The following is a 56,098-nucleotide window of genomic DNA, read 5'->3' on the forward strand; positions in this document are numbered from 1 at the left end:
CTGCACGTTCAAGGTTGCTGTGCTTTGCACAGTTTTATAGTAGTCCGCAGAGCGAATTTTAGTCTGCAAATTTAAATTTAAAAAGGATAAAAATGATAAAAAGTTATGTTTTAGGTTTTCCAAGAATCGGAGAGAAAAGAGAGTTAAAGCGCGCGTTAGAGGGCTTTTGGGCTGGTAAAGAGGGCTTTAGTGAAGAGAATTTGCAAGAGACTGCAAAGATGCTTCGCCAAAGACACTGGAAATATCAACAAGACGCTGGCATTTCGGCTATTAGCGTTAATGATTTTTCATTTTACGACCTAATGCTTGATAACATCATCGCTTTTGGCGCTACGCCTCCAAGATTTGCAAATTTAAGCGGCTCGGAGCAATATTTTGCTTGCTCAAGAGGCAACAAAAATGGCGTTGCGATGGAGATGACAAAGTGGTTTAACACAAACTACCACTACATCGTGCCAGAGCTTAGCAGTGAGAGTAAATTTAGCCTAAAAGCGGACAAAATTTTAAATGAATACAAAGAGGCGAAGGCTAACGGCGTAAAAGGCAAGGTAAATTTGATCGGCCCTATCACATTTTTGGCTCTTTCAAAGACGACTGACGGCAGCTGCCCATTTAAGCACCTTGACGCACTTGTAGGCGAGTACAAAAAGCTACTTGAGCAAATTTCTAAGCTTGATGATGAAATTTTAGTGCAGTTTGACGAGCCGATCTTTGTAACTGACAAAAACGAAAGCGACCTTTTGCCACTTATCACAAAGGTTTATAACGAGCTAACAGACGTTGCTAGCAACATCAAAATCGTATTTGCAACATATTTTGAGCATGCGATCAAGGCAGTTAGCGAAGTGGCTAAAACTAAAATTTACGGCATCGCGCTTGACTTCATCCACGGCAAGAGAAATTTCGAAGCGCTTGAGACTATCAAAAATAGCCATTTGACGCTATTTGCAGGCGTGATCGACGGCAGAAATATCTGGAAAAGCAACATCGACGAGAAAGTAAAACTTGTTCGTGAAATTTCAGAGAAAATAGGCGGAAAAGATCTTTATATCGGCACTTCATGCTCGCTTCTTCACGTGCCATACACTCTAAAATATGAAGAAAATTTAAACCCTGAGATCAAAAGCTGGTTAAGCTTTGCGGTCGAGAAGCTTGATGAGATCAAGATCATCACAAAACTAGCAAATGGCGAGAAGCTAAATGAGGCTGAGGCTAAAATTTACGAAGAGAATAAAAATGCAGTTAAAACCCGCGCTACTTCAAAGCTCATCCACTCTGAAAGCGTCCAAAAACGTATCAAAAATTTAAGCAAATTTGAGCGTGACGAGAAATTTGAAGATCGCATCAAAATTCAACGCGAAACACTAAAATACGGCATCTTGCCAACAACAACGATAGGTAGCTTCCCTCAAACGGTTGATCTTCGCGTACTTCGCCAAAATTTCAAAAAAGGCGAGATCGACGCAGCTGCTTATGAAGCTGGCATTAAAAAATACATTGATCACTGCGTGAAATTCCAAGAAGATATTGGCCTAGACGTGCTAGTACATGGTGAGCCAGAGAGAAATGACATGGTTGAGTACTTTGGCGAGCAGATCAGCGGATACGCATTTAGCCAAAATGGCTGGGTACAAAGCTACGGCAGCCGCTGCGTCAAGCCACCACTTCTCTTTGGTGACGTAAGCCGCCCAGAGCCGATGACTGTTAAGTGGATGAAATACGCTCAAAGCATCACAAAACACGTAATGAAGGGCATGCTAACTGGACCTGTAACGATGCTAAACTGGAGCTTTGTGCGTGACGATCTGCCAAGAAGCGAGGTGGCAAAACAGCTCGCACTTTGTATCTACGACGAGATCGCAGACCTTCAAAACGCAGGCATTAGAGTGATCCAAGTCGATGAGGCAGCGTTTAAAGAGGGCTATCCGCTAAGAGCTGAAAATATCCCAGCTTATGAGAAATTTGCGGTTGATTGCTTTAAGCTTTCAGTAAGCTCGGCTGAGGCAAAAACTCAGATCCACACGCATATGTGCTACTCTGAATTTAACGATATTATTAAGACTATTGAGGCAATGGATGCTGATGTTATCAGTATCGAGACTGCAAGAAGTGGCAACGAGCTACTTAAAATTTTCAAAGCCGTTGGCTACAAACAAGAGGTCGGACCTGGCGTTTACGACATCCACAGCCCACGTGTGCCAAGTGTTGATGAGATCGTCGCTCAGATCAAAGCTCTGCTTGAAGTCTTGCCAAAAGAGCAACTCTGGATCAACCCAGACTGCGGCCTAAAAACCAGAAAATGGGAAGAGGTCGAGCCAAGCCTTAAAAACATGGTAGAGGCCGTCAAGATCGTAAGAGGTCTATAAAATTTAATTAAAAAGGATTTGAAAAATGAAAAGGATTTTTCTATTTGTAATATTAGTTATATTTGCGTCCGGATGTAGTTCTGGACGCCACTCTATACCACTCAACAAAGGTGCGTACAAGCAAACAAATATCTATAGTATCAGCGAGGCTTTAAATTTAGAAGCTGCCAAAAAAGAGCTAGCAGGCTTTGAAAATGTGAGGCTTGAATTTGGCTCAAACGACCAAAATAAAAGCGTAATAAAGGCAAATGTAAAGGTTCAAAGATTTATCACTGATAGCGGAGATATAAAGGGCTATTGCCAAGAGGCTTTTGTCGCCGTCATAAAAAGATATATGATAGCTGCTAAAAAGCAAAATGCCGACGTGGCAAATATCGTGAGCTTTTGGCGAGCCGACGCAAAATACCTAAAAGACGAGTTTGTCTGCATGTCGTCAAGAAATTCTGTTGGCGTGGTGATGAGAGCTGATCTAGTTCAAAAGTGAGAAAATGCTAAAAGAGAAAATTTTAAATAAAGAAAAAGGGCTCGTGCTATATGGACTCACGCCGCCAAAGGCTGAATTTGAAGAGGCAAAGCTGCGCGAGATATCTGAGCGCTGGACGGGCCGGATAAATGATATCAAGGCCGATGGGCTCGTGCTTTACGAGGTGCAAGACGAGAGCGAGCGAAATGATAGCGAGAGGACATTTGAGTTTAGTGGGACGCTAAGCCCAGAAATTTACTACAAAAAGTACCTAAACGTCGCAACACCTAGTATATTTTACCGCGTGGCTAGCGGATACGGCGAGGATGATTTTCGCGCAGCACTTAAGGCTCAAAGCTCAAATTTAAACGTGCTAGTGGGGGCAACTTCAAGCACGCAAAAAGTGAGGCTAAATTTAGCTCGCGCCTATGAAATCGCTAGCGAATTTAAAGAGTTGGCAGTAGGCGGTGTCTGTATCGCAGAGCGTCACGGCAAAAATGGCGATGAGCCACAAAGGATGCGTGAAAAGATCGCAGCTGGGGCTAAATTTTTCATATCGCAAGCGATCTTTGACATACAACTAGCGCGTAAATTTTTAGAGGATTGCGCGGCTGCAAAGATAAGCGAGCCGATATTTCTGACATTTAGCACAGCGGGCAATGCAAAAACGCTTGAATTTATCAAATGGCTCGGAGTGAGCGTGCCAAGCTCGGTAGAAGAGAGGCTAAATTTAAGCTCTGACTACCTAGCTAGTAGCTGCGAGATCATCAAAGAAATTTGGTGCGAGCTAAAGAAATTTGGCGATGAAAATGGGTTAAATTTAAGCATAAATATAGAAAGTGTAATGGCAAAACGCGCCGAGATCGAAGCGAGCTTGGAGCTAACAAAAAACATAAGAGAGTTGGTGTAACGCCAGCTCTTGCTATAAATTTATACAAATTCTTTCTTGATGGTGCAATGACGCCACAAATCCACAAAGAATAGTCGTTATGATTAGCGATCACAAGCTGTTTTTAAAGGTCGGTTGGCTTACTGCTTGGCAGATTTTCAAAAAGCTGCTATAGCAAAAATAATATGGCTTTGTGTAAGAAATTTGGCGAGATATACGAATACGGCAAACTTCTCAGAAAAAAAGTGGTGCTTTGGCAAGGCAAATTTATCAAAGGTGCTGTGAAAATCGTTGAAGTCAAAATAGCCAAACAAGACAAGAGTTTTTGCAAATTTAAGCAAATTTGATCCAAAAGTATAGAAATTTAGCCCTCAAATAAGATCTAAATTTGACTAAACCCCCTCACTCCACCTTATATCCAGTGCCTCGTATGGTTTTTAGGCAGATAGTTGGTATCTTGGCCCTTATCTCTCGCACGAGCGATCTTATGCGGTCTTGCGATAAGGTTTCGTTTTTATATAGGCGGTGATCTATCTCGTCGTAGGTGATGACGTGGGGCGAGTTTTTGCATAAAATTTCAAGTAGCTGGCTCTCTTTTTTGCCAAGGTAGATGACCTCGCTCTCTTTTCTTACGCAAAGGGAGTCTTTGTCAAAGACTAGGCCATTTTTTAGCTCAAATTTAGAGCCTAAAAGTACCTTGCAAAGCTAAAGGCGTGAAATAAAAACTCTTCAGGGCAAAATGGCTTAATGATAAAATCATTAACCCTAGCGTAGTAAATCCTCTTAAAAACGCTAGGGACGCTAACATCTAGCAAAAGCATAATGGGAGTGATGTTTTGGCTATCTCTTATAAATTTAACCAGATCAAGGTTTAAATTTCTAGCCTTTACGTCAAAAACGTATAGATCGTATCTGTTGCCGCACTCAAAGTCTTTGATGACTTCGCTGGCGCTTTTGAGCTGGATCATCCTAAACCCAAAGCGGTAAAGCGATGCATTTAGGATGACATTTTGCCAAAAGTCGCTTAAGAGCAGCAAAGCTTCTTCGTTAGCCAGCTAGACCACCGCCGCCAGCTGGTTTTTTGGCGTCTTTTTCAGCCTTTTGTTTTAAAAATTCTTCTTCGTCTTTTGTAGGTTTGTACTCATCTTTGAAGAATTTTTGCTTAGTTTCGATCCTCTTTTCGATCATCTTTTTATCGTAAATTTTATATGACGGCTTCCAATACTCAAGATAGTTTCTAAAGCCAGCGCCGTGACCTGCGTCATAGTGGCAGCTTGCACATTTTAGCTCTTTAGGAGTGTCAAGAAGCTTTTTGTAGTGAGCGTGCATCTTTTGAGCTTGCGCTGAGGTGTTGTTGCTATCTATCACGTTTGTGTGGCAGCTTGTGCAGCCGTTGTCAAAGACGAAATGTTCGCGGTTTTTGAGGTTTTTATGCCAATCAATAGCATTAGGATAGCCAAAGAAATGCACCCAGCCCTCTAAAATGCCGTTTTTCGCCTTTGTTAGGGCGTATTTTGCGATGTTGTCATGTGGTATGTGACAATCCACGCATCTTGCTTTGATACCAGTTTTGCCCTTGCCGCTGTGGATATCGTCATTGTAGGTGATCACCATAGGATCCATCTCGTGGCAAACGATGCAGAATTTATCCCCACTCGTCTCATCAAGTGTGTAATGAACTGGCAGAACGACTAAAAATCCAACAATTCCGCTTATGAAGATTATAAGCGCTAGTAATTTTTTTGAAATTTTCATGGTGTTACTCCGTTCATCCATTGTGGCACCTCGTGTTCATGGCACTCAGAGCACATGTTTGTAGATGGTTTGTGCTCGTTGTGGCACTCGTCGCAGTACAAAGTCGGACCATCGTGAACAGAGTTGTGAGGATTTGCCTTTAGAGTATCCATAAATTTTAGCCTCTGGGCTAAGAGCTTTTTGCTCTTATGACAGGATAGGCAGCCAGCGTCGCCGATCGCTTTAAATTTGCTAGGATCATCGCCTTGGTTTTGGTGACAATCAACGCAGTCAAAGCTTAGGTGTTCATGATGAGGTTTGATCTTATACTTGGCTCGTAGCTCATCAGAGACTGCTACTTTTGTGACGTTTAGATCGCCCTTTGGCATATCGGCACCAAAGAGATGAAGCGAAAATAAACAGGCAAAAATAGCGATGAATTTAAGCTTATTCATACCCTTTTCCTTTCTTTTAAAATTTTATTAACGTCAAATTTCAATGGAAAACTAATATTTTTACTTAAACTTACTTTTATGAAATTATAGTCTTCGCTTGGTTAAATCTGCATTAATAATAAATTAGTGTGCCAAAAGGCACACTAAATTTAGATATTTTCTCCAGCGATCATGCCAAATACTATACAATCAGTGATCGCAACAGTGCCTAAGCGGCTCGCTCCGTGCGTACCACCAGTGATCTCGCCAGCTGCGTAAAGGCCTGGTATTGGCTTGCCACTCTTGCTTGATAATACTTGCGCTTTTTCGTTGATCTTTAGACCGCCCATTGTGTGGTGAGGTTTTGGAGATAGGCGGATGACATAAAATGGACCAGCTTCGTTGATCTCAGAAAGCGCACTCTCTTGCTTGCCAAATTCATCTTTTTTGGCTTTTACGCCCTCATTATATTTTTTGACCGTCTCTTTTAGCGCATCAGCTGGGACGCCGTATTTGCTAGCGATCTCATCTAAGCTCTTGCACTCGCCAACTAGCTTGCCACTACTCATGCCCTTGCTTATGATCTCTTCGCTAAGGTCTTTAAATGCCATCTTTGTATCGGCAAATGTGATAGGGAATTTATCAGGTGCTGCTCTTAAAATTTTAAACTCAGCGTCTGCTCTTGTCTTGCGGTCAGCTAGCTCGTTCATGAAGCGCTTGCCAGTTCTTACATCTACTGCGATGCCGTATTTAAATGTGCCTTGTTGAGTTAGGATAGGAGCTGTGCCAAAGCCTTTCTCATCTGGGCTCGCCCATGGGCCAAACTGGATCCAGTCTACTTGCACAGGGTATGCGCCAAGCTCAAATGCCTTTAAAAGCACGCCAGCTGTCGCACCTGCGTGGTTTGTACTATCGACGTTGTCTGGGATACGCGGGTCTTGAAGCTTTCTAAACGCCTTATCCCTGCAAAAGCCGCCAGCTGCAAGGATGACGCCTTTGTTTGCTTTGATGGTCTTTTTAGTGCCGCTTGTGTTCTCTAAGTCGTCGTTATAAAGTTTATCATCAAATTTATACTCTTCTCTTACCGCAACACCCACTACTTTGCCGCTCTCATCGACAACAAAGTCGTCAAATTTAGTTCTTCTTACTAGCTTGCAGCCATCTGTTTTTTCAAATTTCTCAAGCATAGGCTGGATGTAGCCTGAGCCGCTGTCGTTTGTAGTAAGCATCGATCTAGCCACGCTGTGACCGCCAAAGTGAGCGCAGTGATCCATCTTAAACTGCACGCCGCAGTCTACTAAGAAGTTAAATGACTCCATCGCGCGATTAGCTATGGTCTCAAGTAGCTCTGGGTGGTTTAGCCCAAGGCCTGCTTTTAGACAGTCTTCGATAAATAGCTCTTTGCTATCTTTTATGCCAGTTTTTTCCTGGACTGGATTTACTGGAACAGCCATACCGCCGCCATTTATGACAGAGTTACCGCCGATCCTACCCATTTTTTCTATGATCAAGACTTTGTTTCCTCTTTTGGCTGCGCTAAGGCCAGCTGCAAGCCCTGCAAATCCAGAACCGATGATGACAACATCATATTCTTCGTCAAATTTGACATCTTTTGCATCTATAGCAGAAGCTTGTGCATTTACAGCACCTAAAGCCAAAGCACCAGCACCTGCAACACTCATCTTAAGCATTTCACGTCTTGAAATTTGCTTCATAAGATCTCCTTTTGGATAAAATTTGTCTCGCTGTGAGAATTATACAAGGATAGTATGAGAATAATATGAGAAATGATAAAAAATATATTGCCATTTTTAAGGTAATAAAAGAAAATTTGTTAGTAAAAATTAATATTATCTTTAATATATAAATTTATCTTTTGGTAATAAATTTCATATAATGTAAGAGAAATCAAGCGTTTGAATTTTAAAGAAAAGGATAATTAAGCTAAATAAAAAGGAAAATAAAATATAATCCCAAATCTTTGGTCCCGTAGCTCAGTTGGTAGAGCACTACCTTGACATGGTAGTGGTCGATGGTTCGAGTCCATTCGGGGCCACCATTTCTATATAAACTTCCCCAAAACGTAAAATCCAAAAAATAAAATTTAAAAATATTTTTTTGTAACTATACCATTTTTAAATTTTAAACTAAATCCCTAAAATACGGCAAGCTATTACTAAATTTAACTAAAAAATTTATAACTTCATATTTCTAAAATGTCACAACTGTACCAAAGTACAATAGTAAAGAACTAAAATATTTACTTATAATTGCAGCATAAAAACTAAAAACATAAAAAGGAAATGTTATGAGTAAAGTTAAAGGATTAATAAAATCAATAATCGGCACGGATGCCATCGTCGCTATAGACGCTAACGGAAATCAAAGAACTCTAAAAGCAGGCGACGTGATCTATGACAATGAGGTCATAAAAGAGCAAGATGGCGTAAAGGTTGAGGTACAATCTGCGCAAACTCAAAATGAAAAAGCTAGCGATGAGACTGGCAAAGAGATAGCATCACTACAAGAGCAATTATTAAATGGTAAAAATATCTCTGATCTTGAAGAGACTGCAGCTGGCGGCACTCAATCAGCGGGCGGAGTAAGCTCGAATGGCGTGAGCCTTGGCGCTGCTGGCTTTGCAAATGGCGGTCATGAGTCAAACATCAATGCGAATTTTGGCGATCTAAGCTCTCAAGCAAATGCAAGTGCAGAGGCTTTTACAAATGTAGGCGGTGGCGCAAGCGAGGAGGGCTTTAGTCTTGATACACTTGCGGCTGCGATAGATAATGCATATAACAATATATCGCCGCAGCCACTAGAAGTATCTGTCACAGCAGTGGATGATAACGTAGTGACTGGTAATACAGATCAGGCAGTAAGCAGCAACCTTGACATCGAGGGCAATATCTTAGAGCATGAAAATTCACAAAGAACAGATCTGCATATTACAAACGACAACACTCCAACTTTAGTTGGTAAGGCCACTTCAAACGCTACTATAAGTATATTTGATGGCGAAGGTGAGAGCGCACCGCTACTTGGTACGACAACTACCGATGCAGACGGAAACTGGTCATACACACCAACTTCACCTTTAGCTGATGGAGATCATAAATTTACGATTGAAGCTAGCAAAGTAGCTGCAAACGGCGAAGAGCAAAAAGCTACAAGCACGCAAGAGATAACTGTTGATACAGACAATAGCACCTTGTCTATCACAAAAATATCTACTGATGACTTTTCTGACTTGTCACACTATAACACAATGTATGATAGCAATAAACAATACGACTTTTCACCGACCATAGAGGGTAAAGCTGAGCCATTTGCTGATATAAATTTAGTCATCACAAAAGCTGAAGTTGTTTACAATGATGGCTTAGGTAACTCTTGGGTAGAGAAAGGCAACGAAGCTCATGTGGTTGAGAAACTAAGCGCTAAGGCTGATGCTGATGGTAACTGGAAAGTCGAGAGTAGTGTGTTGGATACTCTTGACACTAATGAGTACACAGTCCAAGCTTCATCAGTAGATGAGGCTGGCAATAAATATGCTGAGCCTCAAGCAACGACATTTTATATGCCACTTGAGCCTATAACTGTCGCTCCAACTGACCACCTATAACATAAATTTAATGTGGAGAGCCTCTCTCCACGACTCTTAAATCTACTTCAAATACTCTTTTGCATCGTATTCTTTGCCAGCGTCGTGATCTTTTAAAAGTTTAGCTACGACTGGGCTTAGAAGGATAATGGCGATCAAATTTGGCACGACCATAAGTCCGTTAAACATATCAGCTAGGCTCCAGACAAAATCAACCTTTTGCAAGCTACCTAAAAAGACAAAAACAACAACTAAAATTTTAAAAATTTTAACCGCTTTTGCGCCAAAAAGGTAGCGCACGTTGATCTCAGCGAAGTAGTACCAGCCAATGATCGTCGTAAATGCGAAGAAAAATAGGCAGATCGCCACGAAGCTATAGCCGCCAGTTTTGCCAAAGATATGTGACGAGAACGCCTCTTGCACCAAGGTGATGCCAGTAAAGACTGCCTTGCCGTTTTCAAAGCTGATGACGTTTGCGGTTAGCACCACAAAAACGGTTATATTTAAGATGACAAAGGTGTCTATAAAGACGCTCATTATGCCAAGGACGGCTTGATCGACTGGGTGTTTGACGTTTGCAGCGGCGTGTGCGTGTGGAGTTGAGCCCATGCCAGCTTCGTTGCTAAAAAGTCCCCTTGCGATGCCGTATCTCATGGCAGCTGCGATGCTAGCTCCAGTTGCCCCACCCCAAGCAGCCGAAGGATCAAACGCAGCTTTAAATATTAGTGAGATCGCTTCTGGGATTTGGTGAAAATTTAAAGCGATGATAACCACGCCAACAACGATATAAAGTAGCGCCATTAGTGGCACGATCTTTTCAGCGACCCTTGCGATCGCCTTTACGCCACCTATGAAAATTAGCGCGCAAATGAGAGCCAAAAACGCCCCTGTTAGCCACTGCGGTATGCCAAAAGCACCGCTAAAGCCGTCTGATATGGAGTTTGCTTGAACCATATTGCCGATAAAGCCAAGTGCGATGATGATAGCGATAGCGAAAAATCCAGCTAGAAATTTCGCCCATTTGCCCTTTAATCCGCGGCTTATGTAAAAGGCTGGACCGCCTATCGTGTGGCCGCTGTCATCTTTGGTGCGGTAAATTTGAGCGAGGCAAATTTCAGCAAAATTTGTAGCCATGCCTAAAAAGGCTGCGCACCACATCCAAAAAATGGCTCCTGGACCGCCCATTATAAGCGCTGTGGTCGCACCCACGAGGTTTCCAGTGCCAACTTGCGCCGCGATAGCGGTTGCTACTGCCTGAAACGAGCTCATACCAGCCTTACCAGCAGCCTCGCCGTGAAGTGAGAAATTTCCAAAAAGTTCACCTAAACCCATTTTAAATTTAAAAATTTGAACAAAGCCAAGTCTAATGGTAAAAAATAGTCCAGTGCCGCAAAGTAGGGCGATAAGGAAGTATGGACCCCAAAGAAATGAATTTATACTTTCAACGCAGTTATTTAAAATTTCAGCAAAATTTGTAGTCATTTTTTAACTTTCGTGATTGATTTGGATTTGAGAAGTATATTTGAAAAAATATAAAATTTAAATTAACTACTAAAAAATCATAGCCGAGCTAAATTTTTACAAAAGCGCCCTGCAAAACCATGCGTGAATAGTAATAAAAGCTGTAAAATAGTCTATCGTCATAGCTTAGCTCGTCTTGATCTACGATATCAAGATACTTTGGCTCTAGCATTTGCTCCATTTTAGTAAGTGGCTTTGCATGATCCATCTGTTCTATTTTTTCGCAAATTTCGAGCATAAATTTAAAAAAGACTTCAAGCTTACGTGAGATAAATTTAGCTGCTTCGCCTTTTTCGCCTAGCGCACTTTTGTAAATTCGCACCAAAAAAACGAGCGCAAAGGGCGTTGCGTGCCAAAAAGTCTCTTGATACTCACACTGAGCCACTATCTCATCAAGCAGCTCGCTAAGCTCTTTTTCATCAAATTTGCTCTTTTTCACAGTCTTTGTAAGTGTGTTTAAAATTTGTGCAAAAAGCTCCGCCGTGCCGTAGCTGCAGCTTAGCCTATCCCACGGCACGTCTTTTATCTTTAAATTTGCGATATATTCTAAATTTTGCTCGTTCATTCTTAAAACAGCCCTTTTAAATTTAAAAGAGTAAAGCCTAAATTTAGCCCTTTGACCTTATCTTTTCTAGCCACTCATTTAGCGTTTTTTCAAAGCCTATGCCCTTGCTTTTGTAAAAAACGAGCGGTTTTTCTATGTATTTTTGCTCGACCCAGCCGCCAAAATCATGCGGATAAAGGTAGTCTTTGCTCTCTTTTGTGTGATTTTTTAGATATGGTGGAATTTTTAAAATTTCCTCGCTTTGCACGTATCTTAGAGCGGCATTTATCGCGTTGTAGCTGGAGTTTGACTTTGGTGAGCTGGCTAGATAGACGGCGCACTGAGCCAGTATGATCCTAGCCTCCGGAAAGCCTATCTCTTTTACGATGCTAAGCGTGCTTGCGGCTAAATTTAGCGCATTTGGGTTTGCGTTGCCGATGTCTTCGCTAGCAAATATCGCCATCCTTCTAGCGATGAAGTCGGCGCTCTCGCCAGAGTCTATGAGCCTTGCGAGATAGTATATGACGGCGTTTTCGTCGCTTCCACGCAGGCTTTTTATAAAAGCACTTGCTAGCTCGTAGTGCGTGTCGTCCTCTTTTGCCCCCTCTTTTAGGGCATTTTGTCGAAGTGTTTTTAAATTTTCTATGCTCACATTTTCATCAAGCGTGACAGCAAATTCGAGTAAATTTAGCATAGCCCTTGCGTCGCCACCGCTACTTTTAAATAGATACTCCTTTGCCTCCTCGTCAATGCTAAATGAAATTTGCTCTCTTATCTTGCTAAGAAGCTCCTCAAAATCGCCACTGCTAAGCGGTCTAAACTCAAAGAGCATCGAGCGGCTTCTGATGCCTGAGCTTAGCGTGAAAAAGGGATTTTCCGTGCTAGCGCCGATGACTAGGGCTTTGTAGTTTTCCATGGGGATAAGTAGCGCTTCTTGCTGTGTTTTGCTAAGCCTGTGGATCTCGTCTATGAAAAAGAGTGGCTTATTTAGGGCGTTTTCGTAGTTTTTTAAAATTTTGCGAAAGTCGTCTATCTTTAAATTTCCGCCGTCAAACTCGTAAAAGTCGTAGTTTGCCCCGCTTGCCACTGCTCTTGCAAAGCTCGTCTTGCCACAGCCTGCTGGACCATAAAATATGGAGTGCGGTATCTTGCTTGTGGCTATAAATTTTAAAAATGCCGCTTTAACCGCCTTTTGACCGCAAATTTCATCCAAGTTTTTTGGTCTAAACATCAGTGCAAGTGAGCTCAAATTTACTCCTTTACCGCTTTTGGCAAAATTTTGGCCTTTGCGCTAAGGCTCTCTATCTTTAGCTCATAAATTTTCATGATCTTTAGCCCATACTCGGCCGCCACGTCAAAGGTGCTCATTGCGTAGGCGGTGTATTTTTGGCTGAGAATTTTTAAAATTTCATATCTTTTTGCCTCGTCTGTCACTTCGTAGGCTCTCGTTTTTGCGATGGTACTTTTGTATTCAGTCGTAAAGACCTTGCCGCCAAGTGCCTTGCCGTCGTCTTTTATCATTTCTAGCTCTCTATCATTTAGGTGTGGGACTTTGTTGAAGCTAACGCAGACAAACTCCACTTTTCGCCCATTTTGAAGCAGTTTTGCCTTGCTACCAGCGCTCGCTCCATGCACAAAAATGCTCTTGCCAACCCTAACAGGCGAGATAGGCACGCTAAAAATTTCTCCCTCATCATCCACGCATGAGATCACGCCGTATTCGCAGTTATCGATAATCTCAAGTGCCTCGTCAGGGCTTAGTTCTCTATCTTTTCGCCTCATTTTTCATCCTTTTTTTGCAAAATATTTTAAAATTTAAGTGCTTAAAGGCTAGTATAACGCAAAAATTTCAAGGAAAAATATGAAAAAATTTGCCATTTTTGCCCTTTTTCTGGGCGTAAATTTATTTGGTGCAAGCGAGGTTTGCAAGGAATATGTCAAGCAAAGCAGGCTCTATCTTGACGAGCTTTACGCCAAAGAGAGCAAGAAGCTTGCGGGTGATGAGAAAGCGCTAAGGCTTTTTGAGCTTAAATTTGATGAGTTTAAGCAAAGACAAAGCGGCCAAGAGGCGATGATAATGCAAAATAACGATGAGAAATTTTGCAAAAGCGAGCTAGAAAAGGTAAATAAGCTTCTTTCTGAGCTTAAAAAATAGCTCAAATTTGAGCGTTTAAGTCCCACTCTATGGGCGTTTTACCGTGGTTTGCTAGGTAGATATTTGCCTTTGAAAAGTGCCTGCAACCAAAAAATGCCCCACGAGCTAGCGGACTTGGGTGCGCTGCTTCTAAGATTAGGTGCTTGCTGACGTCTATAAGCGGTGCTTTTGCCTTGGCTGGGTTGCCCCAGAGCATAAAAACTACGTTTTGTAAATTTTGGCTAATCTTTCTTATGACAGCGTCTGTAAAGCCCTGCCAGCCGAAGCTAGCGTGAGAATTTGCCGCTCCAGCACTTACGCTTAAAGTAGAGTTTAAAAGCAGCACGCCTTGCTTTGCCCACTTTGTAAGATCGCCGCTATTTGGCTCTTTTATGCCAAGATCGGCGTAAATTTCTTTATAGATATTCACAAGGCTTGGCGGCACTCGCACACCACTTGGCACTGAAAAGCTTAGTCCCATGGCTTGATTTGCGCCGTGATATGGGTCTTGGCCTAGGATGACTACCTTGACGTCGTTAAATGGCGTTAGGTTAAATGCGTTAAAAATGAGCCCACTTGGTGGATAGACGACGCCAGCGCTCTTTGCTTTTAAGAAATTCTCTTTGATGCGTGCGAAATTTTCACTCAAAAACTCATCTTTTAGCACCTCTTTCCAGCTTGGCTCGATCTTTACGTCATCTAAATTTATCTGCATTTTCCTGCCCCTTTTTGGTTTTAGCGCTATAATTTTAACTAAATTTATCCAAAGGAAAGAGCTGTGTCAGAGCAAATTTTTAATAAAATCCACGAGCTTCTTAGCAAAAATGGGGCGAAATTTAGAGTGATAGAGCATGAGAGTGCTAGGACTTCAGAGGAGGTCGCTAAGATAAGGGGCACGAAGATGAGCCAGGGCGCAAAGGCGCTGGTCTGCTCTATAAAAGGGGTGGATGAAGAGAAATTTAGGCAAATTTTTAAAGATGAAAATGTGCTAGATGGCTACTTGCTAGATGACGAAAAGCCAGCGATGAAGGCTGGTAAAATTTACTTGCTAGCGGTCTTGCCAGCTGACGAGCAGGCTGATCTTGACGCGCTTACGCAAAAATTTGATGGCAAAAGAGCAAGCCTTGCTAGCCCAGAGGAGGTTACAGCGCTTGCTGATTGCGTATTTGGCTCGGTTCCGCCATTTAGCTTTCATAAAAATTTGCACCTTGTTGTGGATGAGAGTTTGCTAGAGCGAAACGATGAGATCGCCTTTAATGCAGGGCTTCTTGATAGATCAGTCGTTTTAAACGCAAAAGACTACGCCAAAATAGTAAGACCAACTCTTGTAAAATTTGTGAAAGAAAAGTGCTAGGCTAACCACTTCCTAGCACTAAATTAGTCGGGAGAAAAATGAATTTAAGTAATGCAAAGACGAGAAATTGCTAAATTCATTTTAAGAGCAAATATTATCAGGGATAATCTTAAAATATAATAAATTATATAGATAAAATGCGTATATTTTAGGTATTTTTATCTTTATATATAAAAAAATATATTTTAAAATCCAAAAATTTTGGCTCAAATTTTATTAAATTTAAAAAGAATTTATAAAAATTTGCTTAGCAATTATTAAGTTTAGCTTAAAGCCCATTTCGATAAAATCCTTAATCGTTCTTTTATCGTAAAAAAGACAATTTGATATAAGGAAAAACAATGAGCGATATCATCGCATACAAACTAAATGGCGAAATAGTCGATACTCAAAGTATCGCAGGGCGTGAGAGTAGTGCTGAGCCTATCTATTTTGACAACTCAAAAGAGGCACTACACGTTATCAGACACTCCTGTGCGCACCTCATGGCACAAGCTATCAAATCACTCTATCCAAAGGCGAAATTCTTTGTCGGACCAAACGTAGAAGATGGATTTTATTATGATTTTAGAGTTGATGATGAGGGCACGAAGCTAGGCGAGAGCGATCTAGCAGCGATCGAAGATAAGATGAAAGAGCTTGCTGAGAAGAAATTTGACATCGTTAAAACCTGCTCAACCAAAGCTAATATGAGTGAGAAATTTAAAAACGACGATCTAAAACAAGAGGTCTTAAAAAGAATTCCAGATGGCGAAGTGAGCAGCTACGCACAAGGTGATTTTGAGGACCTTTGCCGCGGACCACATGTGCCAAATACTAAATTTTTAAGATTTTTCAAGCTTACGCGCGTAGCTGGGGCATATCTTGGCGGCGATGAGAGCCGTGAGATGCTAACTAGAATTTACGGCACAGCTTACGCAGACAAAGAGAGCCTAAAAGAGCACATCCGCATCATCGAAGAGGCTAAAAAGCGCGATCACAGAAAGCTTGGCGTCGAGATGAAGCTATTTACATTTGATGAAGAGGTGGGCGGCGGTTTGCCTATCTGGCTACCAAATGGCGGACGCTTAAGATCAAAACTAGAGCAGCTCTTATACAAAGCTCACAGAGATCGTGGCTACGAGCCAGTGCGAGGTCCTGAGCTTTTAAAGGCTGACGTGTGGAGAAGAAGCGGCCACTACGCAAACTACAAAGAAAATATGTACTTTACAACGATCGATGAGACAGAGTATGGCATCAAGCCGATGAACTGCGTTGGTCACATTAAAGTCTATCAAAGTGACATCCGCTCTTACCGCGACTTGCCACTTAAATTTTTCGAGTACGGCGTCGTACACCGCCATGAGAAAAGCGGCGTGCTTCACGGACTTTTCAGAGTTCGCGAATTTGCACAAGATGACTCACATATCTTTTGTATGCCAAGCCAGATAAAAGAAAATATCTTAGAAATTTTAAAATTTGCTGGCACGATAATGGAAAATTTTGGCTTCCACTATGAGATGGAGATATCAACCAAGCCAGCCAAAGCGATCGGCGGCGATGAAATTTGGGATACAGCTACAAAAGCGCTAAAAGAAGCCCTTGATGAAAATGGCTTTAAATACGGCATCGACGAGGGCGGCGGCGCATTTTATGGACCAAAGATCGACATTAAGATAACTGACGCTCTTAAGAGAAAGTGGCAGTGTGGCACGATACAAGTCGATTTTAACTTGCCAGAGCGCTTTGACCTAGGCTACATCGACGCAAATAACGAAAGACAGCGCCCTGTAATGCTTCACAGAGCCTTGCTTGGCAGTTTTGAGAGATTTATAGGAATTTTACTTGAGCACACTGCTGGCGAGCTACCATTTTTCATAGCTCCTACGCAAGTCGTCATCGTGCCTATTAGCGACGCGCATTTAGACTACGCAAAAGAAATTTCACGCGAGCTAAGAAAGATCAACGTCGATAGCGAGATCGCAAGTAAAAATGAGAGTTTAAATAAGAGAATAAGAACGGCAGAAAAACAAAGGGTGCCTATGATAGTCGTGCTAGGAGACAACGAAGTAGCGAACAAAAGCGTTGCGTTGCGCGACAGACAGGCTAGGACGCAGAGCGATATGAGCTTGGCGGAATTTATAAATTTAACGAAGGAGAAACTTAGTGAGGTACATTTTTGAGTAAGGAAAATGAAGTATTGCTCAATGAGGATATAAGGGCGAGAGAGGTAAGATGTGTAGGAGATGATGGCACGGCATACGGTGTCATCTCAAGAGATGAGGCTTTAGAGATCTCAAACAAGCTTGGACTTGATCTAGTGCTTATAGCGCCAGACGCGAAGCCGCCAGTTTGCAAGATAATGGACTATGGCAAATTCCGCTATCAGCAAGAGAAAAAGCAAAAAGAGGCCAAGAAAAAGCAAAAAACCATCGAGATAAAAGAGATAAAACTCTCTGTCAAGATCGCCCAAAACGATATAAACTACAAGGTTAAACACGCAAGCGAGTTTTTGCAAGATGGCAAACACGTTAAATTTCGTGTCTTTTTAAAGGGTCGCGAGATGAGCACTCCAGAGGCTGGCGTAGCCATGCTTGAGAAGGTCTGGGAGATGATCAAAGATGAAGCTGACCGCGACAAAGAGCCTATAATAGAAGGTCGTTATGTAAATATGCTTGTAACTCCAAAAAAGGGTTAAATTCTCACAAAGAGCAGGCTAGGGCTTGCTCTTTTTCATTAAATTTTTAATACAAAAACTCACAAATAACTATTTTCAAAAATTCTATCATTTTTATATTTGCTAAATTTACGCAAGGGCGTTTGCGGTTGATGTGGCTTGCGAGTTTGTAAATTTTTAGTGTTTGCGTGGGTGTTTGAAATCAAATTTTGTCTAATTGCAGGCTAAATTTGGTAAGAAAATTGATTATTTGTAGCTTAAATTTAGCAAATTTTAAATTCTCTTGTTCGAATTTTATTGTCTTGCTGTCACTCGCAAAAGTGCTGTGCCTAAAAACTTCTTGTGAGTTTTAAATTTTGTCTTTTATATGCTTGCGTGAGTATTTGAGGCTAAATTTGCTCAATATCTGGTTAAATTTGGCAAAGGGATATCGCTTTGCCAAATGTTTTTCGCAAACGTTTTTACTGCTTCTGTTTTTATTTGATGAGCAAATTTGGCAAGAAACTTGATTATTTGTAGCTTAAATTTATCAAATTTTAATCTTTGCTTAGCAGAATTTAATCATTTTACCATCGCTAGCGTGGGTTGCTCCACTGAAATTTAACTAGAAAAGTGCCACGTGCTAGGGCAAAATTTATAACCACTTTCGAGTTTATAAATTTATGGTGCGTGTGCGAGTTATTTAAATTAGATTTTGCCTATGAATTAGCTAAATTTGGCAAAAAGAATATCGTTTTAATGACGCTTTTTACAAAATGTTTTGGCTACTTATGGTTTTAAGTGGTGACTAAATTTGATGAGAATTTGCTTATTTGTGGGTTAAATGCAGTAAATTTCAATTTTCGCTTACCAAAATTTATCCCACCTCTTTTCTGCCAAACCTTATACGAGTGATTTGTTGAAATTTGACTGGGTAAAGTCGCCTAGTAAAGTAAATTTGATAACCATCTTGTGAGTTTATAAATTTATGGTGCGTGTGCGAGTTTTTAGGCTAAATTCAGTAAGAAATTCGCTTGTTTGTAGTTTAAATTTATAAAAGAGAATTTAGTACGGAGCGAGCCTAAATTTCATAAGCCATTTCTTGTCAAAAAAGTGCTTTTTATCTGCTTGTGAAATTTTAGGTTTTGCTAATTCTTTGGCAGGATTTCACTATTTAGCCTTACTATGTCAAAGTTGCAAGCGCTATGAGAATTTCTCACTCACAATGCATTTGCTGCAAATTTCATCATCACCAAGCAGCCCATGCATAGACCGCATCACTCGTGTAATCAAGCAAAATATCCACAGGATGCTTCACGGCAAAAACTTTCAATTTTGCTAGTCAAACCTCGCCACTCCACCATTTGCCGCTATATTAGTTCTTTTAGTAAAATTTATACTACAAGCTCTAAAAAAGTGGTCTGCTCGCCACACTAGTGAAATTTAATCAAGCTTCAAATTCACATCTATCATGCCAGTGCAAATTTATCAAAAGAAACGCTCTATATACACGGCATAAATACTTCAAACTAGCGTAAATTTGATAGCCTGCTAGTAAAATTTGCCGTGCAAAAACCAAACTCTCTTTTAGTTAAAATCCCAGCCAACCTTATATTGATTTACGTCCAAATTTAGCTTGGACGTAAATTTACAGAGCCAAATTGGCCTACACATATCCTTGATCTATCATCGCATCAGCCACTTTTCTAAAGCCAGCGATATTTGAGCCAAGCACTAGGTTGCCCTCATCGCCAAACTCTTTACTTGTTTCGTAGCTTAGTTCAAAGATGTGGTTCATGATGCCATGAAGTCTGCGATCGACCTCCTCAAAGCTCCACGAAGTCATACCAGCATTTTGCATCATCTCAAGTCCGCTCGTGCCCACGCCGCCAGCGTTTGCTGCTTTTGCTGGAGCAAAGTGAAAGTCTTTTTGCGCAAGCATGAAATTTATCGCATCAAGCGTGCTTGGCATGTTTGCACCCTCAGCCACGAAGCGGCAGCCATTTGCGTAAAGCACTTTTATGTCAGCTAGGTGAAGCTCATTTTGTGTCGCACATGGGAAGGCTCCGTCGCATGGTACGTCCCAGACGCCGTTTCTGCCCTCTTTGTATTCGCTCACGCTTACATATTTTGCATTTGGTCTAAATTTTATGTATTCGCTAAGGCGAGCGCGTTTTACTTCTTTTAGCTCTTTAAGCACCGCTAGATCGATGCCCTCAGCATCATAGACATATCCGTTTGAGTCAGAGACGGTGATAGGCAGTGCGCCTGCTTGATAGAGCTTTTCGACTGTGTAGATGGCGACGTTTCCGCTACCGCTGATGCTGCATTTTTTGCCCTCTAGATCAAGTCCAGCTTTTTTTAGCATGTTTTGAGTGAAATATACTAGTCCGTATCCAGTAGCCTCTGTACGCGCTAGGCTGCCGCCCCAGTTTAGCCCTTTGCCAGTTAGGATGCCATCAAACCTGCCAGTTAGTTTTTTATACTGACCAAACATATAGCCGATCTCTCTAGCGCCCACGCCGATGTCGCCTGCTGGCACATCCACGGTGTTACCGATGTGGCGATATAGCTCGCTCATAAATGCTTGGCAAAATCGCATTATCTCGCCCTCGCTCTTGCCCTTTGGATCAAAGGTGCTACCGCCTTTTGCGCCGCCGATATTTACGCCAGTGAGCGAGTTTTTGAAAATTTGCTCAAATCCAAGAAATTTTAGCACGCCAAGATCGACGCTTGGGTGGAGCCTTAGACCGCCTTTGTATGGGCCAACGGCTGAGTTAAACTGCACGCGGTAGCCGTTATTTACCTTTGGTCTGCCATCATCGCCCGTGTATGTCACGCGAAAGATCACCGTGCGCTCAGGGATGACGATGCGCTCTAGGATCGCGTGTTTTTGGTACTTGCTCTCTCTTTTGATAAGCGGCTCTAGGCTGTTTAGAACCTCAGTCGCAGCTTGGACAAAGACGCCTTGACCTGGGTTGGTCTTCTTTATCCACTCCATCGTTTGTTCGATGTACTCGCTCATTTTTGCTCCTTTTTCTTTTTTTTGTAGTTAAATATTAGCTCGGCTAGAAAAAATTTTTATTTAAAGATATTTTAATATTTTTATTTTAGGCAATGAGTGTTACATATCGAAACTAAATTTATAAAATTTACTAAATTTGCGCCATCTCTTGCCAAAAATCAAGTGCCACGTCGTCTGCTTGGACAAAATTTAGGATTTGCTCGGATGATGGCATGGCTTCGTCATTTAGCCTTGCTATATAGGTGCTGGCAAGCGCTATGAAAAATTTTTCAAAGTCGCTCGCGACGCGCCTGCTGCAAAGCTTTTTATCTCCAAGTAGCCACGCATAGACCGCACCACTCGTGCAATCAAGCAAAAATATCCAAGGATCTCCCACAGCAAAAACTATCAAATTTGCTGGGCGAGCTTCACCCTGCCACCATTTGCCACCAAACTCATCTACGCTGTTTAGGCGCACTAGCTCGCTCGCGTAGTCGCCTCTGGAGCCAAAGCTGACATTGCAAATTTCAAAGTTGCTAAGCTCAAATTTGCTTAAAAGCTTTGTAAATTTGGCTGGTAAATTTACGCCAAGGCTCTTTTGTGCTTGCATAAATGCCGAAGCGTCCTTTTGTGGCAAAAGCCTCATACCAGTTATGCCATCTTGCTCTAGTGGCAAGAAAATTTGATCTAGTTTTCTAACGATCTCGTCTAGTTTTAAAAACATATCGCTCCTTAAATTTGCTAATTTTGGCAAATTTTATCAATTTTAGCCTAGTGTGCTTTGAAATTTGGGTTATAATCGCCATAATTTTAAGGAGCTAGCGTGGTTAGATCATATCCTCTTGATATGCCTGGCGTGGAGTTTCGCGGACACGGCGTAACTGGCATTTATGAGATGGGTGAGCGCATTGCATTTGTGCATTTTGCTTTTGGGGTGCCTAACGAGCTAGAGATAGCTCAAAAACTAACGCCAAACTACGTGCTACTAGATACATTTTCACGCGACTTTAGCGAGCATAAAAGATCAACGCTTACCTATAAACAAAGCGAAATTTTTATAGCCAGCAATGCACGTTGCTACCCAGAAAATGGCTACTTCGTGCTAAATACTAGATACTACAAGGGCTACATAAACTCCCCAGCAAAGCTTATAAAGATAAGTGACGGGCTGATGAGCGAGCTCGGCGAAGCTAATGAGCCCGTAAAAGAGATATATAACGACGCTAAAACGTATGAATTTGATGGTTTTTGCGTGCGAATGAGTTCGCCATTTATGATGGAGTGCAAAGAAATTTTGGACAGCGCAGAGTTCAAAAGCGAAGCAAAAGATGAAAATTTAAACGCTAATTTGCCGCCCAAAGAGCAGGGCGCAAGGATAGGCAAGACCATCTGGCGGCTAAAGCTTGGCGCATATCTCTACACGCCAGTTTGCCTGAATGATGGGGTACTTTACTTTGGCACCGCTGGCAAGGGCGGAGATCTATATGCCGTGGATGCAAAAAGTGGCGAGGTGATGTTTAAGTTTAAAACCAGTGGCACGGAGCATTTTGTTTGGATCAAAGGTCAAATTTTGCTCGCAAACCGCAAAAATAAGCCAGTTTTGATAAGCGCCAAAGATGGCTTGCTATTAAAAGAGATAGAGTTTGAGAAATTTAGACTTAGCACAGATCAGATCATGCTAGCAAGCGGTGGCAGGCTCTATGCTGTGGCAAATGACGGAGCTAAAATTTACGCAGTTTGCGCGAGAATTTAGCCTTGGCGAAATTTATCGCCAAAGCCGCAATAAGATAAATTTATCTCTTCTTTTTATATCTTTTTATCGCCTCTACGATGACCTCTTCTAGGTCGTCATTTGGCTCTTTGTTCATATCATCATAGGTGTTTTCAAGGATAGTTTTTAAGTTTTTCTCAACGTAGCTAGTATCGAAAAATCCCCTTCTAAACTCCTTACTTTTGCTGATCGTTAGCAAAAATGGGATGATCGTTCGCACGCCCTCGATGGTAAATTCTTCAAGTGCTCTTTCAAGCTTATTTACCGCTAGATCGTAGTCGGTTGCTTTGACGATCAGCTTTGCGATAAGTGAGTCGTAAAATGGCGGTATGGTGTAGTCCTTATAGACGTGGCTATCGACGCGTACAGATGGGCCAAGAGCTGGGTAGTAGCCCTCGATCGTGCCTGGTGCTGGGATGAAATTCTCCCAGACATTTTCAGCTGTGATCCTTGCTTCTATCGCGTAACCGCGTGGTTTGATATCGCTTTGCTCGATCTCTAAAATTTCACCTGCTGCTATTCTTATCTGCCTAACGACTAGGTCGTGGCCTGTGATCTCTTCAGTGATGCCGTGCTCCACTTGGATACGGGTATTCATCTCCATAAAGTAAAAGTTGTTGTAGTCATCTAGCAAAAACTCGATCGTTCCTACGTTTGAGTAGCCCACAGCCTTTGCAGCAGCCACCGCAGTCACACCCATGATCTTTCTTAAATTTTCACTAATCGATGGGCAAGGTGCGATCTCGATGATCTTTTGGTGGCGCCTTTGGATAGAGCAGTCACGCTCGCAAAGGTGGATGATGTTGCCGTAGTTGTCACCTAAAATTTGAAACTCGATGTGGCGAGGATTGACGACAAGCTTCTCCATAAAAACTTCGTCGTTGTTAAAGTATGCTTTTGCCTCTCTGGTGCACGATTCAAAGGCATCTTGCATATCTTCTTCTTGCCAAACTTCTCTAATGCCGCGACCGCCACCGCCACCACTTGCTTTTAAGATGACTGGGTAGCCGATGCGTCTAGCGTGCTCTTTTATGGCATCCATACTCTCATCATTTAGCTTTTCAGTGCCTGGCACTATCGGTATGCCGTTTTTCTTCATAAGATATCTAGCGATGTTTTTATCGCCCATTTTTTTGATGACTTCAGCCTTTGGACCGATGAAGATGAGCCCAGCATCCTCAACCGCCTTTGCAAATTCGTAGTTTTCGCTTAGAAAGCCGTATCCTGGGTGAATGGCGTCAGCCCCGCACTCTTTAGCGAGCTTTACGATAGCTTTGGCGTCAAGATAGCCCTTGATCGGATCTTCGCCCACTTGATAGGCCTCATCAGCGATCCTGACATGCAAGCACTCGCTGTCTGGTGCTGTGTAAATTCCTACGCTTTGGATGTGTAAATCCCTACAAGCTCTGACTATCCTAACTGCGATCTCACCACGATTTGCGATAAGAATTTTGTGTATCATAGGCTATCCTTTTTGAGTTTTTCTTATCATATAACTATTCGTTTTATTTTTAGATAAATTTGTTAAGTCTGGTTTTAAAATTTGAGTGCAAAGGCTAAATTTACACTCAAATTTCTTTATTTGCTGATGATTTGGGGGAAAGGTGTGGCTAGAGCTTTTTTGCTAAAGTCTTGCGACTCGATCGTGAAATTTGTAGCAAATCTTTGAATGCCCTCTTTTTTATAAGCACGCCTTTGGATAGTAAAAAGGACTAAATTTCCGCCCTGTTTGGTGTAGCGATATATCGAGTGCTCGGCTGTTGGAGTGCCATTTAAATTTGAAAATATCGTGATATCAAGATAAATTTCATTTGCGAGCGAGCCCTTTTTATAAGCTACTTTTAGCCCTTTTGCCTTTAGCTCTTTTAGATCATTTATCTTTTGCTCGACTGCTTGCTCTGGTGTAGCGTCAAATTTAAGGGTATTTAGCGAGAGCATATAGCTAAAACTATCTAGCTTTTCGCCAGGGAGCAAGTACTCCTGCGTGAATAAATTTGGCACAGGCTTGGCTGAGCTTGCTAGCGAGTAGAGTCTGTTGTCAAATTTTATCTGCATCGGCTCAAAGTACTGAGTAGCTGCGAGCAAGAGTGCTGGCAAAGCGATAAATGCTAAAAATTTCTTCATCAAATTCCTTTAAAATGGATTTACTATCATGACCCAGATGATGATGAGCATCGCGATAGTTGGCACTTCGTTGTAAGCTCTAAAGAAGATGCCACTTTTGTTACAGCGTTTCTCCTTAAGCTGCTTCATGTAGCGTCCAAGGTCTAGGTGATAGATAGCCATTAAGATGACAACTAAAATTTTGACATGGATGTGGCCAGTTTTTATAAGATCAGGCATAGCGATAAGTATCAATATGCCAGTGACAAATGAGCCAATGAGCGCTACCCAGCCGATGTAGTGATACATCTTATACTCCATCACCTCAACCACCTTTACAAAGTCTGGCTTGTCCATATTTTCTACGTGATAAACGTAGAGCCTTGGCTGATAAAACAGCACTGCCATCCACGAGATGAAAAACAAATAGTGGAGGTATTTTAAGTAAAGATAATATTCTGCCATAACGTCTCCTTATCTAAAAAGTATCTCTTTTCTAGCTTCAAATTCAGCCTTGCTGATCGCACCACTCTCAAAAAGCTCGTAAAGCCTTTTTAAGTCGTCCTCTTTATCTTTTAGTTTTACTCTCTCTTTTAGCTCGGCCTTTTGTAAATTTTTCTCGACATAAGCGCCAACTAAAAATGCATCTATAAGCCACTAAATGCCCCAAATAGCTAAGAATGGTATGCCTATAATGAAATAAAGCGTAGCATACCCAACGAAAAATAACCCCATCATCAAAAAGCCAGTGATAAATTTACCAAGGTAAATTCTATGCGCTCCAAGCCAGCCAGTAAGTAGCCAAAGCGCGTATGCGACGTAGATATTATTTCCCACTCTCTCTCCTTTTTCTAAAACTTTGCCAAAGTATCATCACGACGCAAAGATCGATCATCACATCAGCGAAGTTAAAGACCGCAAAGTTAAACCACTTATGCCAAAAGACGTAATCCACGACGCCGCCATGGATAAATCTATCTGTGATATTTGAGCTGCCAGCTCCTAGTAAAGCTCCAAGCCAAATGGCATGCGAGCAAAGCAGCTTTTTTTCAACGACTAGATAGACAAAAACGCCTAAGATAAGGGCAACTTGTATAAATTTCAGCCACTCATCTAAAAAGGCAAACATCGAAAATGCAACGCCCTTATTATATGTAAGAACTAGCGAGAAAAACTCGCCCTCCCACGAAAAACCATCTATAAATATCATTTTTATCGCTTGATCAACGATAAAAATGAGAAAAAACGCAATGAAAAATTTAACCAAATTTCTACGCATTTAGGGCTTTTACAAAAAATTTCTCAACTTCATCCATGCGTTTTTCAACTAAAGTTTGATTTTTGCCCTCAAGCAAAAGTCTGATCAAATTTTCAGTGCCAGAGTATCTAAAGAGCGATCTTATGCCCTCTTTTGCAAGGCTAGCCTCAAGCTCTTTTAACCCCTCTATCTTATCAAGCGGCTTTTTCTCTGTGATCTTTAAATTTAGCAAAATTTGCGGATACGGCTTTAGCTCGCCAAAAATTTCACTAGCTTTTTTGCCTTTTTTAAGCATCATCGCAACGACTTGCATCGAAGTAACAAGGCCGTCGCCAGTCTTGGCGTAGTCGTTAAAAATGACGTGTCCGCTTTGCTCGCCGCCAAAATTTATGCCATTTTCTTTCATCATCTCAAGCACGTATTTATCGCCTACGTTTGAGCGAAGTAGCTTGATCTTGCGAGCTTTTAGATAGTCATCAAGCGCGGCGTTACTCATCACCGTAGCCACGATGGCACCGCCTTTTAGAGTCTTTTGCTCGTGCAAAAATGCAGCTAGTGAGCCAAGTATCGCGTCGCCATGCACAACTTCGCCGTTTTCATCGACAACGACAAGCCTATCAGCATCGCCGTCAAATGCAAAGCCGATGTCAGCACGAAGTCTTTTTACCTCGCTTGCTAGATCTTCTGGGTGAAGCGCGCCGCAGTTTTGATTGATATTGCTACCATTTGGCTCGTTGTTTATGACGATGACATCGGCTCCAAGCTCGCTAAATACAGTTGGTGCGACCTTGTAAGCAGCTCCATTTGCCACGTCTAAAACTACTCGTAAATTCTTTAAATTTAACTCTTTTGGGAATGAATTTTTGATCTGCACGATATATCTGCCGATAACATCGTCGATCCTCTTGTTTGCGCCGATCTCTGTCATCGTCTTTTGGGCGTTTGCGATGAGCTCGTCGTCGTAGAAAATTTTCTCTATCTCAGCTTCTATCTTTTCATCTAGCTTGTTGCCAAAACTATCAAAAAATTTGATGCCGTTGTCGTAATATGGGTTGTGTGAGGCGCTTATCATTATGCCAGCGTCACAGCGCATATTTTCTGTTAAAAATGCGATCGCAGGTGTTGGCATAGGGCCTATTTGAAGGACGTTGTAGCCAACCGCAGTAAGTCCCGCGACGATGGCAGTTTCGATCATATAGCCGCTTTTTCTAGTATCTTTTCCAACCAAAATCACATTTGTCGCTGAGGTCTTTCTAAAGTAAATTCCAGCAGCCATTGCAAGTCGCATAGATGTTTGAGCTGAAAGCTTTTCGCCAGCCTTACCACGAACTCCGTCTGTTCCAAAAAGTTTCATAAATTTATCCTTTTTATTATAAAATGGTGCTATTTTATCAGAAATTATCAAATTTAAAATCTAAAATTTTATTTGTTTTAAAGCTGACTTAAATTCAGTTACAATTAAATATATTTTTCATATAATCACGGACTAAAATTATCAAAAAAGGTATATTATGGCAAACCATAAATCTGCTGAAAAAAGAGCTAGACAAACTATAAAAAGAACAGAAAGAAACAGATTTTACCGCACTAGACTTAAAAATATCACAAAAGCAGTGCGCGTAGCTGTAGAAGCTAAAGACCTAAATGCTGCAAATGAAGCTTTAAAAGTTGCTAACAAAAGCATTCACAGCTTCGTAAGTAGAGGCTTTTTGAAGAAACAAACTGCTGCTCGCCGCGTTAGTCGCCTTGCTCAATTAGTAAATACTCTAAAAGCTGCTTAATCTATTAAATTTTAATGTTTGCTGATAAACTTCATCCATTTTTGGATCGCTATGATGAAATTTCTGCGCTTCTAAGCGATCCAAATATAGCAAACGATATCGAAAAGATGACAAAGCTCTCAAAAGAGCAATCATCTATCGAACCAGTCGCAACTGCTGCAAAAAAATATCTACAAATTCTAAACGACATCGAAGAGAATAAAGCCTTACTTGAGGACTCTGAGCTTGGCGAACTTGCAAAAGATGAGCTTAAAAATTTAGAAATTTCAAGAGAGAAGCTTGAAGAAGAGATCAAAATTTTGCTTCTTCCAAAAGATCCAAACGATGATAAAAATATATTTTTAGAAATTCGCGCAGGCACCGGTGGTGACGAGGCTGCACTATTTGTTGGAGATCTTTTTAACGCTTACATCAGATATGCAGAGCTTCGTGGATATAAATTCGAGATCGTTAGCCAAAGCGAGGGCAATACTGGCGGGTTTAAAGAGATCATCGTGCTTATAAAGGGCAAAGGCGCTTACTCTAGGCTAAAATTTGAAGGTGGCACACATAGGGTTCAGCGCGTGCCAGAGACTGAGAGTCAGGGCAGGGTGCATACCTCGGCTGTGACTGTGGCTATCATGCCAGAGGTTGAAGATAGCGAGATCGAGATCAACCCAAATGATATAAGAGTTGATGTTATGAGAAGCTCGGGTCACGGCGGTCAGTCGGTAAATACAACTGATAGTGCCGTTAGGATCACGCACATACCAACTGGACTTGTTGTCACAAACCAAGATGGCAAGAGCCAGCACAAAAACAAAGAAGCCGCGATGAAGGTCCTAAAAGCTAGACTTTACGAGATGCAAGAGCAAGAGAGACTTGCTAAAGAGACTAGCGAGCGCAAGAGTCAAGTCGGCACTGGAGACCGCTCAGGCAGGATAAGAACTTATAACTACCCGCAAAACCGCATAAGCGATCACCGCATAAATTTAACACTTTACCGCCTTGATGCGATCATGGCTGCAGGATTATTTGACGAGATCATCGAGCCGCTTATCACGCACTATCAAGCTGAAGCGATGCTTGAAGCTGGCATCTAAGCGCAAAATTTATAAATTCTCGCCAAGTCATTAAAAATCAAATCTACAAACTAAGATCTAAAGTCATCTGATCTTGAAACGATCTTAGCTTGTCTGTTTTATAATAAAAAATAATATTTACTTATATATTTTTTCAAAAATAATTTAAATTAAATTTTTAGATTTTAGTTCATTTAATGCGATATTTTGGGCTTTGGTAAATTATAAATCTTTACTTGTGATATTAAAAAATTTTATTAATTGATCATAAGTTTGCACTAATAATAATACTCTATAATACCCAAACATTAAATCAAAATAAGGAGAAAATATGTCACTAAGTGCAAGAAATCAACTAAATGTTGAGATATCAGAAGTAAGAACAGGTGCGGTAAATTCGCTAATCGCTGGCAAAATCGCAGGTGGCGAGGTGCTAAAAGCAACTGTAACAGTTGATAGCGAGAAGAGCCTTGATCTTAAAGTTGGCAAGCAAGCTATATTTTTATTCAAAGCTTCAAGCGTTATCGTTTCAAAAAATAACCACATCAAGCTAAGCGCTACAAACCAAATCAAAGGCGTTGTAAGTGAGATAAAAGACGGCGCTGTAAATGCTGAGGTTATCATCGATGCAAATGGCAGCAAAATTTCAGCTGTTATCACAAAAGAGTCAGTAAACGGCATGAGCCTAAAAGTTGGCGACGACGTAACTGCGATCATCAAAGCAACTCAAATCATAGTTGGCGTAAAATAATTTTTCGGAGCAAATTTGCTCCGACTCTCTCTTTAAACTAATATTTTAATTTAAGCTAATACCCAAAATAAACCCAAATTTCCTTTATAAATTTAGTCAAACAAAAATTTGATTAATATTTATTTTCCTCAAATTTAAAAAATAAATTCTCAAAACTTTATGCTAAATTTACTTTAAATGCCAATTTTATGTAAAACTAAAGTCAAATTTGGATAAAAATAGTGTCAATAAATATTACCAAAGTCCGCCCAACTCGTACTTAGCTTTAATCAAATTTAATTTAAAAAATTAATTAGCAAATTTTAATAAAAAAGTCGTATAATCTAATAAGCAATTATCTTACTTCAAAGGAGAGAGCATGAAAAATTCAGGTTTATCTAGAAGAGATTTTGTCAAATTTAGCGCTATCGGTGCTACGGCACTAGGTATGGGCGCAACAAATTTAATGGCCAGCGCGATGAACGAAAAAGATGTCAAATGGGACGAGGAGTATGACGTAGTCATCATCGGCTCAGGCTTTGCAGCTCTTGCAGCAGGTGTGACATCAGCTAAAAAGGGCAACAAAGTCGTCTTGATCGAAAAGATGGGCCGCACAGGTGGCAACTCTGTCATCAACGGCGGTATCTTTGCCGTTCCAAATAGCGACATGCAAAAGAAAGCTGGCATCAAAGATAGCACCGAACTATTTATCAAAGACTGCTTGAAAGCAGGCCGCGGCATCAACCACGTTGATCTTTTGGCAAAGATCGGCGAGAGGGCGCAAGATGCTTACAAACTCACACTTGATTGTGGTGCAAAATATATCGATCAGATCACTCACGCAGGCGGTCACTCAGTGCCAAGAAGCCTTCAAACAGAGGTCGGCAGTGGCGCTGGCATCGTGCTTCCTATGACTGCGACATTTGAAAAATTAGAAGGCGCGTCGATCAAAAAAAGGACAAAATTTGATGATTTTGTCTTTGACGACAAGGGCGCAGTTGTGGGCGTCATCGTCAGAGAAAACTACAAATTTGATGGCAATTTGATGAGTGATGATGTCGAAAACAAAGGCGGCGATACAAAATATATAAAAGCCAAAAAAGGCGTCGTACTAGCAGCTGGCGGCTTTTGTAGAGATAAAATTTTTAGGCGCCTTCAAGATCCAAGGATCACGCCTGAGACAGACTCGACAAACCAACCAGGCTCAACAGCAGGCGCGCTTTTAGCGGCATTTAGAGCGGGCGCTTATCCAGTTCAGCCAAGCTGGATCCAGTATGGCCCTTGGGGATGTGCCGATGAGACAGGCTTTGGCGTGGGATCTATGTTTAACGTAAATGGCTCTTTTCCATTTGGAATTTCAGTCAATCCAAGAACTGGCAAACGCTATATGAACGAGCTAGCTGACCGCAGGACAAGAACTGAAGCGATGTTTAAAGTCATCCACGAAAAAGGCGAAGATGATAAAAACTTCCCTATCAACTTCTGCGACTCAAGAGCCCTTCCTCACATGCTACCAGCTCACTATGAAAAGGCTATCGCAGCTGGAATTTGCAAGAAATTTGACACACTTGATGCTTTGGCGGCTGAGTATAAGATCCCAGTTGAAGAGCTCAAAAAAACAGTCGCAAGATACAACGAATTTGTCAAAAAAGGCGTTGATGAGGACTTTGGCAAGCCAGTTGTTGAGACTACGACAAAGGGCATTGATATCTCAGTCCCGCCATTTTACGCAGAGCGTGGCACGCCAAAAGTTCACCACACAATGGGCGGCCTAAATATCAACACAAAAGCCCAAGTCATGAACTCTCAAACAGCTATGCCTATACCAAATTTATATGCAGCTGGCGAGATCACAGGTGGCGTTCACGGAGCCAGCCGTCTAGGATCAGTGGCTATAACTGATTGCTTGACATTTGGTATGATCGCTGCTGAGACTATCGGCTAGAAAGAGGTGGCAGGCGCTTGCTTGCCACTATAAATTTTTAAATCTATAAACCCCGTTTTTTACTCGCTCAAAAATTTTCTTCTCTTCAAGTAGCTTAAACGTGCTTATCACGGTTGGTTTGCTTACATTTAGCCTTTCGCAAATTTCTGAAATTTTAAGCACGATAAAGCCATTTTCATCGCTTAGCTCGCAAAGTAAATTTATGATCTCTACCTTTTTCTCGCCAAGAAGCGCCTTGTAAATTTCTTTGTCTAGCCCCAAATTTTATATCCTATCGCCACGCACCAAAGCGCGCCACATAAGAAATTTGCGATCATCACGGCAGCACTTCCAGCGTCTTTTGCTGCCTTTGCTAGGGTGTGATAGTCTGGGCTCGCAAGGTCTGTTATGCGCTCAATTGCTGAGTTTAAGCACTCGCAAACTAGCACAAATGCCATGCTAAAGATCAAAAAAAGATTAAAAATAAGGTCAAATTTCCAAAAAAATAGCGAGATCGTAGCTATCAAAAATATGCAAATTTCTATGCGAAAGCTCTTTTCGTTTTTAAAAATTTCAGCCAAACCCTCTCTTGCGTAGCTAAAATTTTTAAAAAATTTATACGTTGGCTGGTTTCTCATAACTTTCCTTTTTGTGATTTTTGGCATAATTATAATTAAAAAAAGGATGAAATTTGAAACTTATTAGCTGGAACGTAAATGGGCTGCGCGCAGTGGTGGCAAAAGATGGCTTTGGCTGGCTTGATGAGGTTAGGCCTGATTTTTTGGGACTGCAAGAGATCAAGGTCAAAGAAGATGACGTGCCAAAAGAAATTTACAACCTTGGCTTTAAAGATATAAGTGTAAATTCAGGCGCAAGAGCTGGTTACTCTGGCGTGATGAGCCTTGCTAAATTTGATGTGCAAACGCAAAAAGCGGCCTTTTTTGACGACACGGAGGGGCGAGTTTTGGAGCATAGATTTGATGATATCGTGCTTTTTAACATCTACTTTCCAAACGGCCAAAAGGATGACGAGAGACTAGCTTACAAAATGGACTTTTACGAGAAATTTCTAGCTTACTGCAAAGAGCTTGTAAAAAGCGGCAAAGAGGTGATATTTTGTGGCGACGTAAATACCGCTCACCGCGAGATAGACCTTAAAAATCCAAAGGCAAATGCCAAAACTTCAGGCTTTTTGCCTATCGAGCGCGCATGGATAGATGAGGTGCTAAAAAGTGGCTTTATAGATACCTTTAGAGCCGTAAATGGAGACGTTGCGGACGCTTACTCGTGGTGGAGCTACCGCTTTAACGCAAGGGCGAAAAATGTTGGCTGGAGGATTGATTATTTCTTTATCTCGCAGGGGTTAAAAGATAGGCTAAAAGACGCCTTCATCCTGCCAGAGATCATTGGTAGCGACCACTGCCCAGTTGGCATAGAGATAGAAATTTAGAGTACTCCCTCTTCTATCAGGTGGGTGATTAGGATTTTAAAGCCTAGAAATATAAGTATCGCTCCGCCTAAAAAAAGCGCCTTTTTCTCTAAAATTTTGCCCATAAATTTACCGATGTAAAAGGCGGCTAGGCTTAGCACAAAGCAGACTACGCCGATGATGAGCGCACTTTCAAATATACTAACCGCTTCAAAGCTAAGCGTGACACCAATGGCAAGCGCGTCGATGCTCGTGGCAAATGCACCTACAAAAATGGTCTTAATATCCATACTTAATGACTCGCCCGCCCCGCTGCTACAGGCCTCTTTTAGCATTTTAAAGCCAAGAAAACAAAGTATAAAAAATGCTATGAAGTGATCGATAGAGCTTATAAATTTAGCAAAGCTAATGCCTAGAAAATAGCCAAGAAGCGGCATGAAAAACTGAAAAAAGCCAAGCATAAAAGCTATAAATAAAATTTTGCTAAAGCCAAGGCTTTTATACCTTGCGCCGTTTGCCATATTTAGCGCTGCGCTATCCATGCTAAGAGCGAAGCTAAGAAGTAGAAGTTGCATAAATTCCCCTCAAAAAAGGGTGAATTTTAGTGCAAAAATATTAAATTTATTTTAAGCGTTTAGATATTTTTTGTATGATTTTGCTTTAAATTTAAAAAAGGAGAGAAGATGAAAAGATCTCTTGTTATTATTTGTGGCGCGCTTGCTTTAAATTTACAAGCCGCAAGCATGGATGATATGATAAATAAAGGCGTCAAAATCGCCACTCACGCATCAAGTGGCGACTATAAAAGCTTAGTTAGCGAGGCGCTAAATGCCGCTGTTGGCGAGCTTTCAAAAGAGGGCTTTATAAACAACGCCACAGCTAAAATCCCGCTTCCAAAAAGCCTTGAGATGGCGTCAAATTTAGCCAAAAAAGTGGGCGGCGAGAAGTGGGCGCAGGACCTTAGCAAGTCGATAAACAACGCTGCAACCACGGCCGTGCCAAAGGCTGCTGAAATTTTTAGCGAGAGCATAAAAAATATGAGCGAGGCAGACATCAAAAAGCTCTTTAATGGCGGCAGCGATAGCGTTACGAAGTATTTGCAGCAAAGCTCCAGCCAAAAGCTAAAGGCGGCATTTACGCCGATAATTGAGAAAATGATGAGTGACAATAGCTTTGCAACAGCCTATAATGGGCTAAATTCTTTCATCGGCGGCTCAGTAAAAAACAACGAAACGATAAAATCAGTCAAAAGCCTAGCTAAAAATTTAGGCGCAAGCGAATATGTGCCAGATGATGGCGAGGATCTAAACGCCTATATCACGAGAAAGACGCTAGATGGGCTATTTAACGTGATGAGCGAGAAGGAAAAGGGGCTAAGAAGCGGCTTTAGCCTAGATAGCGGCAAAAAGGTGCTTGACTCGATCTTTAAATGAGAAATTTAAGCGCTCAAAACAAAGCTGACATCGCTCTTATCGTAGTTGCCATCGTTTGGGGCGCTACGTTTTTACCCATGGCAAACGCGCTAAAGACAAATGGCGTCTTTGTCATGCTCTTTTGCCGGTTTTTTCTCTCGGCTATCTTTATGGGCTTTGTCGCGCTTAAATTTACTAAGAAATTTGACAAAAAGAGCGTCATCTACGGGCTTATCCTTGGAGCGGTGCTTTTTTTGTCATTTGTCACGCAAACTTACGCTCTAAAGCTCACATTTAGCTCGAGTGTCGCCTTTATCACGGGGCTTGAGTGCGTGATAGTGCCTTTCATGGCGGCTATCTTTTTTAAAAATAAGATAAGCATTTTTGCCATTTTGGGCGCTATGATCGCTATTTTTGGGCTTTGGCTCTTAAGTGGCGCCACGCTAGCACTTGGGAGCGGCGAGGCACTAGCGCTTGTTTGCGCGATATTTTACGCACTTTATACTACGCTAAATGGCCACTTTGTAAGAAAGAGCGAGCTTTATTTGCTTGTCTTTGTGGTCTTTCTTACAAATGCCCTGCTTTCGCTTGTTTTCGCGCTTTTTCAGGGCAGTATCGTGCCAAAATTTGATAGGGAATTTTTCATAGCGATATTTATCACGACTGTGATTGGCACCATATTTTGCTACTTTGTGCAAACGATCGCTCAAAGATACACGACCGCTAGCAAGGCGGCCCTATTTTTCTGCCTAGAGCCAGTCTCTGCTGGGCTAATAGGCTACTTTTTTGCAGGTGAGATACTTAGCGTCTGGCAAATTTTTGGAGCCATGCTCATCATCTTTGGCGTCATTTTTAGCGAATTTGGCAAGCAAATTTGCTCTAAATTTAAGCTCTAAAAGACAAAAAGCTTCATTTGCGACTCTATTTTCTCATCTATAAACTCGCCCTCAAACCTCTCTTTTAACATCGCTAAAACCATCTTTTCATCGTAGTTTTTAGCTCCATTTATCTCAAGGTGCCAGCAGATATTTTCAGCTGCTTCTTGCACGCTTCGTCTAGCGATCCTAGTCTCATTTAAAATTTGACTCTTAAAAGCGATGCCTTGCTCATTTAGCCACGCTTCAAGCCTATCTACTACGTTTTTTTGAGAGAGCACGCGGCCAAATTTTTCAAAAAATGGCTCAAGTAGATCAGAGCTTCTAGGCTTGTCCCAGCCAAGATAGAGCTTTTTCTTGGCGCAGTTTTGAAATTTAGCAAAATCTTCATCGCTTGCAATGGCCGGGCTCATCGTGCAAATGGCGATATCAAAGTGTCTAAGGGGCTTAAATTCTCTCCACGAGCAAACCTCGCTGGTTAAATTTGTCACGCCAAATCTCTTTGCGTCCTCGTTTAAAATTTCTATCATCTTTTCTGAGCTATCGATGCCAGTTATATGCTTAGCCGTTTTTGATAAAAATATGCTCCAAACGCCTGTGCCACAGCCGATATCTAAAATTTCTTTGCCGTTAAAGTCTATCCCCCAAGCCAAGGCTTTACCATAAATTTGCTGCTGGATAGCGCTGATCTTGCCGTCAAATCTTTGGTAGTTTGACGCCTTTTTATCCCATAAATTTTGCATTTTAGCTCCTCTTTTTTGGTTATAATTTTAGCAAAAAAGGTCAAAAATGAGAGATTTTATATATCACGTCACCATCCCGCCACAAGCTATCGACATGCACGGACACATGAATAATGTCTATTATTTCACGCTTATGCAAGAGGCTGCATTTGCTCACTCTGCCGCAGTTGGCGACACGGTCGAGGCGCAGTATAAAAGGGGCGAAATTTGGCTCATTAGAAAAAATGAAGCAAAATATATAAAAAGCGCAAAGCTGATGGACAAGATAGAAATTCACACCTACACGCAGACTGAGGGCAAGGCGACATCTTGCAGATATTTTGAGTTTAAAAAAGATGGCGAGCTAATAGCCTCAGGCAAGACAGAGTTTGTCTATATCGACCTTGAGAAAAACCGTCCAAAGGCGATCCCAGCTGAGATCATCGCACTTTACTCGTGACCGCACTCGTCGCAAACGCCCTTTATCACGGCACTTTTTATATTTTTAGCGACGTTTAGGTGGGGCATATCGATGTTTGTTACTTTGTGGCAGACGTCGCAGATGAAGTAGGCTTTGGCTTCATTTGCCAGCTCGTAGTAGCTCTTGTGGTTGTTTTCGGTTTTTATCACGAGGTTTTCTTTTTCAAAAATTTCCATACTTCTATAAAAGGTCGTCTTGTTTGCGTCAAGGCTCTCTAAAATTTCGTCGTAGCTTAGCGGCGTTTTGGCGTTTTGTAAAATTTCAACAAGCTTTATGCGAAGCGTCGTAGCCTTGATATTGTGCTCTTCTAAGAAATTTCTCGCGTTCATCTTTGCCCTTTTCATTTTTCGTATATTAACGCTAAAAGATTTAAACTATATTTAAAAGAAAAGGCTAAATTTAGGCATTTGCTTTTTAAGTTGCAACCAAGTTGCATTTTGCTAAACTTCGCAATTATTTTTTAAAGGAGAGATAATGAGAAAAATTATCGTTTTTTTAGCTGTTTGTGCTTTGTCTCTTTTTGCAAAGCCAGTTGTGACTACTAGCATACTGCCAACGAAATTTTTTGTCGAGCAGATCGCTGGAGATACGCTAGATGTAAATGCGATGGTTGGCAAAGGCGCTGATCCACACACATATGAGCCAAAACCAAAGCAGATGAAGGAGCTTGAAAAGAGCGAGCTTTACTTTGCTATCGGCATCGAGTTTGAGGACGCGTGGCTGGATCGCTTTTCAAAGACATTTAAAAATTTACGCATCGTAAAGACGCAAGATGGTATCGAAAAGATCGCTATGAGCGAGGAGCATGAACATGAAGAGCACCACGAGCATAAGCACGAGGGCGAACATAAACACGAGCACCACGACCATGGCGATCATAAGCACCATGACCACGAGGGAGAGCACCATCATCACCACGACGGCCTTGACCCACACATCTGGCTTGACCCTATCCTAGTAAAAACTCAAGCTGATAACATCGCAAAGGCGCTAATAGAGAAATTCCCGCAAAATGCAAAGCTTTATGAGGAGAATTTGGCTAAATTTAAAGCTAGCCTTGATGAGCTTGATGGCTTTATCAAAAATGAGTTAAAAGATGTCAAAACTCGCGAATTTATCGTATATCACCCATCTTGGGGCTACTTTGCAAAGCGCTATGACCTAGAGCAGATCGCTATCGAGGTCGAGGGCAAAGAGCCAAAGCCAGCTGAGCTAAAAGAGCTTATAGAAGAGGCTAAAGAGCACGGTGTAAAGGTCATTTTCGTAGCTCCACAGTTTCCAACAAAGGCTGCAAATTTGATCGCAAAAGAGACTGGCTCAAAGGTCGTCATGATAGATCAGTTGCCTGAAAACTGGTTAGCCGAGATGAAAAAAACGGCTGAAATTTTCGCTAAAAGTCTATAAAAATGTTAGCACGCCTGATCGTCATTTGCCTACTAGCCATAAATGCTTTCGGGTGTGCTCTATGCTCGCTTTATAGCCCCACAGCTCACGTTAGCGCGAAATTTGTCGCACACGAAAATAACATCACACAAATAGCCTTTACTTGGACATTTTCGCAAAATTTCTCAGACCTGATGAAGCAAAATTTTGACCTCAATCAAGATGAAAAGATAGACGAAAAAGAGCTTAGAAAGATCCGTCTAAATTTACTCGACTACCTCGTGCCAAGGCACTATCTAACGGACATTGAGTATTATTACAAAGACGAAAACGCCACTAAAATCGAGCCAAATTTAAACGAATACAAGCTCTACTTTGACGAGGGCAGGCTTAAATTTGACGTGAGTTTTAAAACAAATTTAGTGGTCGCTGACGGACTTGTCGTGTCGGTTGATATGGAGGACAAAGAGGGCTATTTTAACTTCAAATTCACGCAAAATAACGCATTTTTAGTTGGTAAAAGCTTCTGGGCGATACCAAATTCAAACTCAAATTTGATATTTTTTACATTTTCAGGCAAAGAAGCAGCCAAAGCTCACAACCAAAAGCCAGCGCTTAAAGAGCTGCTAAAAGAGCCAGTAGTAGGCGCGAGCGATGAGAATTTAAGCCAGATAGATAAGATCGACGAGGCGAAATTTGACATCGTCTCAAAAACTAGCCTAAGTTTGCTTGATAGGCTAAAGCAAATTTTAAGAAGCGTGGATTATAAAAGTCCGCTTGCGCTGCTATTTTTAGCGTTTATCTCATTTGGCTATGGCTTCTTGCACGCTGCTGGAGCAGGCCATGGCAAGGTGCTAACTAGCTCATATTTTGCCGCAACTGGAGGCAGTTACAAAAGGGCGTTTTTATTTGCACTAAAGATCGGCTTTTTGCATGTCGTGGGCGCATTTGTCTTTGTCTTTGCTAGCTTTTTACTGCTTCGTGAAGTAAGCAGCGACCTCACAAAGGACACTGCTAGCATAACGACCGCATTTTCTGGGGTTGTGATCTTTTTTGTGGCGATTTTTATGCTCATTAAAAAGATCAAATTTTATCTCTCAAACAAAAATGAGACTAAATTTTATATTTTTAGATCAAATCTAAGTCAAAATTTGAGTAAAAATACAAAATTTAAAAGTGAATGTGGCTGTCAAATTTGCTCAACCAAAAAGCCAAAGAGCAAAGAGGAGTGGCTAGTAGCGGCCGCTGCGGCTCTTGTGCCCTGTCCAGGCACGATCTTAGTCTTTGTGCTGGCAAATGAGATAGGCAGCTACTTTGCAGGCGTGATAAGTGGCCTGTTTATGGCGCTTGGCATGAGTGTGGTGATATTTGTAGCGGCAGTTTTTGGCTCAAAGATCAGCACGAACATTAAGCTAAAAAAGTTTAAAATCTACGCAGAATTTGCAGCCCTTGGCATCATGCTTTGGCTTGGACTTTTCATTTTTGTCACGACATTTACGCAAAAGAGCCTGTTTTGAAAGATATTATAAAAATTAGAAATTTAAACTTTAGCTACGATAAACAAGTCGTTTTAGAGGGTATTAACTTAGACTATAGTAGCGACGAGTTTTTAGCGATAATTGGCCCAAATGGTGGTGGCAAAAGCACGCTTTTAAAGCTCATTTTGGGTCTGCTTAAGCCTCAAAGTGGCGAGATCAAACTCTTTGGCAAAGAGCCAAGCGAGGTAAGTAAATTTATAGGCTACGTGCCGCAAAATTTCTTATCAAATCAAAGCTTTCCGATGATGGTTTTAGAAGTCGTTTTGATGGGGCTAATCGATAAAAAAATCTTTGGTTTTTACTCAAAAGATGAAAAAGCCCTAGCGTTAAGTGCTCTTGAGAAGGTCGGTATGAGGGAGTTTGCAAACGCGAGGATCGGCGAGCTAAGTGGCGGTCAAAGGCAGCGCGTCTATATCGCTAGAGCGCTTTGCGCAAATGCAAAAGTACTCATCTTAGATGAGCCAACAGCCAGCATCGACACAAAAGGGCAGGCTGAAATTTATGAAATTTTAAAGGGCATAAACGCAAATGGCGTGGGCGTGGTTTTAGTCAGTCACGACCTAAATATCGTGCTAAATTACGCTACAAAGATCGCTTATGTGAGTAAAAATTTACACATTCATAAAACGCATGAAAATCTTGCAAAGAGAGAATTTATCGAGCATCTAGCTAGAACACATAGCCATTTTTGTGATGTCGAGATCGCACTTGGCGAGTGTGGCTGCGAAAAAACAAAGAGCAATGTTTTTAAATTTTAAAGAGAGAAAATGAGTGAAATTTTAGAGTTAAATTTTATGCAAAATGCCTTTATTGCTAGCATTTTAGTAAGCATAATATGCGGCATGATAGGCTCGCTTGTGGTGATAAACAAGATGACCTTCATCGCTGGAGGCATCGCACACGGCGCGTATGGCGGCATAGGGCTTGCATTTTTCTTCTCACTTGAGCCGCTTTTTGGAGCGAGTATATTTTCACTATTTTTAGCGCTCATCATCGCCACGATCACGCTAAAAGATAAGACAAACATCGACTCTGTAATAGGCGCTATTTGGGCGATTGGCATGGCTATTGGCATTATATTTATCGATCTAACTCCTGGCTATAACGCTGATCTTATGAGCTATCTTTTTGGCTCGATACTTGCAGTTAGCGGCACAGATATCGCCTTTATGAGCGTTTTAGACCTCTTGTTTTTAGCTCTCATCGCGCTTTTTTACCGCCAGTTTGTGGCGATCAGCTTTGATGCGGAGTTTGCAAAACTTCGCGGGGTAAATACGACATTTTTTCACTATCTGCTAGTTTGTATGATGGCGCTTTGCGTGGTGGCTACGATCCGCGTGGTGGGGCTCATACTTGTCATCGCTCTACTTACCATACCGCCTTATATTGCTCAAATTTTTGCCAAAAGGCTGGGGCTAATGATGCTAATCTCAACTATTTTTTCTATCATCTTTTGCTTTATCGGGCTTGTGATCAGCTTTTATTTCAACCTCACAGGCGGAGCTAGCATCATCTTAGTCGCCTCGCTTTGCTTTTTTGCGTTTAGTTTTAAATTTAAAAGCTTGCGCTCGTAGCTCTTTTTAACCTAAAAAGCGTCCAAGCCAAAAAGCAAATCGCCGTAAAATAGACGCTAAAAAAGAGCGCTAGCCACATAAATTTGATCTCAAGCCCAAGCCAAAAGACTACCGCGTAAAAGAGCGAGCATTGAAGTACGAGCTGTCTAAAGCCATTTAGCAAAAAGATCGCCACTGGGCGTTTTATCGCTTGTAGCGTGCTGCCTGAGATGTTTATCGTGCCGTAAGCCATGTAAGCAAGTGAGTTGATGCCAAGGTAGAGCTTTGCCACTTCTAGCACGGCTGGCGTGCTGTCAAAGAGCTTGATCGCGCTCTCGCCAAAAAGCCTGATAAAGATGTAGGCAAAGGCGCAGTAGATGAGCAAAAAAAGAAGCGATAGTTTGTAACACTGCATCGCTCTTTGAAAGCTCTTAGCGCCGTAGTTTCTTGAGATGATGCTAAGCACTCCTGCTGCCATGCCGATGGTTGGAAGCACTAAAATTTGCTCGATCCTTAAGGCTATGCCATAACCTGCCACTGCATTGACACCGTAAAAGCTTACAAATTTTAAAAGCACGAGCGAGCCAAGTGACATTGAGAGGTAGTTTAGACAAGCTGGCAAGGCTTGCTTTAGTATCTTTGTCCAGACGGCGAAATTTGGCACGAAGTAGCCTAAATTTCTAGGCTCTATCATCTTGCTTTTTCTAACTTTAAAAAAGAGATAGATCATGCCTAAAAACTGCACGCTAGCCGTTGCTAGTGCAAGACCCTTTACTCCAAGCGCAAAGATAAAAGCAAAAAGATAGCAAAAAAATGCGTTGATAAAAAGGCCGCAAAATAGCCAGTTGCGGTAGCTTTTAGTATCGCCAAGTGCGACCAGTATGCCATTAAGTGATTTTATAAGCAAGAAAAATGGAGCTGCAAGAAAGATGACGCCAGCGTAGTCAAGTGCCTCATTGATGTAGTGATGATCAGCTCCTAAAATGACTAGTAAATTTGGTGCTAGTAAGTAGCCACAAAGCCCCATAAATAAGGCAAAAAGAAGCACAAAAACGATGCCATTTGCCGCATAAAGTTTAGCCATTTTTGGTTTGTTTGCGCCTAGGCTGTTGCCTATTAGCGCGGTGAGTGCCGAGCCAAAGCCAAGTCCGATGCCAACGACACTTAGGTAGAGTAAAAAGCTCATCGCCATGCCAGCAACTGCAAGGGTTGAAATTTTAGCGGCGAAAAATGTGCCAGTGACGTTGTAAAGCGTGTTAAACATCATGCCCACGCCAGCTGGCAGCGAGAGCGAGATGATTAGTTTATTTAGCGGGTCTTTTAGTAGGTCCAAGCTGCCTTCTTGTTAAATTTCATCTGGGCTAAGCTCTATTAAATTTTTGCCATAAATGTATAAATTTTTCATTGCTTTAAATGCTCCGTTTCGCCTAGCGACACCAAACTCGGGCTTTATATCTTTTGAAAGTAGCTCCAAGCGCACGTCCTCTATGTCATTTTTAGCTAAAAACATATATCAGCGCTACCCTTTGTTGGATGCTTTGCCGCAGGTAAAAACTCACCCTCAAACCTATGTAAATTTATCTTTTGTGAGCCAAAATTTAGGCTAATGTGACCGTCTTTCTGAGCTGGTCGCATGCCTAAAATGTCGCAGTAAAATTTAAGCGCCTCTTTAACGTCGCTTACGACTATAACGATGTGATCTAAATTTTTTATCTGCATTTTGGCTCACATTTTTATTTTTGCTCTCTTGATGCCCTTTTTCTAGCGTAGATATTTAGGCACTCAACCACTAGCGAGAAGCCCATCGCAAAGTAGATGTAGCCTTTTGGCACATGCACGCCAAAGCCGTCAAGTATGAGCGCAAAGCCAACTAGCACTAGAAATGCTAGCGCTAGCATTTTTATGGTTGGGTTGTTATCGACAAATTCTGAGATCGCCTTTGAGGCAAACATCATCACGCCAACTGCGATGATGACGGCAAGTATCATGATATCGATGTGCTGAGCCATGCCAACTGCGGTGATAACGCTATCGAGCGAAAAGACTATGTCTAAAATCCCTATCTCAAGGATAGTCGCAAAAAATCCTGGATGAGACTTGCTCTCGTGAGCCTCCTCATGCTTGCCAGTGACGTTTGCGTGGATCTCCATTGAGGATTTTACTATCAAAAATAGACCGCCTATTATGAGCACTAGATCGCGTCCAGTGATGCTAAGTTCACCTATGCTAAAGAGCGGCTTTGTAAGCTTCATGATCCAAAATAGCGAAAGTAGCAGGATGATTCTAGTGATCATCGCAAAGCCAAGCCCTAAAATGCGGCCTTTGCCCCTTTGCTCTGGTGGCAGTTTGCCTACTAAAATAGCGATAAATATGATGTTATCTATGCCTAAAACTATCTCCAAGCCAGTTAGCGTAAGTAGCGATATCCACGCCTCTGGCGAACTCAACCATTCAAACATTTACTTCCTTTGTTAAAATTTTTATTATGCTATCAGGCAAAATTTCATGCTCTATGTCGTGAATTTTAGCCTCCCACTCATCTAAACTCATGCCATCCTCGCGCTCAAATGCTCTTTGCGCGATCAGTTTGCCCCCATCAAGCTCCTCACTCACATAATGCACGCTCACACCGCCTATCATCATGTCGCTCTCAAAGCTCTCCTTTATCGCATGTGCGCCCTTAAAAAGCGGCAGGATAGATGGGTGAAGGTTTATGGCTTTGACCTGCGTTGTAAAAACTGGCGTTAGTATCCTCATGAAGCCTGCAAGCACCGTTAGATCTGCCCCACTTTTTAAAATTTGCTCCACCAAAACAGCGTCAAATTCCTCACGTTTGTCAAATTTAGCGCTTTCTATTATCGTCGTTTCAAGCCCAAATTTTTTAGCTCGCTCGATGCCAAATGCACCTGGCTTGTTGCAGATACAAAGGCAAACTTCGATCTTTACACCGTTAAAAATTTGATTATGAACTTTTTTAAGTATCGCTTCTAAATTTGAGCCACTGCCGCTAAAAAGTACGGCTATCTTTTTCGTAAGCATTTTACTCCTTTGATGATGTCTGTTGGCTCCAGCGCGTAGCTGTTTTTGTCAAAATTTCTAAGGCTAAGCGCATGAGCTAAAGTGGCTGAGATGGCAGCATTTAGTGGCTCATAGCCTTGAGCCAAAAGCGCTAGTACAAGACCGCTTAGCACGTCGCCGCTACCGCCTTTTGCAAGCGCGCTTTTACCATAAGGCATGACGTAAATTTGCCCCTCTTTGGCGATTATAGTGTTTGCCCCTTTTAGCACAAGAACAGCCTCAAATTTCTCGCTCCAAGCCCTCGCGTAAGCGTATCTGTTTTCTTGTAAAGTTTGCACATCTATATCGGCCATTTTGCAAATTTTTAAAAGCGAGCAAAACTCCTTTGGATGAGGTGTCAAGACGCAGTTTTTGTTTAACAGCTCAAGCACTTTTGGGCTGTAAAAGATATCGGCGTCAAGCACAAGCTTTTTGCCCTTTAAAATTTGCACCTCAAGCTCTTCTATACCCTTTTTGCCAAGCCCCATACCAAGGGCTCCAGCGTTCATTTTCTCGCTTATCTTGCTAGCTTGCATGATGTGCGTTGGTAAATTTAAACCTTGCTCGCCTATCACGCTAACTAGCCCAGCCCCAAAGGCAAATGCCGCCTTTGCGCAAAGCTTGCTAGCTCCTATGTGCTCGCCAGATATGATAAATGCGTGGCCAAAGTCGCCCTTATTTACGCACTGATTTTTTCTATTTGGAAGCATGAGATCGCGTTTTTCAAGCAGGTGATAGTCACTCTCATACTCGTAGTTTTGCGCGCTTATGCCAAGTGTGGCGAGCTTTATCTTGCCCACGTAGTCTTTTGCTGCGTCACTATAAAGCCCTAGCTTTCTAGCTCCCATCGTGATAGTAGCGTCTGCTTTTACGCAAGCGCCAAGCACCTTACCCTCGCTACTTAGCCCGCTTGGCATATCGCAAGCGATGATGTAAGCATGGCTAGCGTTTATTTCTGAGATTAACTCTATGTGCTTTTCGTCTAAATTTCTATTTAGCCCTGAGCCAAAAAGCCCGTCTATGACACACTTTGCGCCATTTAAGCTATTTTCTGCGTCTTTGCTCTCTCGCACGCCAGCAAATTTAGCACGTTCGAGCTGCTTGGTGGCTAGTGGCTTTAAGCTTTGGCTAGCTAGGATAAATTCACACTCATACTCGCCCTCTAGCATCCTTAAAGCGCAAAGCACGTCAGCGCCGTTGTTTCCGCCACCGCAAATGCCAAGCACTCTCTCGTCTTTTTTAAATTTCTTGCGTATGAAATTTGCTATGGCTGCGGCTGCATTTTCCATTAAAAGCTCTTCGCTAAGGTCAAATTTCTTGCTTGCTCGCTCGTCTAAAATTCTCGTGTCTAAATATAAATTTTTCATTCTATGCCCTAAAACTAAGCGCCTCTAGGATATGGGGCTTTAAAATTTGCTCACTCTCATCAAGATCGGCTATGCTTCTAGCCACTCTAAGCGTCCTTTTTATGCCCCTTTGAGAGAGGTTATACTTCGTGGCGGCCTTTTGTAAAATCTCACTCGCCTCGGCGTTTAACGTGCAAAAATTAACCACCTGCGCGTCATTTAGCTTGCCATTTAGCTCATCTTGACCACGCTTTTTTTGAAAGATAAAGGCTTTTAAAACCATCTCGCTCATCTGCTGTGAGCTTAAACTTGCCTTGTCATCTGGCGAGCTCTCATCCATCGCGACTTTTAAGTCTATGCGGTCAAGCACTGGGGCAGAAATTTTGGCTTTGTAGTTTTTTATCTCATTTTCGCTGCATTTGCAGTTTAGGTTGCGAGAAAACAAATTCCCACAAGGGCAGGGATTTTGAGCGGCTACGAAGATAAATTTAGTCTCGTAAGTCACTTTTGAATTTACCCTTGCGATGTGGATTTGATTGTCCTCTAGCGGCTCTCTGAGGCTTTCTATCACCTGTTTAGAAAAGTGTGGAAACTCGTCAAAAAATAGCACTCCGCCATTTGCAAGTGCGATCTCGCCGATCTTTGCGACGTTTGAGCCTCCGCCAAAGATCGAGCTTTTTGTCGAGGTGTGGTGTGGCGAGCGAAAGGCTCTAGTGCTTGTAAATTCGCTATCTTGCAGGTTTAGCGAGCGGTAGGCTGCGGACTTTAGCACCTCTTCTAGGCTTTGTGGCGCCATTATATAGACGAGGCGTTTTGCGCACATGCTCTTGCCGCTGCCTGGGCTACCTTCAAATAAGATATTGTGCATGCCAACGGCTGCGATGACGCAGGCTCTTTTGGCTCTTTCTTGACCCAAGACGTCCTTAAAATCAAGCTCGAAGTTTAAATTTGGAACATATCTTTTTCCAGAAATTTCTATCACATTTGAAAATAACTCGTGTGTGGCGCTAAAATGCGTGCTTTTAGCAAATTCTGCGTCGCTAAAAAACTTTATCGCCTCTTCTAGTGTGCTAACGCCATAAACCTCTAAATTTGGTATCATCGAAGCTTTTGCCGCTATCTCACTAGGCACTAAAATTTTTGCCTTTTGCACCTGCGTGCTTAAAAAGAGTAGGATTGAGAACAAATTTGCCGTGCTTTTTACACTGCCATCAAGTCCAAGCTCTCCAAAAACAAAAATTTTCTCCAAGCTTTTTGCCTTTTGAAGAGCGATTAAAAGGGCGATACTTAGATCGAAGTGTGAGCCACTTTTTGGCAGGTCTGAGGGGGATAAATTTATGGTTATTTTTTGCGCTGGAAAGGCAAAGTCAAGCGCCAAAAGTGCCGCCTTTACGCGCTCTGTGCTCTCTTTGATGCTGGTGCTTGCAAGACCCACGATGCTAAAGCCAGGAAGCCCACGAGAAAAGATCGACTCAACATCAATGATCTTTAGTCCGTCGCCGTAAGTAGCACATTTTAAGGACTTCATGATGTCTTTTCTTTTTTCTGCTTTTTGTATTCCTTGTCGAATTTTTTGCGTTTGTTAAAGCCTATTTTTTCTATAAAAAGATGTCCGTCTAGGTGGTCATTTTCATGCTGGATGGCGATCGCTAGTAGCCCATCAGTCTTTAAGGTCTGCTCCTTGCCAAAGCGGTCTTGAAATTTGATAGCAACTACCTCGCTTCTTTTAACATCCTCGTAGTAGCCAGGCACGCTAAGGCAGCCCTCTTGATAGACGCACTCACCCTCACGTAGCTCAAATTTTGGGTTTATGATCTCGATTAAATTTTCTTTATCTTGCACACCCTCTTCGTTGGCTAAATTTATGATGAAAATTCTCTTTGCAACGCCTATTTGTATGGCCGCAAGACCGATGCCTTCTTTTGCGATCATCGTCTCATACATATCATCAAGAAGTTTGTGAAGCTTCTCATCGAAAACCTCAACCTCTTTTGAAATTTCATAAAGTTTTTTATTTGGATAGGATAAAACTTCTAGGATCAAACTAATTCTCTGCTTTCTCGTCTAAAAATAGCGGCTCATTTAGATCTTGGTTGGTCTCTAGCTTGTCAAGCGCGTGAGAGAGCAGCTCTTCGGTGCTCTTTGTCTTTGAGATCATGCTTGAGACGATCTGCACGTCTAGTTTGCACTCTTCGTTGTCGATCTTCCAAGGCATAGATGAGAGCATGTTTAAAATTCTCGCGCACGCTTGCTTTGTGCCATTTTCATCGGTGTATTTCATCACCATAGCAAAGCAGCCATCGCCGTAGTGTGCGACTATATCGCTTCTACGTGAAGTCCTTAAAAGAAGCTGCGACATGCTTTTAAACATATTGTTTCGCTCTTTTAAATTTTTAACGCGGTTTGCAAATTTATCTTTTATCTTGACTAGCAAAAATGAGGCATTATAGCCGTAGCGCCTAACAGACTCGATCTCGCTGCTTATGGTCGCTACTAGAAATTTCTTGTTATAGACCTCGTATGTTGTGTCGTAGATCGACTGCTCTTCGATCGCCTTAAACATCTTGCCAACCTCTTCGTAGCTCATCTTGATGACGTCAAGATGCTTGTCCATGAGGTCGTTTAGCTTGATTAGGTCCTGGTTAAAGGCGCTTAAAACGTTTTGAAGCGCAAGGACGTTTGTGTTGTTTTTAAGCCCATCCATACGCTTTTGCACTAGGCCTCTCATAACGCCTAAATTTTTATAGATGAGCACGACTGCTTGAAGCATGCTCTTTATCTGGATAAAGCCTTGTTTTACCTCTTTTTCGATAGAGATATTGCCATTTGTCGGCACTGAGCTTTCAGAATTTGCCACGATGATATCGCCGATCTCTTTTCTAAACTCATCTGACTGCCCATCAAGCATCTTTTCAAAGTAGATAGAGTAGTTTGTCGGCGTAGATGGGACGTTGTCGTCGCTTAGCTCGTGCAAAACGTCCTCTGAAAATTTATAGATATTTACCTTTTCTTTTTTGACAGCTGGTTTTGCTTCAGCTGCTTTTCTTTTTGGATCTGGTGCGTTATCTATCTTTATCACTTTGGGCCTTATTTAAAACTTTTCTCCAAAATTTTATCGACAAGTCCGTACTCTTTAGCTTCAGCTGAGCTCATAAAGAAGTCGCGCTCAGTATCTTTTACGATCTTGCTTAGTTTTTGACCTGTATTTTTTGCCAAAATTCCATTTAAAATTTCTTTCAAACGTAAAATTTCGCGAGCTTGTATCTCGATATCAGTCGCTTGTCCTCTAGCACCGCCAAGTGGTTGGTGTATCATGATACGTGAATTTGGCAGAGCATATCTCTTGCCAGGTGTGCCACAGCTTAGTAAAAATGCACCCATACTAGCAGCCTGACCGATGCAGATAGTGCAAACATCTGGCTTTATGTAGTTCATCGTGTCATAGATGCTAAAGCCACTTGTTATCACGCCGCCTGGTGAGTTTATATAAAGGTAGATATCTTTATCTGGATCCTCAGCCTCTAAAAATAGCAGCTGAGCAACGATAGAAGCGGCCATGCCGTCCTCTATCTCGCCACTTAGCATAACGATCCTGTCTTTTAAAAGACGGGAGTATATATCATAGCTTCGCTCACCTCTACTAGTTCTTTCAACTACGACAGGAACGTAATAGCTCATTACTCAGCCTTCTCTTTTTTGCTTGCTTTTTTCTCGTCTTTTTCTTTGTTGAAAAGCTCGCTAAATAGCTTCTCTTCGATCATCGACATCTTTATAGCTGGGAGCATGCCTTGGTTGCGGTACATCTCAAGGTGCGCTTTTGGATCTTGACCGCTTCTATACGCCTCAAAATAGATCGCTTGAACGACCTCTTGATCACTCACTTTCACGCCTCTTACGCGAGCTAGCTCATCTATGATGAAAGTTAGGCGAACGCTATTTTCAGCGTCTTTTCTATATTCATCACGTTTTTTAGCTAGAGCGTCTTTGTCCTCTCTAAATTTCTTCATATCATCTGGAGTAAATGAGCTCCATGCGTTTCTAAACTGCATATCGATCTCTTGCTCGACGATATTTTTTGGCACGTCAAATTTAAATTTCTCAACCGCAGCTTCAGCAAATTTTGGTTTTAGCTCTTCGTTTATAAGCTTATAAATTTTCTCTTGGCGAATTTGCTCTTTTATGCGCTCTTCAAGTAGCTCTTCAGTTGGTTTTTCTTCATTTGGAAGGATAGTTTTTAGCATCTCTTCGTCTAGTTTTTCAGGGATCTTTCTCTCTTGAATTTCATGAAGTTTGACTTTAAAAACGGCATCTTTGCCAGCTAAATGTGCAGCGCCATAGTTTTCTGGGAATTTAACCTCGATATCTTTTTCGCCGCCAACTTTTATGCCTACCATGCCATCTTCAAAGCCTGGGATGAATTGATTTGAGCCGATCTCAAGCACGTAGTTTTCAGCCTTGCCACCTTCAAATGCAACGCCATCAACAAAGCCCTCAAAGTCAAATTTAGCAAAATCGCCAACTTTTAGGCCTCTTTTGCTCTCTACTTTTTCAAGTGGAGCTATCATTTTTAGAAGTTCAGCTTTTTTCTCATCGATATCTTTTTTCAAAACGCGTGGGTTTGAAAACTCTGGTATTAAGCTCTCATAGCCGCTCACATCGACACTTGGCTTAAATGAAACTGTTAGCTCAACGTCGATCTTGTCATCTTTTCTGTCAAATTTTGAAACGATAGGCTCGCCGATAAGGTCGTCATTTTTCTTGCCTGCTTTTTTGATAGCCTCTTCGACTACATCTCTTAAGACATCTTGCTCAGCGTCATTTGTTAGCTCTTTCTCGTAGCGTTTTAGCACGACAGCGACTGGCACATGGCCTTGTCTAAAGCCATCTACTTTCATAGTTTTTGCTGCTTTTTTTGCTAGTTTTTCTACGCTAGACTTTATAGCATCTGCACTTATGGTTGTGCTTGCTAGGGTATTTACGCTATCTAGAGCTTTGATTTTGATTTCCATCGAATTCCTTTATGAATACAAATTTTTAGCCCAAAATATAGCAGAATTTTCCTTATTTCATTGTAAATTTGTAAATTTTTATAGATATAAAAGGCGTTTTAACGTAGAATTTGGCGATAAAATTACGGAGAAAATTTATGCAAGAGAGTTTTGAAAATTCAGTTAAAAATATGCTAACTATCATCGGCGAAGATCCAAACAGAGAGGGGCTTATTAAAACCCCTGAGCGCGTTTATAAAGCTTTTAAATTTCTAACTAGCGGATACGATCAGGACCCAAAAGAAGTCCTTGGTGACGCTCTTTTTACTAGCTCAAACAACGAGATGGTTTTAATGCGAAACATCGAGTTTTACAGCCTTTGCGAGCACCATTTGCTACCTATTATCGGCCGCGTGCATGTGGCCTACATTCCAAATGGCAAGGTTGTTGGCCTTAGTAAAATTCCACGCATGGTAAATATCTACGCCAGACGCTTGCAAATTCAAGAGCAGATGACCGAGCAGATCGCAAAGGCACTTGAGGAGGTTATCGCTCCAAAAGGCGTTGGTGTCGTAGTTGAGGCAAGGCATATGTGCGTTGAGATGAGGGGTGTGGAGAAGATAAACTCGACTACTACGACCTCTGCGCTTAGGGGCTGCTTTATCAAAAACGCAGACACAAGGCGGGAGTTTTTCTCGCTGATAAATTCGCCTAGGGAAACGCATTTTTGAGTTTAGAGCGCATAAATTCAAGGCTTAAAGAGGGCGTGAAGCTCTCAAATACTTTTGGCGTCATCACAAAGATCACAGCTACTACGATAGAGATCACCGGACTTCGCCCAAGTATCGGCGACATCGTGCGCATAGTGGCAAAAGACAAGAGCAAAAACGGCCTTGGCATGGTCACGCAGATAAAGACAGACGGCGCTTATATTAGCCCATTTGGCTTTGTCGAGGGCTTTAGGATAGGCGACTTTGTCTATGAGAGTGATCAGGGTATGAGCATACCAGTGGGGCCAAATTTGCTAGGCCGCGTGGTCGATCCATTTATGAAGCCCATTGACGGCAAAGGGGCGATTGATACGACTGAATATATGCCGATCATGAGAGCGCCCATAGATGCGATGAAAAGGGGGCTTATAAACGAGCCTTTTAGTGTTGGCATAAAGACGATAGATGGGCTGCTTACTTGTGGTAAGGGGCAAAAGCTGGGAATTTTCGCAGGATCTGGCGTGGGCAAATCAACCCTCATGGGCATGATCGTAAAAAATACGCTAGCCCCCATAAAAGTAGTCGCGCTAATAGGCGAGCGTGGCCGCGAGGTGCCAGAATTTATCGAAAAAAACCTAGGCGGCGACCTAGAGGGCACGGTCATCATCGTAGCGACAAGTGACGATAGCTCACTCATGCGAAAATACGGCGCCTTTTGTGCTATGAGCGTGGCTGAATACTTCAAACAGCAGGGCAACGACGTGCTTTTCATCATGGATAGCGTTACGCGTTTTGCGATGGCACAGCGTGAGATCGGCCTTGCGCTTGGCGAGCCACCGACCTCAAAAGGCTATCCGCCAAGCTCGCTCACACTCTTGCCACAGCTGATGGAGCGCGCGGGCAAAGAGGAGGGCAAGGGCAGTATCACGGCGTTTTTCACCGTGCTAGTCGAGGGCGATGATATGAGCGACCCGATAGCTGACCAAAGCCGCTCTATCCTAGACGGCCACATCGTGCTAAGCCGCGAGCTAACGGACTTTGGCATCTACCCACCTATCAATATCCAAAACTCGGCCTCGCGTGTCATGGGCGACGTGATCGGCAAAGAGCACAAGCTAAATGCGATGAAATTTAAGCGACTTTACTCGCTTTTAAAAGAAAATGAGGTCCTGCTTCGCATCGGCGCATATCAAAAGGGCAGCGACAAGGAGCTTGACCTTGCGATATCTAAGAAAGAATTTATGGAGAGCTTCTTAAAGCAAAGCTCAGAAGAGGCCTTTGCGCTTGAAGAGGTCGAAGAGCTGCTTGATAAGATCAATCAGTAAAATTCTATATAAATTTGACTACTAAAATTTCATAGCCTTTTAAATTTATTATTAAAAAGATCGGTAAATTTACTTTTTGGTTCGAAAAGTGATGTTGCAAAAGTCGCGGAAGCGTGTTTGAAATTTACTGTTTTTTTTGGGGTTAAATTTCATGGAGCGGGCGACTTTTGTATTAGGAAAAATGATAAAACGTTATAAAAAAGCACTCACGCCCACGCTTCACACGGCGGATAAAATTTAAAATTTTGGCTTTTTAATAAAAATGCAATAGTAAATTTGAAGCTGTGAGCTAAATTTACATTAGGCGGTTATGAGTGCATTTATCATGCTTGTGGTTTTTGCAAATTTACATAGATAAAAACAAAATTTAATGCAAAAGCATACGCAACTAGAGATATGCACTTTGCACGCTTGATGTTTAAGGCAGAGTGGATAAATTTCAAAATTTTGGATTTTTGAAAAATGATTGTTTGCAAAAGGACGCTGTAATAAATTTAAGGCAAGTGAGTTAAATTTATGCAAAAAACCTATGGATGGGTATTTATCCTGCCGTGTTTTTGCCAAAATTTAATTGTAAAAAATTCCACGTTTAGTTTGGCAAGTACCGATGTTTTAGACTTTGCTTTGTGACGCAAAGCGTATATTTAAAAAAGCACAAGAGCAAAACCTCTTTTTACTTTGCCAAAGATCGAATTCGCTTCGCCTTTTCTATAAATTTTTAGTGGTAGTCTTCGTGTAAATTTGACTATAAAGGCAAATTTGATATTCGCGCTTTTGTTTTTGTGGTAGTGTAAAGCCTACAACATACTTTAGAAAAATCCAAGAGCAAAATTTATCTTTTCATTCTCATCAAAGCTCAAATTTAGCTCACTTTCCCTGTCGCTTCTAAGGACATGTTCCGCATAAAAACAAAATTTAACACTCTCGGCACTTGTCTGTATTTTTTATCGCCAAAGCCTAAATTTAACTCGTGTTTTCCGTGATTTTAGCAGCGAAGCTCGTCTAAACTTTATTGAGTGAAGCAAATTTCTTATAAAGGTCAGTGATTTTTGTAGCGTAAAATCAAATTTATAAAATAAGATAAGGCCTAAGAGCCAAATCCCATCTTTTTATCCTCGCCAAAGCTTGAGTTTAGCTCACGCTCTATCGTCGTTTTGAAGTCCTCAAAGGTAAAGATCCCATCATCTTTTATCGCCACTTTCAAAGCGGTGTTTTTTAGCGCAAGGACGATTTGTGCGCCACTTAGGTTAAACTCAGCCAGCCTTTCAACGCTAAAGCCATCTTCAAAGCTCGCATTTTCAGGCAAAATTTTACGCCAAATGGCAAGCCTGCCGTTATAATCAGGCTTTTTAAACTCGATCTTATAGTCAAACCTCCTAGAAAATGCCACATCAAGGCTTTGCAAGAAATTTGTCGTGGCGATCAGCACGCCCTCAAAGCGCTCGATCTGCTCTAAGAAGATATTTTGCATTTGATTATGCATCTTCTCAGCCCCGCTCGAGCTCTCCACTCTCGTGCTTAAAAACTGATCGGCCTCGTTTAGCAAGAGCACTGGCTCGCTGCCACTTTTTTTGCAAATTTCTTTGTAAGTATCAAAAATTTTCCTTACATTTTGCTCGCTCTCGCCGACATATTTGCTTAAAATTTTTGAGCAGTCAAAGCTTAAAATTTGCTTCTTTAGGCTCTTTGCAAGCCCAACGGCGCTCATCGTCTTGCCAGTGCCAGGCTCGCCGTAAAAGATGATCTTTGCGTCTATATTTTTCCTAGTTTTTATGCCCCAGCTACTTAGTCTAGCGAGCACTTTTTTATCGACTTGCTTTAGTATCGTGCTTAAAAGCTGCTTTGTCTTTTCGTTTAGCACGACGTCTTCTAGGCTCGTTACTGGCTCAATGAGCTCAAAAATTTCTTGCTCTTTTACTAGGCTTTCGATCTTGATTTTCTTGCTGTTTTTGTCATTTTTTGGGTGCATTATGCTTTGCAAAATTTCTTCGTTTATAAAAAAGCTCTTGCTAACGTTGCCATAAGCGTTTAAAACCTCGTCGTAGTCGATTAGAGCGCCTTCTATGAGCCTTGAGCCGTCCTCTAAAAGAGTGCGATTTTTGATGCGTTCAAGCTCGTCTTTGCTTATTAGCCCAACTAGAGTGTTTAGGTCGCGGCCGTTTTCAAAGTCGCCCGCATACTCCTCTTTTAAAAGGGCTAAAAATATGATCTGCTCTTTTTCATCAAGCGAGTTTTCTTTAAAAATTTGCTCTATTTTTAGGCTGATCTTGCTTAGTTTTACACGCTCATTTATGCGCTTTGTTAGCTCAGAAATTTGCTCGTTTATCCGCTTTTTAGCGTCATTTGAGCCACCTTCAAATATTGCAGCCTTTGAGTAAAGCTCTATCTTTAAAAACTGATCTTTTAAATACTCCAAATGATCTTCATAAGGCGCAAGCTCTGGTAAATTTATATCGGCGTTGCCATCTTCAAGTATCTTTAAAAATGTGCTAGAGAGTGAAATTTCAGAGTGAAGTAGCGAGAGTAGCCCTTGGTTAGAGCTTTTTTGCGAGTTCTCTGGCATTTTAAAGAGGCTGTAGTTTTGCACTATCCAGCCGCTATCCAGCAAGTTTTTTATAAATTTAAGGTATAAAAGCTGCTTGTCATTTTGCGTGCCAAAGACAGCTCCAAGTAGCTCAAAAACGCTCATACTAGCCGTGCCTTGCACGTAGGCTTTGCTTAGGTATTTTAAAATTTCTCCCTCTTCATCGCCGCACTTTATAAGCTCGTAAATTTTGCTTTTTTTGAGGTCTTGGTTTAGAAAATCAAGCAAATACTTCACTAAATTTTATCCTTTATCTGCTCTTTTAGCACGCGTTTTAGCACCTTGCCAGTCGCGTTTCTAGGCAGCTCCTCGGCAAAATAAATGCTTTTTGGAATTTTGAAATTTGCTAAATTTTTCTTTAGATGCTCTCTAACCGTCTTTTCATCAAGATCCATGCCATCTTTTACCTGTATGAAAGCGACGACCTCTTCGTCTGCATGCACGTCCTTTACACCGATGACTGCTGCAGCTTCGACTGCTTCAAGCTTATAGATGACCTCTTCGATCTCGCGTGGATAGATGTTTATGCCCTTTGATATGATGAGGTCTTTTTTGCGATCAACGATGTAGATAAAGCCCTCTTCATCGATCTTGCCAAGGTCCCCTGTCTTTAGCCAGCCATTTATAATGGTCTCATCAGTCACGCCTGGCATGCCGTAGTAGCCTTGCATGACGCAGTCACCTTTTACGATGATCTCGCCTATCTGCCCGACTGGTAGCTCCATCATCTCATCATCTACGATCTTGACTTCATATCCATTTAGCGCAGGACCGACGCTTAGAAGCTTTTGCTTGTCAAATAAATTTGCCGCTACGACTGGCGAGCATTCGCTAAGGCCATATCCTTCAACTAGCGTTGCACGTGGGAATTTCACTCTAAAATCATCGATCGTTTGCTTAGCAAGCGGAGCAGCGCCACTTACAAATAGCCTTATGCGGTTAAACCATCTAAAATACCAAGGAATTTTTGCCTTGCCGATGGCTGTATAGATGGCTGGGATACCCAAAAATACAGTGACTCTTTTAAGCAGCGTCTGCTTTAGCACATTTGAAAATGGAAAGACCGATCTTACAAGCACCATCGAAGCGCCTGCATATATCGGTAAAAGCACCATCGCTGTGAGCGTGAAGCTATGAAACATCGGCAAAAATACGATAAATCTATCGCTTTTTTTAACCTTAAAACGCTCGTGAGCGCCGATGACGTTTGAGAAGATATTTTTATAGCTTATCATCGCACCCTTTGGCTTGCCTGTGGTGCCTGAGGTGTAGATGATGTGCATGAGATCGTCTATTTTAGGGTATTTCGTGATGCTTAGGGTGTATTTGTGATTTAGTGCTTCGCTGAAATTTACATTTTTTACAAAGCCGTTATTTTCATAGCC

At 41.8% G+C, this 56,098-nt stretch carries 61 protein-coding genes and 1 tRNA gene (1 of these 62 only partly in view); 25 read left to right on the plus strand and 37 right to left on the minus strand.

What is annotated here, in order from left to right; all coding sequences use genetic code 11:
* The first annotated feature begins 92 nt into the window (after positions 1–92).
* From metE to F3G91_RS10250, 4 genes are all read left to right on the plus strand, one after another.
* Positions 93–2,366 (plus strand): 5-methyltetrahydropteroyltriglutamate--homocysteine S-methyltransferase, encoded by a 2,274-nt coding sequence (gene metE / locus F3G91_RS06915; protein ID WP_149701097.1) that lies wholly within the window; start codon positions 93–95, stop codon positions 2,364–2,366.
* A 25-nt stretch (positions 2,367–2,391) separates the two neighbouring features.
* The gene (locus tag F3G91_RS06920; RefSeq protein WP_103646992.1) at positions 2,392–2,850 is read left to right on the plus strand and encodes a hypothetical protein; all 459 of its coding nucleotides are present in this window, start codon (positions 2,392–2,394) and stop codon (positions 2,848–2,850) included.
* Between the two features lie 4 nt (positions 2,851–2,854).
* Positions 2,855–3,739: a methylenetetrahydrofolate reductase gene (locus tag F3G91_RS06925; RefSeq protein WP_149701098.1), complete on the plus strand. Its 885-nt coding sequence runs from the start codon at positions 2,855–2,857 to the stop codon at positions 3,737–3,739.
* Between the two features lie 164 nt (positions 3,740–3,903).
* Entirely contained in the window at positions 3,904–4,065 is a 162-nt protein-coding gene (locus F3G91_RS10250; RefSeq protein WP_188116809.1) for a hypothetical protein, read from the plus strand.
* A 55-nt stretch (positions 4,066–4,120) separates the two neighbouring features.
* On the opposite strand, the gene F3G91_RS10745 is transcribed toward F3G91_RS10250, so the two are convergent.
* The 5 genes from F3G91_RS10745 to F3G91_RS06945 form a co-directional block, all read right to left on the minus strand.
* Positions 4,121–4,330: a helix-turn-helix domain-containing protein gene (locus F3G91_RS10745; protein WP_188116825.1), complete on the minus strand. Its 210-nt coding sequence runs from the start codon at positions 4,328–4,330 to the stop codon at positions 4,121–4,123.
* A 74-nt stretch (positions 4,331–4,404) separates the two neighbouring features.
* Positions 4,405–4,755 carry a response regulator gene (locus F3G91_RS10260; protein WP_188116810.1) on the minus strand — a complete coding sequence of 117 codons (351 nt, stop codon included), beginning with the start codon at positions 4,753–4,755 and terminating at the stop codon, positions 4,405–4,407.
* Positions 4,756–4,765: 10 nt separating this feature from the next.
* Positions 4,766–5,473 carry a cytochrome c3 family protein gene (locus tag F3G91_RS06935; RefSeq protein WP_149701099.1) on the minus strand — a complete coding sequence of 236 codons (708 nt, stop codon included), beginning with the start codon at positions 5,471–5,473 and terminating at the stop codon, positions 4,766–4,768.
* Positions 5,470–5,907, minus strand: a complete 438-nt coding sequence (locus tag F3G91_RS06940; protein ID WP_103568684.1) for a cytochrome c3 family protein — start codon at positions 5,905–5,907, stop codon at positions 5,470–5,472. Before F3G91_RS06940 ends, F3G91_RS06935 begins: the two co-directional genes overlap by 4 nt.
* A gap of 149 nt (positions 5,908–6,056) precedes the next feature.
* A complete protein-coding gene (locus tag F3G91_RS06945; RefSeq protein ID WP_087583376.1) occupies positions 6,057–7,601 on the minus strand; it encodes a flavocytochrome c in 1,545 nt (514 codons plus the stop codon).
* 268 nt (positions 7,602–7,869) lie between these two features.
* On the opposite strand from F3G91_RS06945, the gene F3G91_RS06950 reads away from it, so the two are divergent.
* Both F3G91_RS06950 and F3G91_RS06955 read left to right on the plus strand, forming a co-directional pair.
* A tRNA-Val gene (locus tag F3G91_RS06950) sits at positions 7,870–7,945 on the plus strand.
* A gap of 249 nt (positions 7,946–8,194) precedes the next feature.
* Positions 8,195–9,511 carry an Ig-like domain-containing protein gene (locus F3G91_RS06955; RefSeq protein ID WP_149701100.1) on the plus strand — a complete coding sequence of 439 codons (1,317 nt, stop codon included), beginning with the start codon at positions 8,195–8,197 and terminating at the stop codon, positions 9,509–9,511.
* A 42-nt stretch (positions 9,512–9,553) separates the two neighbouring features.
* Here F3G91_RS06955 and F3G91_RS06960 read toward each other — a convergent pair whose 3' ends face one another.
* The 4 genes from F3G91_RS06960 to F3G91_RS06975 all read right to left on the minus strand — a co-directional run bounded on the left by F3G91_RS06960 (position 9,554) and on the right by F3G91_RS06975 (position 13,337).
* Positions 9,554–10,972: an alanine/glycine:cation symporter family protein gene (locus F3G91_RS06960; RefSeq protein ID WP_149701101.1), complete on the minus strand. Its 1,419-nt coding sequence runs from the start codon at positions 10,970–10,972 to the stop codon at positions 9,554–9,556.
* Between the two features lie 88 nt (positions 10,973–11,060).
* The gene (locus F3G91_RS06965; protein ID WP_149701102.1) at positions 11,061–11,576 is read right to left on the minus strand and encodes an ATP-dependent DNA helicase RuvA; all 516 of its coding nucleotides are present in this window, start codon (positions 11,574–11,576) and stop codon (positions 11,061–11,063) included.
* A gap of 43 nt (positions 11,577–11,619) precedes the next feature.
* On the minus strand, positions 11,620–12,786 hold the full coding sequence (locus F3G91_RS06970) for a replication-associated recombination protein A (RefSeq protein WP_223227856.1): 1,167 nt from the start codon (positions 12,784–12,786) through the stop codon (positions 11,620–11,622).
* 20 nt (positions 12,787–12,806) lie between these two features.
* Positions 12,807–13,337, minus strand: coding sequence for a pyridoxamine 5'-phosphate oxidase family protein (locus tag F3G91_RS06975; protein ID WP_149701104.1), 531 nt, complete (start codon positions 13,335–13,337; stop codon positions 12,807–12,809).
* Between the two features lie 79 nt (positions 13,338–13,416).
* Between F3G91_RS06975 and F3G91_RS06980 the strand changes: the two genes are divergently transcribed.
* Positions 13,417–13,710 carry a hypothetical protein gene (locus F3G91_RS06980; protein WP_012000981.1) on the plus strand — a complete coding sequence of 98 codons (294 nt, stop codon included), beginning with the start codon at positions 13,417–13,419 and terminating at the stop codon, positions 13,708–13,710.
* 1 nt (position 13,711) lies between these two features.
* On the opposite strand, the gene ung is transcribed toward F3G91_RS06980, so the two are convergent.
* Positions 13,712–14,404, minus strand: a complete 693-nt coding sequence (gene ung, locus F3G91_RS06985; protein ID WP_149701105.1) for a uracil-DNA glycosylase — start codon at positions 14,402–14,404, stop codon at positions 13,712–13,714.
* A 63-nt stretch (positions 14,405–14,467) separates the two neighbouring features.
* On the opposite strand from ung, the gene F3G91_RS06990 reads away from it, so the two are divergent.
* The 3 genes from F3G91_RS06990 (at position 14,468) to infC (ending at position 17,720) form a co-directional block, all read left to right on the plus strand.
* Positions 14,468–15,043, plus strand: a complete 576-nt coding sequence (locus tag F3G91_RS06990) for a YbaK/EbsC family protein (RefSeq protein WP_149701106.1) — start codon at positions 14,468–14,470, stop codon at positions 15,041–15,043.
* A gap of 341 nt (positions 15,044–15,384) precedes the next feature.
* The gene (gene thrS, locus F3G91_RS07000; RefSeq protein WP_149701107.1) at positions 15,385–17,205 is read left to right on the plus strand and encodes a threonine--tRNA ligase; all 1,821 of its coding nucleotides are present in this window, start codon (positions 15,385–15,387) and stop codon (positions 17,203–17,205) included.
* Positions 17,202–17,720, plus strand: a complete 519-nt coding sequence (gene infC / locus F3G91_RS07005) for a translation initiation factor IF-3 (protein WP_009295104.1) — start codon at positions 17,202–17,204, stop codon at positions 17,718–17,720. Before thrS ends, infC begins: the two co-directional genes overlap by 4 nt.
* 1,624 nt (positions 17,721–19,344) lie before the next feature.
* Here the strand turns inward: infC and gdhA are convergent.
* Together gdhA and F3G91_RS07015 are read right to left on the minus strand one after the other, a co-directional pair.
* The gene (gene gdhA, locus F3G91_RS07010; protein WP_149701108.1) at positions 19,345–20,703 is read right to left on the minus strand and encodes an NADP-specific glutamate dehydrogenase; all 1,359 of its coding nucleotides are present in this window, start codon (positions 20,701–20,703) and stop codon (positions 19,345–19,347) included.
* A gap of 130 nt (positions 20,704–20,833) precedes the next feature.
* On the minus strand, positions 20,834–21,406 hold the full coding sequence (locus F3G91_RS07015) for an SMI1/KNR4 family protein (RefSeq protein WP_149701109.1): 573 nt from the start codon (positions 21,404–21,406) through the stop codon (positions 20,834–20,836).
* 99 nt (positions 21,407–21,505) lie between these two features.
* Here F3G91_RS07015 and F3G91_RS07020 point away from each other — a divergent pair, with 99 nt between their 5' ends.
* The gene (locus F3G91_RS07020; protein ID WP_149701110.1) at positions 21,506–22,435 is read left to right on the plus strand and encodes a PQQ-binding-like beta-propeller repeat protein; all 930 of its coding nucleotides are present in this window, start codon (positions 21,506–21,508) and stop codon (positions 22,433–22,435) included.
* A 40-nt stretch (positions 22,436–22,475) separates the two neighbouring features.
* Here the strand turns inward: F3G91_RS07020 and F3G91_RS07025 are convergent, their stop codons facing one another.
* From F3G91_RS07025 to glmM, 7 genes are all read right to left on the minus strand, one after another.
* Positions 22,476–23,915 carry an acetyl-CoA carboxylase subunit A gene (locus F3G91_RS07025; protein ID WP_004317286.1) on the minus strand — a complete coding sequence of 480 codons (1,440 nt, stop codon included), beginning with the start codon at positions 23,913–23,915 and terminating at the stop codon, positions 22,476–22,478.
* A gap of 116 nt (positions 23,916–24,031) precedes the next feature.
* Positions 24,032–24,577 carry an HI_0983 family protein gene (locus tag F3G91_RS07030; RefSeq protein ID WP_021087019.1) on the minus strand — a complete coding sequence of 182 codons (546 nt, stop codon included), beginning with the start codon at positions 24,575–24,577 and terminating at the stop codon, positions 24,032–24,034.
* Between the two features lie 9 nt (positions 24,578–24,586).
* Positions 24,587–25,021, minus strand: coding sequence for a HemJ family protein (locus tag F3G91_RS07035; RefSeq protein WP_004317437.1), 435 nt, complete (start codon positions 25,019–25,021; stop codon positions 24,587–24,589).
* A 9-nt stretch (positions 25,022–25,030) separates the two neighbouring features.
* Positions 25,031–25,207 (minus strand): SHOCT domain-containing protein, encoded by a 177-nt coding sequence (locus F3G91_RS10440; RefSeq protein WP_223227857.1) that lies wholly within the window; start codon positions 25,205–25,207, stop codon positions 25,031–25,033.
* 6 nt (positions 25,208–25,213) lie between these two features.
* Positions 25,214–25,393, minus strand: a complete 180-nt coding sequence (locus tag F3G91_RS10445) for an NINE protein (protein WP_223227840.1) — start codon at positions 25,391–25,393, stop codon at positions 25,214–25,216.
* Positions 25,383–25,835: a signal peptidase II gene (gene lspA / locus F3G91_RS07045; protein WP_149701111.1), complete on the minus strand. Its 453-nt coding sequence runs from the start codon at positions 25,833–25,835 to the stop codon at positions 25,383–25,385. The genes F3G91_RS10445 and lspA overlap by 11 nt, the downstream gene beginning before the upstream one ends.
* Positions 25,828–27,168 (minus strand): phosphoglucosamine mutase, encoded by a 1,341-nt coding sequence (gene glmM, locus F3G91_RS07050; protein ID WP_149701112.1) that lies wholly within the window; start codon positions 27,166–27,168, stop codon positions 25,828–25,830. Before glmM ends, lspA begins: the two co-directional genes overlap by 8 nt.
* A gap of 157 nt (positions 27,169–27,325) precedes the next feature.
* Between glmM and rpsT the strand changes: the two genes are divergently transcribed.
* From rpsT to F3G91_RS07070, 4 genes are all read left to right on the plus strand, one after another.
* Positions 27,326–27,595, plus strand: coding sequence for a 30S ribosomal protein S20 (gene rpsT, locus F3G91_RS07055; protein WP_004317319.1), 270 nt, complete (start codon positions 27,326–27,328; stop codon positions 27,593–27,595).
* A 14-nt stretch (positions 27,596–27,609) separates the two neighbouring features.
* Complete coding sequence (gene prfA / locus F3G91_RS07060; RefSeq protein WP_107797478.1) at positions 27,610–28,677, plus strand: peptide chain release factor 1; 1,068 nt, start codon at positions 27,610–27,612, stop codon at positions 28,675–28,677.
* A gap of 310 nt (positions 28,678–28,987) precedes the next feature.
* Entirely contained in the window at positions 28,988–29,407 is a 420-nt protein-coding gene (locus F3G91_RS07065; protein ID WP_149701113.1) for a TOBE domain-containing protein, read from the plus strand.
* 358 nt (positions 29,408–29,765) lie between these two features.
* The gene (locus F3G91_RS07070) at positions 29,766–31,331 is read left to right on the plus strand and encodes a flavocytochrome c (protein ID WP_149701114.1); all 1,566 of its coding nucleotides are present in this window, start codon (positions 29,766–29,768) and stop codon (positions 31,329–31,331) included.
* A gap of 27 nt (positions 31,332–31,358) precedes the next feature.
* On the opposite strand, the gene F3G91_RS07075 is transcribed toward F3G91_RS07070, so the two are convergent.
* Together F3G91_RS07075 and F3G91_RS07080 are read right to left on the minus strand one after the other, a co-directional pair.
* Complete coding sequence (locus F3G91_RS07075; protein WP_149701115.1) at positions 31,359–31,592, minus strand: winged helix-turn-helix domain-containing protein; 234 nt, start codon at positions 31,590–31,592, stop codon at positions 31,359–31,361.
* A complete protein-coding gene (locus F3G91_RS07080; RefSeq protein WP_149701116.1) occupies positions 31,583–31,948 on the minus strand; it encodes a diacylglycerol kinase in 366 nt (121 codons plus the stop codon). Before F3G91_RS07080 ends, F3G91_RS07075 begins: the two co-directional genes overlap by 10 nt.
* 53 nt (positions 31,949–32,001) lie before the next feature.
* Between F3G91_RS07080 and F3G91_RS07085 the strand changes: the two genes are divergently transcribed.
* On the plus strand, positions 32,002–32,760 hold the full coding sequence (locus F3G91_RS07085; protein WP_149701117.1) for an exodeoxyribonuclease III: 759 nt from the start codon (positions 32,002–32,004) through the stop codon (positions 32,758–32,760).
* On the opposite strand, the gene F3G91_RS07090 is transcribed toward F3G91_RS07085, so the two are convergent.
* The gene (locus F3G91_RS07090) at positions 32,757–33,314 is read right to left on the minus strand and encodes a manganese efflux pump MntP (protein ID WP_149701118.1); all 558 of its coding nucleotides are present in this window, start codon (positions 33,312–33,314) and stop codon (positions 32,757–32,759) included. The genes F3G91_RS07085 and F3G91_RS07090 overlap by 4 nt on opposite strands.
* A gap of 108 nt (positions 33,315–33,422) precedes the next feature.
* On the opposite strand from F3G91_RS07090, the gene F3G91_RS07095 reads away from it, so the two are divergent.
* Together F3G91_RS07095 and F3G91_RS07100 are read left to right on the plus strand one after the other, a co-directional pair.
* Positions 33,423–34,172 carry a DUF4197 domain-containing protein gene (locus F3G91_RS07095; RefSeq protein WP_149701119.1) on the plus strand — a complete coding sequence of 250 codons (750 nt, stop codon included), beginning with the start codon at positions 33,423–33,425 and terminating at the stop codon, positions 34,170–34,172.
* A complete protein-coding gene (locus tag F3G91_RS07100; protein WP_149701120.1) occupies positions 34,169–35,047 on the plus strand; it encodes a DMT family transporter in 879 nt (292 codons plus the stop codon). The genes F3G91_RS07095 and F3G91_RS07100 overlap by 4 nt, the downstream gene beginning before the upstream one ends.
* Here F3G91_RS07100 and F3G91_RS07105 read toward each other — a convergent pair.
* On the minus strand, positions 35,044–35,769 hold the full coding sequence (locus F3G91_RS07105) for a class I SAM-dependent methyltransferase (RefSeq protein ID WP_149701121.1): 726 nt from the start codon (positions 35,767–35,769) through the stop codon (positions 35,044–35,046). The two genes, F3G91_RS07100 and F3G91_RS07105, sit on opposite strands and share 4 nt — an antisense overlap.
* Before the next feature lie 46 nt (positions 35,770–35,815).
* Here F3G91_RS07105 and F3G91_RS07110 point away from each other — a divergent pair, with 46 nt between their 5' ends.
* Positions 35,816–36,208: an acyl-CoA thioesterase gene (locus tag F3G91_RS07110; RefSeq protein ID WP_149701122.1), complete on the plus strand. Its 393-nt coding sequence runs from the start codon at positions 35,816–35,818 to the stop codon at positions 36,206–36,208.
* On the opposite strand, the gene F3G91_RS07115 is transcribed toward F3G91_RS07110, so the two are convergent.
* Positions 36,199–36,558 (minus strand): Fur family transcriptional regulator, encoded by a 360-nt coding sequence (locus F3G91_RS07115; protein WP_103651825.1) that lies wholly within the window; start codon positions 36,556–36,558, stop codon positions 36,199–36,201. The genes F3G91_RS07110 and F3G91_RS07115 overlap by 10 nt on opposite strands.
* Positions 36,559–36,703: 145 nt before the next feature.
* On the opposite strand from F3G91_RS07115, the gene F3G91_RS07120 reads away from it, so the two are divergent.
* From F3G91_RS07120 to F3G91_RS07135, 4 genes are read left to right on the plus strand one after another with little or no spacing between them, the layout of a single operon-like run.
* A complete protein-coding gene (locus F3G91_RS07120; protein ID WP_149701123.1) occupies positions 36,704–37,633 on the plus strand; it encodes a metal ABC transporter solute-binding protein, Zn/Mn family in 930 nt (309 codons plus the stop codon).
* 2 nt (positions 37,634–37,635) lie between these two features.
* Positions 37,636–39,129 carry a nickel/cobalt transporter gene (locus F3G91_RS07125; RefSeq protein WP_149701124.1) on the plus strand — a complete coding sequence of 498 codons (1,494 nt, stop codon included), beginning with the start codon at positions 37,636–37,638 and terminating at the stop codon, positions 39,127–39,129.
* Positions 39,126–39,908, plus strand: coding sequence for a metal ABC transporter ATP-binding protein (locus F3G91_RS07130; RefSeq protein ID WP_103620814.1), 783 nt, complete (start codon positions 39,126–39,128; stop codon positions 39,906–39,908). The genes F3G91_RS07125 and F3G91_RS07130 overlap by 4 nt, the downstream gene beginning before the upstream one ends.
* Before the next feature lie 9 nt (positions 39,909–39,917).
* Positions 39,918–40,724: a metal ABC transporter permease gene (locus F3G91_RS07135; protein WP_021088771.1), complete on the plus strand. Its 807-nt coding sequence runs from the start codon at positions 39,918–39,920 to the stop codon at positions 40,722–40,724.
* Here the strand turns inward: F3G91_RS07135 and F3G91_RS07140 are convergent.
* From F3G91_RS07140 to tig, 11 genes are read right to left on the minus strand one after another with little or no spacing between them, the layout of a single operon-like run.
* Entirely contained in the window at positions 40,705–42,036 is a 1,332-nt protein-coding gene (locus tag F3G91_RS07140) for an MATE family efflux transporter (RefSeq protein ID WP_149701125.1), read from the minus strand. The genes F3G91_RS07135 and F3G91_RS07140 overlap by 20 nt on opposite strands.
* Positions 42,037–42,048: 12 nt before the next feature.
* A complete protein-coding gene (locus F3G91_RS10265; protein ID WP_188116811.1) occupies positions 42,049–42,213 on the minus strand; it encodes a VOC family protein in 165 nt (54 codons plus the stop codon).
* On the minus strand, positions 42,204–42,422 hold the full coding sequence (locus tag F3G91_RS07145) for a VOC family protein (protein ID WP_052292721.1): 219 nt from the start codon (positions 42,420–42,422) through the stop codon (positions 42,204–42,206). Before F3G91_RS07145 ends, F3G91_RS10265 begins: the two co-directional genes overlap by 10 nt.
* A gap of 14 nt (positions 42,423–42,436) precedes the next feature.
* Complete coding sequence (locus F3G91_RS07150) at positions 42,437–43,162, minus strand: TerC family protein (protein ID WP_149701126.1); 726 nt, start codon at positions 43,160–43,162, stop codon at positions 42,437–42,439.
* Positions 43,155–43,742: a phosphoribosylglycinamide formyltransferase gene (gene purN, locus F3G91_RS07155; protein ID WP_149701127.1), complete on the minus strand. Its 588-nt coding sequence runs from the start codon at positions 43,740–43,742 to the stop codon at positions 43,155–43,157. Before purN ends, F3G91_RS07150 begins: the two co-directional genes overlap by 8 nt.
* A complete protein-coding gene (locus F3G91_RS07160; protein WP_149701128.1) occupies positions 43,724–45,127 on the minus strand; it encodes an NAD(P)H-hydrate dehydratase in 1,404 nt (467 codons plus the stop codon). Before F3G91_RS07160 ends, purN begins: the two co-directional genes overlap by 19 nt.
* A gap of 1 nt (position 45,128) precedes the next feature.
* Positions 45,129–46,634, minus strand: a complete 1,506-nt coding sequence (locus F3G91_RS07165) for a YifB family Mg chelatase-like AAA ATPase (RefSeq protein ID WP_149701129.1) — start codon at positions 46,632–46,634, stop codon at positions 45,129–45,131.
* Entirely contained in the window at positions 46,631–47,149 is a 519-nt protein-coding gene (def, locus tag F3G91_RS07170) for a peptide deformylase (RefSeq protein ID WP_012001014.1), read from the minus strand. The genes F3G91_RS07165 and def overlap by 4 nt, the downstream gene beginning before the upstream one ends.
* A 1-nt stretch (position 47,150) precedes the next feature.
* On the minus strand, positions 47,151–48,185 hold the full coding sequence (locus tag F3G91_RS07175) for a GGDEF domain-containing protein (RefSeq protein WP_021088789.1): 1,035 nt from the start codon (positions 48,183–48,185) through the stop codon (positions 47,151–47,153).
* A gap of 8 nt (positions 48,186–48,193) precedes the next feature.
* Positions 48,194–48,784 carry an ATP-dependent Clp endopeptidase proteolytic subunit ClpP gene (clpP, locus tag F3G91_RS07180; RefSeq protein ID WP_009295070.1) on the minus strand — a complete coding sequence of 197 codons (591 nt, stop codon included), beginning with the start codon at positions 48,782–48,784 and terminating at the stop codon, positions 48,194–48,196.
* Positions 48,784–50,115 (minus strand): trigger factor, encoded by a 1,332-nt coding sequence (gene tig, locus F3G91_RS07185; RefSeq protein WP_149701130.1) that lies wholly within the window; start codon positions 50,113–50,115, stop codon positions 48,784–48,786. The genes clpP and tig overlap by 1 nt, the downstream gene beginning before the upstream one ends.
* 137 nt (positions 50,116–50,252) lie before the next feature.
* Between tig and folE the strand changes: the two genes are divergently transcribed.
* A complete protein-coding gene (gene folE, locus F3G91_RS07190) occupies positions 50,253–50,825 on the plus strand; it encodes a GTP cyclohydrolase I FolE (RefSeq protein ID WP_107945414.1) in 573 nt (190 codons plus the stop codon).
* Positions 50,822–52,129, plus strand: a complete 1,308-nt coding sequence (gene fliI / locus F3G91_RS07195) for a flagellar protein export ATPase FliI (protein WP_004317323.1) — start codon at positions 50,822–50,824, stop codon at positions 52,127–52,129. Before folE ends, fliI begins: the two co-directional genes overlap by 4 nt.
* A 1,087-nt stretch (positions 52,130–53,216) precedes the next feature.
* Here the strand turns inward: fliI and F3G91_RS07200 are convergent.
* Positions 53,217–54,950, minus strand: a complete 1,734-nt coding sequence (locus F3G91_RS07200; RefSeq protein ID WP_021086655.1) for an ATP-binding protein — start codon at positions 54,948–54,950, stop codon at positions 53,217–53,219.
* On the minus strand, positions 54,950–56,098 hold the 3' portion of the coding sequence (locus F3G91_RS07205; protein WP_149701131.1) for a fatty acid--CoA ligase. 519 nt of this gene lie beyond the right edge of the window; 1,149 of the gene's 1,668 nt are visible here — the last part of the coding sequence; its start codon lies off the right edge, out of view; its stop codon occupies positions 54,950–54,952. Before F3G91_RS07205 ends, F3G91_RS07200 begins: the two co-directional genes overlap by 1 nt.

It is taken from the genome of Campylobacter concisus, assembly GCF_902460715.1.
Lineage (GTDB): Bacteria > Campylobacterota > Campylobacteria > Campylobacterales > Campylobacteraceae > Campylobacter_A > Campylobacter_A concisus_AK.

Excerpts from the sequence above, each read along its gene's own strand:
- F3G91_RS07110 (WP_149701122.1), top strand. The coding sequence starts at position 35,816 with ATGAGAGATTTTATATATCACGTCACCATCCCGCCACAAGCTATCGAC.
- F3G91_RS06965 (WP_149701102.1), bottom strand. The coding sequence starts at position 11,576 with ATGAACGAGCAAAATTTAGAATATATCGCAAATTTAAAGATAAAAGAC.
- prfA (WP_107797478.1), top strand. The coding sequence starts at position 27,610 with ATGTTTGCTGATAAACTTCATCCATTTTTGGATCGCTATGATGAAATT.
- F3G91_RS06970 (WP_223227856.1), bottom strand. The coding sequence starts at position 12,786 with ATGTTTAGACCAAAAAACTTGGATGAAATTTGCGGTCAAAAGGCGGTT.
- F3G91_RS07165 (WP_149701129.1), bottom strand. The coding sequence starts at position 46,634 with ATGAAGTCCTTAAAATGTGCTACTTACGGCGACGGACTAAAGATCATT.
- F3G91_RS10250 (WP_188116809.1), top strand. The coding sequence starts at position 3,904 with ATGGCTTTGTGTAAGAAATTTGGCGAGATATACGAATACGGCAAACTT.
- F3G91_RS07035 (WP_004317437.1), bottom strand. The coding sequence starts at position 25,021 with ATGGCAGAATATTATCTTTACTTAAAATACCTCCACTATTTGTTTTTC.
- folE (WP_107945414.1), top strand. The coding sequence starts at position 50,253 with ATGCAAGAGAGTTTTGAAAATTCAGTTAAAAATATGCTAACTATCATC.
- F3G91_RS07080 (WP_149701116.1), bottom strand. The coding sequence starts at position 31,948 with ATGAGAAACCAGCCAACGTATAAATTTTTTAAAAATTTTAGCTACGCA.
- F3G91_RS06960 (WP_149701101.1), bottom strand. The coding sequence starts at position 10,972 with ATGACTACAAATTTTGCTGAAATTTTAAATAACTGCGTTGAAAGTATA.
- F3G91_RS06935 (WP_149701099.1), bottom strand. The coding sequence starts at position 5,473 with ATGAAAATTTCAAAAAAATTACTAGCGCTTATAATCTTCATAAGCGGA.
- F3G91_RS06980 (WP_012000981.1), top strand. The coding sequence starts at position 13,417 with ATGAAAAAATTTGCCATTTTTGCCCTTTTTCTGGGCGTAAATTTATTT.
- F3G91_RS07125 (WP_149701124.1), top strand. The coding sequence starts at position 37,636 with ATGTTAGCACGCCTGATCGTCATTTGCCTACTAGCCATAAATGCTTTC.
- F3G91_RS07150 (WP_149701126.1), bottom strand. The coding sequence starts at position 43,162 with ATGTTTGAATGGTTGAGTTCGCCAGAGGCGTGGATATCGCTACTTACG.
- F3G91_RS07095 (WP_149701119.1), top strand. The coding sequence starts at position 33,423 with ATGAAAAGATCTCTTGTTATTATTTGTGGCGCGCTTGCTTTAAATTTA.
- F3G91_RS07160 (WP_149701128.1), bottom strand. The coding sequence starts at position 45,127 with ATGAAAAATTTATATTTAGACACGAGAATTTTAGACGAGCGAGCAAGC.
- tig (WP_149701130.1), bottom strand. The coding sequence starts at position 50,115 with ATGGAAATCAAAATCAAAGCTCTAGATAGCGTAAATACCCTAGCAAGC.
- F3G91_RS07115 (WP_103651825.1), bottom strand. The coding sequence starts at position 36,558 with ATGAACGCGAGAAATTTCTTAGAAGAGCACAATATCAAGGCTACGACG.
- purN (WP_149701127.1), bottom strand. The coding sequence starts at position 43,742 with ATGCTTACGAAAAAGATAGCCGTACTTTTTAGCGGCAGTGGCTCAAAT.
- F3G91_RS07065 (WP_149701113.1), top strand. The coding sequence starts at position 28,988 with ATGTCACTAAGTGCAAGAAATCAACTAAATGTTGAGATATCAGAAGTA.
- F3G91_RS07090 (WP_149701118.1), bottom strand. The coding sequence starts at position 33,314 with ATGCAACTTCTACTTCTTAGCTTCGCTCTTAGCATGGATAGCGCAGCG.
- F3G91_RS06945 (WP_087583376.1), bottom strand. The coding sequence starts at position 7,601 with ATGAAGCAAATTTCAAGACGTGAAATGCTTAAGATGAGTGTTGCAGGT.
- F3G91_RS06955 (WP_149701100.1), top strand. The coding sequence starts at position 8,195 with ATGAGTAAAGTTAAAGGATTAATAAAATCAATAATCGGCACGGATGCC.
- F3G91_RS07145 (WP_052292721.1), bottom strand. The coding sequence starts at position 42,422 with ATGCAGATAAAAAATTTAGATCACATCGTTATAGTCGTAAGCGACGTT.
- gdhA (WP_149701108.1), bottom strand. The coding sequence starts at position 20,703 with ATGAGCGAGTACATCGAACAAACGATGGAGTGGATAAAGAAGACCAAC.
- F3G91_RS06940 (WP_103568684.1), bottom strand. The coding sequence starts at position 5,907 with ATGAATAAGCTTAAATTCATCGCTATTTTTGCCTGTTTATTTTCGCTT.
- F3G91_RS07025 (WP_004317286.1), bottom strand. The coding sequence starts at position 23,915 with ATGATACACAAAATTCTTATCGCAAATCGTGGTGAGATCGCAGTTAGG.
- F3G91_RS07100 (WP_149701120.1), top strand. The coding sequence starts at position 34,169 with ATGAGAAATTTAAGCGCTCAAAACAAAGCTGACATCGCTCTTATCGTA.
- F3G91_RS07120 (WP_149701123.1), top strand. The coding sequence starts at position 36,704 with ATGAGAAAAATTATCGTTTTTTTAGCTGTTTGTGCTTTGTCTCTTTTT.
- F3G91_RS07015 (WP_149701109.1), bottom strand. The coding sequence starts at position 21,406 with ATGTTTTTAAAACTAGACGAGATCGTTAGAAAACTAGATCAAATTTTC.
- F3G91_RS10265 (WP_188116811.1), bottom strand. The coding sequence starts at position 42,213 with ATGTTTTTAGCTAAAAATGACATAGAGGACGTGCGCTTGGAGCTACTT.
- F3G91_RS07030 (WP_021087019.1), bottom strand. The coding sequence starts at position 24,577 with ATGAAGAAATTTTTAGCATTTATCGCTTTGCCAGCACTCTTGCTCGCA.
- ung (WP_149701105.1), bottom strand. The coding sequence starts at position 14,404 with ATGCAGATAAATTTAGATGACGTAAAGATCGAGCCAAGCTGGAAAGAG.
- F3G91_RS06925 (WP_149701098.1), top strand. The coding sequence starts at position 2,855 with ATGCTAAAAGAGAAAATTTTAAATAAAGAAAAAGGGCTCGTGCTATAT.
- clpP (WP_009295070.1), bottom strand. The coding sequence starts at position 48,784 with ATGAGCTATTACGTTCCTGTCGTAGTTGAAAGAACTAGTAGAGGTGAG.
- metE (WP_149701097.1), top strand. The coding sequence starts at position 93 with ATGATAAAAAGTTATGTTTTAGGTTTTCCAAGAATCGGAGAGAAAAGA.
- glmM (WP_149701112.1), bottom strand. The coding sequence starts at position 27,168 with ATGAAACTTTTTGGAACAGACGGAGTTCGTGGTAAGGCTGGCGAAAAG.
- F3G91_RS06920 (WP_103646992.1), top strand. The coding sequence starts at position 2,392 with ATGAAAAGGATTTTTCTATTTGTAATATTAGTTATATTTGCGTCCGGA.
- lspA (WP_149701111.1), bottom strand. The coding sequence starts at position 25,835 with ATGCGTAGAAATTTGGTTAAATTTTTCATTGCGTTTTTTCTCATTTTT.
- thrS (WP_149701107.1), top strand. The coding sequence starts at position 15,385 with ATGAGCGATATCATCGCATACAAACTAAATGGCGAAATAGTCGATACT.
- F3G91_RS07135 (WP_021088771.1), top strand. The coding sequence starts at position 39,918 with ATGAGTGAAATTTTAGAGTTAAATTTTATGCAAAATGCCTTTATTGCT.
- F3G91_RS07070 (WP_149701114.1), top strand. The coding sequence starts at position 29,766 with ATGAAAAATTCAGGTTTATCTAGAAGAGATTTTGTCAAATTTAGCGCT.
- F3G91_RS07105 (WP_149701121.1), bottom strand. The coding sequence starts at position 35,769 with ATGCAAAATTTATGGGATAAAAAGGCGTCAAACTACCAAAGATTTGAC.
- F3G91_RS06975 (WP_149701104.1), bottom strand. The coding sequence starts at position 13,337 with ATGAGGCGAAAAGATAGAGAACTAAGCCCTGACGAGGCACTTGAGATT.
- rpsT (WP_004317319.1), top strand. The coding sequence starts at position 27,326 with ATGGCAAACCATAAATCTGCTGAAAAAAGAGCTAGACAAACTATAAAA.